At 37.8% G+C, this 57,671-nt stretch carries 56 protein-coding genes (2 of these 56 cut by a window edge); 21 read left to right on the plus strand and 35 right to left on the minus strand.

What is annotated here, in order from left to right:
- Positions 1–1,171 carry the 3' portion of a TonB-dependent receptor gene (locus RIC88_RS15230; protein WP_350218419.1) on the plus strand. Its footprint begins 1,052 nt before the window's first position, so only the last 1,171 of its 2,223 coding nucleotides appear in the window; its start codon lies beyond the left edge, outside the window; it ends in the stop codon at positions 1,169–1,171.
- A 71-nt stretch (positions 1,172–1,242) separates the two neighbouring features.
- On the opposite strand, the gene RIC88_RS15235 is transcribed toward RIC88_RS15230, so the two are convergent.
- Together RIC88_RS15235 and RIC88_RS15240 are read right to left on the minus strand one after the other, a co-directional pair.
- Positions 1,243–2,232, minus strand: a complete 990-nt coding sequence (locus RIC88_RS15235; RefSeq protein ID WP_350218420.1) for an aldo/keto reductase — start codon at positions 2,230–2,232, stop codon at positions 1,243–1,245.
- 194 nt (positions 2,233–2,426) lie between these two features.
- On the minus strand, positions 2,427–4,253 hold the full coding sequence (locus RIC88_RS15240; protein ID WP_350218421.1) for a vWA domain-containing protein: 1,827 nt from the start codon (positions 4,251–4,253) through the stop codon (positions 2,427–2,429).
- A 147-nt stretch (positions 4,254–4,400) separates the two neighbouring features.
- Here RIC88_RS15240 and RIC88_RS15245 point away from each other — a divergent pair, with 147 nt between their 5' ends.
- Genes RIC88_RS15245 through RIC88_RS15255 form a run of 3 tightly spaced genes read left to right on the plus strand, consistent with a single transcriptional unit; the run spans position 4,401 to position 6,959 of the window.
- Complete coding sequence (locus RIC88_RS15245) at positions 4,401–4,889, plus strand: RNA polymerase sigma factor (protein ID WP_350218422.1); 489 nt, start codon at positions 4,401–4,403, stop codon at positions 4,887–4,889.
- On the plus strand, positions 4,876–6,276 hold the full coding sequence (locus RIC88_RS15250; protein ID WP_350218423.1) for an energy transducer TonB: 1,401 nt from the start codon (positions 4,876–4,878) through the stop codon (positions 6,274–6,276). Before RIC88_RS15245 ends, RIC88_RS15250 begins: the two co-directional genes overlap by 14 nt.
- Before the next feature lie 2 nt (positions 6,277–6,278).
- Complete coding sequence (locus RIC88_RS15255) at positions 6,279–6,959, plus strand: carboxypeptidase-like regulatory domain-containing protein (protein WP_350218424.1); 681 nt, start codon at positions 6,279–6,281, stop codon at positions 6,957–6,959.
- Here RIC88_RS15255 and prmC read toward each other — a convergent pair.
- Complete coding sequence (prmC, locus tag RIC88_RS15260) at positions 6,956–7,792, minus strand: peptide chain release factor N(5)-glutamine methyltransferase (protein ID WP_350218425.1); 837 nt, start codon at positions 7,790–7,792, stop codon at positions 6,956–6,958. The genes RIC88_RS15255 and prmC overlap by 4 nt on opposite strands.
- Before the next feature lie 23 nt (positions 7,793–7,815).
- Here prmC and ribD point away from each other — a divergent pair, with 23 nt between their 5' ends.
- The 8 genes from ribD (at position 7,816) to RIC88_RS15300 (ending at position 15,343) form a co-directional block, all read left to right on the plus strand.
- On the plus strand, positions 7,816–8,841 hold the full coding sequence (gene ribD, locus RIC88_RS15265; protein WP_350218426.1) for a bifunctional diaminohydroxyphosphoribosylaminopyrimidine deaminase/5-amino-6-(5-phosphoribosylamino)uracil reductase RibD: 1,026 nt from the start codon (positions 7,816–7,818) through the stop codon (positions 8,839–8,841).
- Positions 8,834–9,310 carry a free L-methionine (R)-S-oxide reductase MsrC gene (msrC, locus tag RIC88_RS15270; RefSeq protein WP_350218427.1) on the plus strand — a complete coding sequence of 159 codons (477 nt, stop codon included), beginning with the start codon at positions 8,834–8,836 and terminating at the stop codon, positions 9,308–9,310. The genes ribD and msrC overlap by 8 nt, the downstream gene beginning before the upstream one ends.
- Before the next feature lie 66 nt (positions 9,311–9,376).
- Entirely contained in the window at positions 9,377–11,434 is a 2,058-nt protein-coding gene (locus RIC88_RS15275) for a GAF domain-containing SpoIIE family protein phosphatase (RefSeq protein WP_350218428.1), read from the plus strand.
- The gene (locus tag RIC88_RS15280) at positions 11,431–11,772 is read left to right on the plus strand and encodes an STAS domain-containing protein (protein ID WP_350218429.1); all 342 of its coding nucleotides are present in this window, start codon (positions 11,431–11,433) and stop codon (positions 11,770–11,772) included. Before RIC88_RS15275 ends, RIC88_RS15280 begins: the two co-directional genes overlap by 4 nt.
- Complete coding sequence (locus tag RIC88_RS15285; protein ID WP_350218430.1) at positions 11,765–12,175, plus strand: ATP-binding protein; 411 nt, start codon at positions 11,765–11,767, stop codon at positions 12,173–12,175. The genes RIC88_RS15280 and RIC88_RS15285 overlap by 8 nt, the downstream gene beginning before the upstream one ends.
- Positions 12,176–13,027: a peptidyl-prolyl cis-trans isomerase gene (locus RIC88_RS15290; RefSeq protein WP_350218431.1), complete on the plus strand. Its 852-nt coding sequence runs from the start codon at positions 12,176–12,178 to the stop codon at positions 13,025–13,027.
- Positions 12,981–14,330: a peptidylprolyl isomerase gene (locus RIC88_RS15295; protein ID WP_350218432.1), complete on the plus strand. Its 1,350-nt coding sequence runs from the start codon at positions 12,981–12,983 to the stop codon at positions 14,328–14,330. Before RIC88_RS15290 ends, RIC88_RS15295 begins: the two co-directional genes overlap by 47 nt.
- Before the next feature lie 50 nt (positions 14,331–14,380).
- Positions 14,381–15,343, plus strand: a complete 963-nt coding sequence (locus RIC88_RS15300) for an AAA family ATPase (protein WP_350218433.1) — start codon at positions 14,381–14,383, stop codon at positions 15,341–15,343.
- On the opposite strand, the gene RIC88_RS15305 is transcribed toward RIC88_RS15300, so the two are convergent.
- From RIC88_RS15305 to RIC88_RS15320, 4 genes are all read right to left on the minus strand, one after another.
- On the minus strand, positions 15,340–16,347 hold the full coding sequence (locus RIC88_RS15305; protein ID WP_350218434.1) for a phenylalanine--tRNA ligase subunit alpha: 1,008 nt from the start codon (positions 16,345–16,347) through the stop codon (positions 15,340–15,342). The two genes, RIC88_RS15300 and RIC88_RS15305, sit on opposite strands and share 4 nt — an antisense overlap.
- A 39-nt stretch (positions 16,348–16,386) precedes the next feature.
- A complete protein-coding gene (locus RIC88_RS15310) occupies positions 16,387–17,277 on the minus strand; it encodes an MraY family glycosyltransferase (RefSeq protein WP_350218435.1) in 891 nt (296 codons plus the stop codon).
- A 314-nt stretch (positions 17,278–17,591) separates the two neighbouring features.
- Entirely contained in the window at positions 17,592–18,605 is a 1,014-nt protein-coding gene (galE, locus tag RIC88_RS15315) for a UDP-glucose 4-epimerase GalE (protein WP_350218436.1), read from the minus strand.
- A 194-nt stretch (positions 18,606–18,799) separates the two neighbouring features.
- The gene (locus RIC88_RS15320; protein ID WP_350218437.1) at positions 18,800–20,170 is read right to left on the minus strand and encodes an undecaprenyl-phosphate glucose phosphotransferase; all 1,371 of its coding nucleotides are present in this window, start codon (positions 20,168–20,170) and stop codon (positions 18,800–18,802) included.
- Between the two features lie 133 nt (positions 20,171–20,303).
- Between RIC88_RS15320 and RIC88_RS15325 the strand changes: the two genes are divergently transcribed.
- On the plus strand, positions 20,304–21,608 hold the full coding sequence (locus RIC88_RS15325) for a sulfatase-like hydrolase/transferase (RefSeq protein WP_350218438.1): 1,305 nt from the start codon (positions 20,304–20,306) through the stop codon (positions 21,606–21,608).
- Between the two features lie 13 nt (positions 21,609–21,621).
- On the opposite strand, the gene RIC88_RS15330 is transcribed toward RIC88_RS15325, so the two are convergent.
- From RIC88_RS15330 to RIC88_RS15435, 22 genes are all read right to left on the minus strand, one after another.
- A complete protein-coding gene (locus RIC88_RS15330) occupies positions 21,622–22,725 on the minus strand; it encodes a glycosyltransferase (RefSeq protein ID WP_350218439.1) in 1,104 nt (367 codons plus the stop codon).
- Complete coding sequence (locus tag RIC88_RS15335) at positions 22,722–24,419, minus strand: sulfatase (protein WP_350218440.1); 1,698 nt, start codon at positions 24,417–24,419, stop codon at positions 22,722–22,724. The genes RIC88_RS15330 and RIC88_RS15335 overlap by 4 nt, the downstream gene beginning before the upstream one ends.
- 16 nt (positions 24,420–24,435) lie before the next feature.
- Complete coding sequence (locus RIC88_RS15340; protein WP_350218441.1) at positions 24,436–25,440, minus strand: sulfotransferase family protein; 1,005 nt, start codon at positions 25,438–25,440, stop codon at positions 24,436–24,438.
- A gap of 2 nt (positions 25,441–25,442) precedes the next feature.
- Complete coding sequence (locus RIC88_RS15345; protein WP_350218442.1) at positions 25,443–26,822, minus strand: hypothetical protein; 1,380 nt, start codon at positions 26,820–26,822, stop codon at positions 25,443–25,445.
- Positions 26,791–27,714, minus strand: coding sequence for an NAD-dependent epimerase/dehydratase family protein (locus RIC88_RS15350; RefSeq protein WP_350218443.1), 924 nt, complete (start codon positions 27,712–27,714; stop codon positions 26,791–26,793). Before RIC88_RS15350 ends, RIC88_RS15345 begins: the two co-directional genes overlap by 32 nt.
- The gene (locus RIC88_RS15355; RefSeq protein WP_350218444.1) at positions 27,711–28,934 is read right to left on the minus strand and encodes a glycosyltransferase; all 1,224 of its coding nucleotides are present in this window, start codon (positions 28,932–28,934) and stop codon (positions 27,711–27,713) included. The genes RIC88_RS15350 and RIC88_RS15355 overlap by 4 nt, the downstream gene beginning before the upstream one ends.
- 7 nt (positions 28,935–28,941) lie before the next feature.
- A complete protein-coding gene (locus RIC88_RS15360) occupies positions 28,942–29,958 on the minus strand; it encodes a sulfotransferase family protein (protein ID WP_350218445.1) in 1,017 nt (338 codons plus the stop codon).
- A gap of 3 nt (positions 29,959–29,961) precedes the next feature.
- Positions 29,962–31,026, minus strand: coding sequence for an O-antigen ligase family protein (locus RIC88_RS15365; protein ID WP_350218446.1), 1,065 nt, complete (start codon positions 31,024–31,026; stop codon positions 29,962–29,964).
- A 265-nt stretch (positions 31,027–31,291) separates the two neighbouring features.
- A complete protein-coding gene (locus RIC88_RS15370; protein ID WP_350218447.1) occupies positions 31,292–32,179 on the minus strand; it encodes a sulfotransferase family protein in 888 nt (295 codons plus the stop codon).
- Entirely contained in the window at positions 32,180–33,472 is a 1,293-nt protein-coding gene (locus RIC88_RS15375) for an oligosaccharide flippase family protein (protein WP_350218448.1), read from the minus strand. It abuts the gene before it with no gap.
- A gap of 1 nt (position 33,473) precedes the next feature.
- On the minus strand, positions 33,474–34,529 hold the full coding sequence (locus RIC88_RS15380) for a GumC domain-containing protein (protein WP_350218449.1): 1,056 nt from the start codon (positions 34,527–34,529) through the stop codon (positions 33,474–33,476).
- Positions 34,530–34,545: 16 nt separating this feature from the next.
- On the minus strand, positions 34,546–36,990 hold the full coding sequence (locus RIC88_RS15385; RefSeq protein WP_350218450.1) for an SLBB domain-containing protein: 2,445 nt from the start codon (positions 36,988–36,990) through the stop codon (positions 34,546–34,548).
- A gap of 9 nt (positions 36,991–36,999) precedes the next feature.
- Positions 37,000–37,761 (minus strand): 3'(2'),5'-bisphosphate nucleotidase CysQ, encoded by a 762-nt coding sequence (gene cysQ, locus RIC88_RS15390; protein WP_350218451.1) that lies wholly within the window; start codon positions 37,759–37,761, stop codon positions 37,000–37,002.
- Positions 37,762–37,769: 8 nt separating this feature from the next.
- A complete protein-coding gene (gene cysN / locus RIC88_RS15395) occupies positions 37,770–39,029 on the minus strand; it encodes a sulfate adenylyltransferase subunit CysN (RefSeq protein WP_350218452.1) in 1,260 nt (419 codons plus the stop codon).
- A gap of 19 nt (positions 39,030–39,048) precedes the next feature.
- The gene (gene cysD, locus RIC88_RS15400) at positions 39,049–39,954 is read right to left on the minus strand and encodes a sulfate adenylyltransferase subunit CysD (RefSeq protein WP_350218453.1); all 906 of its coding nucleotides are present in this window, start codon (positions 39,952–39,954) and stop codon (positions 39,049–39,051) included.
- Positions 39,951–40,553: an adenylyl-sulfate kinase gene (gene cysC / locus RIC88_RS15405; protein ID WP_350218454.1), complete on the minus strand. Its 603-nt coding sequence runs from the start codon at positions 40,551–40,553 to the stop codon at positions 39,951–39,953. Before cysC ends, cysD begins: the two co-directional genes overlap by 4 nt.
- Positions 40,540–41,793, minus strand: a complete 1,254-nt coding sequence (locus RIC88_RS15410) for a nucleotide sugar dehydrogenase (protein ID WP_350218455.1) — start codon at positions 41,791–41,793, stop codon at positions 40,540–40,542. The genes cysC and RIC88_RS15410 overlap by 14 nt, the downstream gene beginning before the upstream one ends.
- A 38-nt stretch (positions 41,794–41,831) precedes the next feature.
- Entirely contained in the window at positions 41,832–42,776 is a 945-nt protein-coding gene (locus tag RIC88_RS15415; RefSeq protein ID WP_350218456.1) for a UDP-glucuronic acid decarboxylase family protein, read from the minus strand.
- Positions 42,776–43,327 carry a dTDP-4-dehydrorhamnose 3,5-epimerase gene (rfbC, locus tag RIC88_RS15420; RefSeq protein WP_350218457.1) on the minus strand — a complete coding sequence of 184 codons (552 nt, stop codon included), beginning with the start codon at positions 43,325–43,327 and terminating at the stop codon, positions 42,776–42,778. The genes RIC88_RS15415 and rfbC overlap by 1 nt, the downstream gene beginning before the upstream one ends.
- The gene (rfbA, locus tag RIC88_RS15425) at positions 43,324–44,187 is read right to left on the minus strand and encodes a glucose-1-phosphate thymidylyltransferase RfbA (protein ID WP_350218458.1); all 864 of its coding nucleotides are present in this window, start codon (positions 44,185–44,187) and stop codon (positions 43,324–43,326) included. Before rfbA ends, rfbC begins: the two co-directional genes overlap by 4 nt.
- A gap of 3 nt (positions 44,188–44,190) precedes the next feature.
- A complete protein-coding gene (gene rfbB, locus RIC88_RS15430) occupies positions 44,191–45,249 on the minus strand; it encodes a dTDP-glucose 4,6-dehydratase (protein WP_350218459.1) in 1,059 nt (352 codons plus the stop codon).
- Positions 45,246–46,199: an SDR family oxidoreductase gene (locus RIC88_RS15435; protein ID WP_350218460.1), complete on the minus strand. Its 954-nt coding sequence runs from the start codon at positions 46,197–46,199 to the stop codon at positions 45,246–45,248. Before RIC88_RS15435 ends, rfbB begins: the two co-directional genes overlap by 4 nt.
- Before the next feature lie 138 nt (positions 46,200–46,337).
- Here RIC88_RS15435 and RIC88_RS15440 point away from each other — a divergent pair, with 138 nt between their 5' ends.
- Genes RIC88_RS15440 through RIC88_RS15475 form a run of 8 tightly spaced genes read left to right on the plus strand, consistent with a single transcriptional unit; the run spans position 46,338 to position 52,591 of the window.
- Positions 46,338–46,988 (plus strand): heme exporter protein CcmB, encoded by a 651-nt coding sequence (locus RIC88_RS15440; RefSeq protein ID WP_350218461.1) that lies wholly within the window; start codon positions 46,338–46,340, stop codon positions 46,986–46,988.
- Positions 46,988–47,662, plus strand: a complete 675-nt coding sequence (gene ccsA / locus RIC88_RS15445) for a cytochrome c biogenesis protein CcsA (RefSeq protein ID WP_350218462.1) — start codon at positions 46,988–46,990, stop codon at positions 47,660–47,662. The genes RIC88_RS15440 and ccsA overlap by 1 nt, the downstream gene beginning before the upstream one ends.
- On the plus strand, positions 47,655–47,861 hold the full coding sequence (locus RIC88_RS15450; protein WP_350218463.1) for a CcmD family protein: 207 nt from the start codon (positions 47,655–47,657) through the stop codon (positions 47,859–47,861). Before ccsA ends, RIC88_RS15450 begins: the two co-directional genes overlap by 8 nt.
- The gene (locus RIC88_RS15455; protein ID WP_350218464.1) at positions 47,858–48,265 is read left to right on the plus strand and encodes a cytochrome c maturation protein CcmE domain-containing protein; all 408 of its coding nucleotides are present in this window, start codon (positions 47,858–47,860) and stop codon (positions 48,263–48,265) included. The genes RIC88_RS15450 and RIC88_RS15455 overlap by 4 nt, the downstream gene beginning before the upstream one ends.
- Before the next feature lie 11 nt (positions 48,266–48,276).
- Positions 48,277–48,489, plus strand: coding sequence for a hypothetical protein (locus RIC88_RS15460; protein WP_350218465.1), 213 nt, complete (start codon positions 48,277–48,279; stop codon positions 48,487–48,489).
- A 4-nt stretch (positions 48,490–48,493) separates the two neighbouring features.
- Positions 48,494–50,980 (plus strand): heme lyase CcmF/NrfE family subunit, encoded by a 2,487-nt coding sequence (locus RIC88_RS15465; protein ID WP_350218466.1) that lies wholly within the window; start codon positions 48,494–48,496, stop codon positions 50,978–50,980.
- A 37-nt stretch (positions 50,981–51,017) separates the two neighbouring features.
- The gene (locus tag RIC88_RS15470; protein ID WP_350218467.1) at positions 51,018–51,743 is read left to right on the plus strand and encodes a Rossmann-like and DUF2520 domain-containing protein; all 726 of its coding nucleotides are present in this window, start codon (positions 51,018–51,020) and stop codon (positions 51,741–51,743) included.
- Positions 51,740–52,591, plus strand: coding sequence for a geranylgeranylglycerol-phosphate geranylgeranyltransferase (locus tag RIC88_RS15475; RefSeq protein WP_350218468.1), 852 nt, complete (start codon positions 51,740–51,742; stop codon positions 52,589–52,591). The genes RIC88_RS15470 and RIC88_RS15475 overlap by 4 nt, the downstream gene beginning before the upstream one ends.
- Here RIC88_RS15475 and RIC88_RS15480 read toward each other — a convergent pair.
- The 6 genes from RIC88_RS15480 to RIC88_RS15505 form a co-directional block, all read right to left on the minus strand.
- Complete coding sequence (locus RIC88_RS15480) at positions 52,588–53,100, minus strand: DUF456 domain-containing protein (protein WP_350218469.1); 513 nt, start codon at positions 53,098–53,100, stop codon at positions 52,588–52,590. The genes RIC88_RS15475 and RIC88_RS15480 overlap by 4 nt on opposite strands.
- Complete coding sequence (locus RIC88_RS15485; protein WP_350218470.1) at positions 53,101–53,679, minus strand: GNAT family N-acetyltransferase; 579 nt, start codon at positions 53,677–53,679, stop codon at positions 53,101–53,103.
- Between the two features lie 3 nt (positions 53,680–53,682).
- Positions 53,683–54,843, minus strand: coding sequence for an AIR synthase related protein (locus RIC88_RS15490; RefSeq protein WP_350218471.1), 1,161 nt, complete (start codon positions 54,841–54,843; stop codon positions 53,683–53,685).
- A 27-nt stretch (positions 54,844–54,870) separates the two neighbouring features.
- Positions 54,871–56,850, minus strand: coding sequence for a CHU_0125 family OmpA-like outer membrane integrity protein (locus tag RIC88_RS15495; protein WP_350218472.1), 1,980 nt, complete (start codon positions 56,848–56,850; stop codon positions 54,871–54,873).
- An 80-nt stretch (positions 56,851–56,930) separates the two neighbouring features.
- The gene (locus RIC88_RS15500; protein WP_350218473.1) at positions 56,931–57,416 is read right to left on the minus strand and encodes a hypothetical protein; all 486 of its coding nucleotides are present in this window, start codon (positions 57,414–57,416) and stop codon (positions 56,931–56,933) included.
- A 1-nt stretch (position 57,417) separates the two neighbouring features.
- A protein-coding gene (locus RIC88_RS15505; protein ID WP_350218474.1) for a (Fe-S)-binding protein crosses the window boundary here: on the minus strand, positions 57,418–57,671 show its final stretch. The gene runs 541 nt beyond the window's last position; 254 of the gene's 795 nt are visible here — the last part of the coding sequence; the start codon falls outside the window, past its right edge; the stop codon is at positions 57,418–57,420.

Here is a 57,671-nt window from a genome sequence, read left to right on the forward strand (position 1 = left end):
CACAGATTTGATCAGAAGAAGATGGCTGGATAACGATTTCTATGGAACTACTTTTTCATTAAACTATCTGAAGGATGATTTCGACATTACTTTAGGAGGAGCATGGAATAAATACGATGGGGATCACTTCGGTGAGATCATCTGGGCGCAGTATGCCAGCAACAGCGACATTCGCCAGCGATATTATGATAATGTTGGTCTGAAAACGGATTTCAACGCTTACTTAAAATTCAATTACCAGCTAAATGATCTCAACCTGTTTGCAGATATGCAAGTGAGAAAGATCGACTATGAAACGATTGGTATTGATAGTGATTTAAGAACAATTAGTGTTGGGAATGACTATACTTTTTTCAATCCTAAAGTGGGAGCCACATATACTTTGAATGAAACCTCGAATGTATATGCATCCTTTGCAGTTTCGAATCGTGAGCCGGTACGAAATGATTTTGTAGATGCTCCTAATGGTGTGACACCAAAGCATGAGACACTAAACAACCTTGAGGTTGGTTATCGCAAATTTGGTCAGGATTTTAGCTTCCAGGCCAACTACTATCTGATGGACTATGAAAACCAGCTGGTCCTTACCGGAGAGCTAAATGACGTTGGGTCAAGCGTTCGCCAGAATGTGCCGAATAGCTACCGTACAGGTGTTGAATTGGTAGGCTCATTCAAGCTTACTGATCAATTGCAGTGGGAAGCTAATGTGACTTTGAGCAAAAACAAGATCAAAAATTTCACAGAAATCCTTTACAATTACGGACCTGCCTGGGATGAATTCAACGTAGAAGAAACACAATTTAAGGATACTGATATTTCATTTTCTCCGAATGTAATTGGAGGCAGTCGATTAACCTTCTCCCCAATTGATGGGTTTGAGGCTTCACTCATGAGTAAATATGTGGGCAAGCAATACCTTGACAATACCAGCAATGACGCTCGAAGTATCGATGCTTATTTCGTAAACGATTTTCGCATGAGTTATAATTTTAGGGTGTCCTCTGTGAAAAATGTGAATATCAGCCTACTGGTGAATAACATTCTGAGCGAAGAATACTCATCAAACGGCTACACATTTGGATATGCTGCAGGGTCGTATGTAGTGAGAGAAAACTACTACTATCCTCAGGCAGGAAGGAATTTTCTACTCGCATTGAATTTGAGATTCTAGAATCGAATATTCCCATCTTACAAATGGGGTTTTCAGAGAAAGCATTTAACCACCTCTTTAAGGTGGTTTTTTTAAACCTCATGATCAATCACCACTTTCTCCATCTCCGTATTGATGGTTTTGATTTCTTCCCTTGTCAAGGTGAAACTTAGTGATTTTGCATTCTCATCCGCTTGCTTCGCATTTCTAGCGCCAACCAAAGCCGCTGTTATTCCTTCTCGTTGGACTGTCCAATTAATCACCAGTTGTGCTAGAGTAACCCTTCGCTCCATGGCTATCGGTTTGATCTGATCCAGAAAAGCATTGGTTCTGGATCGGTTTGGCTCTTTAAAAAATTTGTTGTTAGCCCGATGATCATCCCCCTTAAATTCATGATCCAAAGATATCTTCCCGGTAAGTAACCCACGTTGTAGAGGGCTATAAGCCAGTATACCGACATTCTCTTCTATGCAATAAGGAAGGATGTCTTTTTCAATCTTGCGATATACCATACTATAAGGGGATTGTGATGAAACAAGATTAATTACAGAATTGGCTCGTTTCATCAGCTCAACCGTGTGATTGGAAACACCAATCGCTCGGATTTTACCCTGTTGCTGAAGCTCTTTTAGTACTTCCATAGTTTCCTCAATTGGCGTTGTAGCATCCGGCCGATGAATTTGATAAAGGTCGATATAATCCGTTCCCAGTCTTTGCAAACTATCCTCAACTTCTTGAATTACTCCATCCCTTCCGGCATATGAGTATGTCTTACCTCCATTACTTGTTGGAAACTGGTACTCTCCTTTTTCTGTCTTCCAGTTAAAACCAAACTTTGTTAAAATCTCAAGATTATCTCTTCCAATTTCCTTGATCGCCTTTCCTACAAGCAACTCACTATGACCAAATCCATATACAGGTGCGGTATCTATGGAAGATATACCTAGATCATAGCTTTTCTTCATAGCTTCCAAGGCATCTTTATCTTCATTACCACCCCAGGCCTGGCCACCAATTGCCCAGGCTCCAAAAACGATGGGAGATATTTTTAAATCGGATTTTCCAAGTTGCACTTTATCCATAGGACAAAAAAACAAAAAAAGCAGAGAATGATTCCCTGCCTTCATGTCTTACTTAAGGAATGACAAAAGAAAAACTAAAGAAACGTCACCTCGACTTTATGGAGAGGTCTCCAACACTATTTAGATAAATAAATCAGGAGACTTCTCACTATGTTCGAAGTGACGTAACTTTTCTTTTGTCTCATATTGACAATTTACTGCCTTGCATTCATTCGACTGGCCAGATCAACCAACTCTATGAACTCCGCCCGATAACCAAAACCATCTTGGCCCTTAGACTTTTTAGCCATGCTCAACACATCCTCAAAGGCCAGGTCTCCTTTATATTCAGAATCTCTTAGCAACATCCCAAATCCTGCTACCGCCATTGACCAGTCGAGGTTATCACTTGACTTTCTGATTTCATTTTTTACCACTTGAGTGATCAATTTACTTTTACTTCCATCCGGTTCCTTGTATCGGAATTTCACAGTAAGCAGCTCATCCGTAGAACTGATCACTTTTTGATCATTGGATTGATATTTCAATGGATCAATGTCTTTCACAAATTCACTATCCACTCCCACCGGAATGATTTCATAAAGAGCCGTCACCGTATGACCACTCCCTAGTTCACCTGCATCTTTTTTATCGTCATTAAAATCTTCATCATTCAATAATCGGTTCTCGTAACCAATTAATCGATAGGCCTGAACAACGGCTGGATTAAATTCTACCTGGATTTTTACGTCTTTTGCAATCGTAAACATGGTGCCTCCAAATTCATTGACCAATACCTTCTTCGCTTCTTTCATGTTATCGATGTAGGCATAATTTCCATTTCCTTTGTCCGCCAGTATTTCCATCTTGGAATCCTTGTAATTGCCCATTCCAAAACCAAGGACAGTGAGGAAGACCCCTTCATCTCTTTTCTCTTCTATCAATCGTTCCATGGATGCATTGCTGCTTGCTCCCACATTAAAATCTCCATCAGTCGCCAACACCACCCGGTTGTTTCCGCCTTCTACGAATTGCTCTTTGGCTAGTTTATAGGCAAGATTGATTCCAGCACCTCCGGCAGTAGATCCTCCGGCCTGTAGACGATCCAATGCTTCCATGATCTTCTTTTTGTCATTTCCATCGGTTGGTTCCAAAACCACTCCGGCAGCTCCGGCATACACCACAATTGATACTTTGTCCTGAGGACGAAGTTCATTCACCAACAACTTGAAAGCTGACTTCAACAGTGGAAGTTTATTCGGCGCACTCATCGAACCGGACACATCCAGTAAAAACACAATGTTGGAAGCCGGCAGATTTTCCAGCTCTATCTTCTTCCCTTGCAATCCAATTTGAGCAATCAAATGTTTCTCGTTCCAAGGCGCACGTGCCACCTCCGTGTTGATTGAAAATGGGTCTTTTCCAGTCGGATTTTCGTACTCATAATTGAAATAGTTTATCATCTCTTCAATGCGTACCGCATCTTTAGGCGGAAGCTGACCATTGTTAATAAACCTCCTCATGTTACTATAAGAAGCCGCATCTACGTCAATGGAGAAGGTAGATAAGGCATTGTCCAGTACTTTTTTAAATCCATTTTCATGAATACTGGAATACTCTTCGGTGTTGTGATAATTATCCTGCTCATAAGCAATCATCACTCCGGCTGCTCTGCCTTGCATTTGATCAGCAACTGAATAATTAAGCGATCGCTTTTCTGCTTTTTTAGCATAACCGGAAACTACGACCTCCTCTAGTTCAGTAGCACCTTTCATGACTACATCAATTATCTTTCGATTACCTACTTTAATTTCCTGTGTTTCGTACCCTACATAGGAAAAAACTAAAATGATTTTTTCGCCCGTTACTTCAATTGAGTAGAATCCATTGATATCGGTTGTGGTACCGCTACTTGTTCCTTTGATGACCACATTTACTCCTGGAAGCCCTTGTCCACTATCATCATAGACAGTACCATTCACATACTTGGCATCAACATTGAGTGCCAATAAAGTTGTAAAAAGAATTATTAACTGTTTCATGTCATTTTTCATTTGATTTGACATTGAGATGCGTGGATGATTTAGATTCCATAAAAAACTTTTTATTTTTTTCTGAGCAAGGGAAAAAACATATCGCCCACAGACGAGCTTCAGCTTCAGCTTTATCGCAATACCGGTAATCAGGAGGTGATCGGAGAGCTATTCAATAAGTATATGCACCTGGTGTACGGACTTTGCCTGAAATATTTGAAAAACCGGGATGATGCGCAGGATGCAGTCATGTCCATATATGAGCAGCTAAGTGAGAAGCTTCTAAGTACCAAAGTTCAACATTTCAAAAGCTGGCTCTACATGGTCAGTAAAAATCATTGCCTCATGGAACTGCGTAAAAAGAATCCTGAGGTTCACACAGAAATTTTTATGGAATCCGCAGAGCCTGTGCATCTTAATGATGAGAAAATAGAACTGGAGAAAGATCTAAATGCTTTAGAGGCTTGCATTGAGGAGTTGAAAGCAGAACAAAAAGAATGTGTGAAGCTCTTTTTTCTGGATAGGAAAAGCTATCAGGAGGTCAATGAACAAACCGGTCTGGAAATAAAGAAGGTGAAGAGTTACATTCAAAATGGAAAACGTAATTTGAAAATGTGTTTGGAAAGCAAGAATGTCAATAGATAAGAACCATAGCGAACAATTTGAGCGATACCTGAAAGGACAGATGAGTCCGCAGGAAGCTCATGCATTCGAGCGTGAGGTTTTGGATGATCCTTTCTCACAAGAAGCACTTGAGGGTTTTGAAGAGCAGGGTCGCGGCACTTTGGACGATCTAGAGCGATTAAAAACTAAAGTTTCAACCAGTAGAAAGAAAGTTTTTCCATTCATGAAGATAGCTGCAGCTATTGCATTGTTGCTTGTTGCGACATTCACAGTTTACATCTTCACAAATCAGGTGAATGAAGACCTGCTTGCTATGGAAGAAGAACCAATGGAAGAAATTGGGCAATCAAGTTCTTCACCTGATACTGTATCCATACCAACAGTGGAGAAAACAGAAGATCCTACTTCTGCTAAACCAACTCAACCCGGAGTTTCCAAAAAAGATGAATTGAAAGAAAAAGAAGCGGATGACGCAGCAACTGGAAATCAACTTGCCGTAACTGATAAGGAAGAAGAAAGTGCTGATGAGATGATTAGCGAGATGACGCTCGCAGAGGTTTCAGACGTGGAATCAACTGAAAATGTTGTTGATAATGATGCGGCTGATTTATTGCAAGGACGTGCAGCCGGAGTGCAAATTGCTGAAATCAAATCAGTACCAAACCCTGTTTTGGTAGATACTGCAGTGCTAGATGAAGTAGTTATTACGGCTCAGCCTTTTGTTGCTAAAAAAGAGGCCATTAGCTATTCAATAACTGAAATTGAAGAATCCGAAAAGCAAAAAGCAAAAAGAGCTGCCGTTGCAAGAAGTAGATCAATTGCCGGTGATGTTGTTTCCGGCACTGTTTCCGATGATACAGGGGAGCCACTTCCCGGAGTAAATGTGGTCATCAAAGGAACAACTACTGGAGTGACCACTGACATTGATGGAACTTATCAACTCCCAAAGACAGATGAAATGACATTAGCCTACTCCTTTGTTGGTTTTGAATCACAAGAGATTGAGGTTGGTGATCGTTCTACAATAAATGTGACCATGGGTGGTGCTATGGAACTTCAAGAAGTTGTTGTTACGGGATATGATATAGAGGAACGTGGCTCACCTAAGTTGTTTATTCATGCTTCTCCGGAAGATGGTTTCAGGAACTATAAAAAATATCTGGAGGAAAATCTTCGATATCCAGAGGCTGCTGAACAGAATGAAATTGAAGGTACGGTAGTCTTGGAATTAACCATTAACGCCAGAGGAGAAATCGATCAGGTTGATATTAAAAAAAGCTTGGGGTATGGATGTGATGAAGAGGCGATTAGACTAACTAAAAATGGACCCAAATGGAGATCAGCTAAAGCCGATGGCAATAAAGTAGAAGATAAAGTGAGGGTACGTGTGAAGTTTAAATTGGATTGAAGATGAAAAAGTTAGAATTACTTATTGACAGTCCATGCTCAGAAAAGTGGGAGTCATTTGAAAAACGAGGTTTAAATAGTTTTTGTGCCTCTTGCGAAAAAGAGGTCATTGATTTCACCAAGATGAGCGATCGTCAAATCAAAGATTACTTTTTGAATTCAACCGGTGATGTCTGTGGACGAATGAGGCAAAATCAGCAGAAAGAATATATTCTTGAATATAATAATCCGCTATCAAAGCTCACTACAGGGTTGCTAACATTAGGATCACTCTTATTTTCTTCAGTTTCTATTCAAGCTCAAGATAAAGACAAGATTGAATTCTTAGAATCAAAAAAAGTAAGTCTCACAAACAATTATTCTGGAGTAGTTGGTGGAATTGTTGTTGATGAAACAGGTGAAGCTCTACCCGGTGTTAATGTGGTTATAAAAGGAACTACAAAAGGCACAACAACAAATCTGGATGGATATTATTCGATAGAGGTAAAACCCACTGACATTCTTTCCTTTTCATATGTTGGGTTTGAGACAATAGAGAAAAAAGTTGATTCAAAATCAAATATTGATGTAGCTCTAAACGGGGCAATGCTTGGTGGACTAATGGGTGAGGTTGTGATTGCTAACCCTTATGGCCCTCGTGGGTTATGGTGGAAAATAAAAGGACTATTTGGAAGGATTTTTTAGCCATTTAGTGCACTCACCATCCGATGCTTTCCTTGCATATCCTGATGAATATTCACCTCCGAATATCCAGCATTCTCAAGGAAGGTTTTAACCTCATTTCCAAAGTTCTCATGGATCTCAAAATAGAGTTTCCCGCCGCTTTTCAGTGCATTCAACCCTGCATCTGCAATTCGCTTATAAAACAGAATAGGATCACGATTTGGAACAAACAAGGCCATCTCAGGTTCAAACCAAGTCACATTTTGCGCAATCAGATCAAACTCCTTTTGTGGAATATAAGGTGGGTTACTCACTAGAATATCCAGATTACTCTCAGGTAAGTCTTCTTTTAGTATGTCTGAGTGATAAAGTTGAGTCTTAGCTCCCAATTGTTGAGCATTCTTCCTGGCGATGGCGATGGCCTCCTCGGAAACATCCGTTCCGTAGACCTGTGTGTCAAGTTCCAATGCCAACGTCAATGCTATACATCCTGAACCAACTCCCACATCCAAAATTCTCGGATTTTGAACCTGATTTTCTTTGAGAATCAACCCAACCAACTCTTCCGTTTCCGGCCTTGGAATCAAGGCACCTGGTTCAATATGAAATCTTCTCCCATAGAAATCTGCAATTCCTGTTACGTATTGAATTGGTTCATGCTGAAGTAGTTTTTGAATGTAAACGTTTAACTGATCTGATGCTATTTCAACGACTGCCTCAAAAAGTATGTCGGTTTTTGAGACCGAAAAAGCATCCTCCAGTAAAAGGTAGGTGATATTCTCAGCCTCTCGCCGATCATAAACTTTTTCAAGCTGTTTCACTGTTTCTTGCCAGATTTGCTTCACATTCTTCATTCGATAGCGAAATTACACACTCAGTGGATGATAGCCGATACATGAGAAGAGCACTGGACCTTGCCGAACTTGGCAGAGGGCGTGTTTCCCCAAACCCAATGGTAGGTTGTGTGATTGTCCATAAAGACAAAATCATTGGTGAAGGTTATCATCAGAAATACGGTGAGGCTCATGCTGAAGTTAATGCAATTGATTCCGTAAAAGGCCATTCATTGCTCCCCGAAAGTACTGCTTATGTAACGCTGGAACCATGCGCTCACCAAGGGAAAACTCCTCCCTGTGCTGATCTTTTGATTGAGAAGAAGCTCAAACGAGTGGTTGTAGCATGTCGGGATCCTTTTGATAAAGTAGATGGGAAAGGTATTGAGAAGCTAAAGCAAACAGGCATACAAGTAGAAGTAGGTGTTCTTGAAAAAGAAGCGAGAAAGTTAAATAAGCGATTCTTTACTTCGATTCAAAAAGAACGACCCTATGTGATTCTTAAATGGGCCCAAACGAAGGATGGGTTTATAGCGAGAGAAAACTATGACTCTAAATGGATCAGTAATCCATATTCACGACAGCTGGTACACAAATGGCGAACAGAGGAAGATGCCATCCTCGTAGGAAAAAACACAGCGATTTATGACGATCCACTGCTAACTGCACGAGAGTGGAATGGAAAAAATCCTATTCGGATCTTACTCGACCGAAATCTTGAAGTAAGCAAAGAATACAATCTTTTTAATTCAGATGCCCCCACCCTGGTTCTTAATACTATCAAAGAAGAAAAATCAGGGAACATCGAGTGGGTAAAAACTGATATGAACAACCCCTGGAGTGTGATTCGTCAGCTCCACGAACGAAATATTCGGTCTGTAATTATTGAGGGAGGTTCTCAAGTATTGAACTCTTTTATTAATGAGAACTGTTGGGATGAAGCAAGGGTGTTTACTTCTTCATCTATTTTTGAAAAAGGGATTGCAGCTCCAGAAATTGAAGGGAAGATCGAAAATGAAGAGGCTATTTTTGCAGATCAATTAACCACTTACAAAAACAACCATGGCTGAAGATTTAACACTGATTAAAGAGGGGACAAAAGAGGAAAAATACCAATCGTTAATCCCTCAAATAACAGGCCTACTTTATGGTGAGAAAAATCTCATTGCCAACCTGGCCAACATTTCAGCAGCATTAAAAGAAGGAATGGGATTTTTCTGGGTAGGTTTTTATTTGGTTGACTCTGAGGATGAATTGGTTTTGGGACCATTTCAGGGGCCGGTTGCTTGCACACGGATCAAAAAAGGAAGAGGAGTTTGTGGTTCGAGTTGGCAAAAGGAACAAACGCTCATCGTGCCTAATGTGGATGAGTTTCCCGGACATATCGCTTGTGCTTCTGCGTCCAAATCAGAGATAGTAATCCCAGTCAGGAAAGATGGAAAAACGATTGGTGTATTAGACGTTGACAGTGATCTATTGAACGATTTTGATGACATTGATCGAACCTATCTTCAACAAATTCTTGAGCTTCTTCCTTAACATACTTTAACTACTACCACACTTCCTGTAGCCACTATGTAGCCCAAGGTCTTTATTTTTGTCACCGTGTCAGACAAGGTGAAAATAAGGCTTAGTTTTCTGGGAGCAATCATCTGTTGGTTACTGTTCACCGGTTCCAGCATTTATCTGCTTTTCGTCCAGAGTTACGACATGAAGGTGGATTTTTCCAACTTCTTCCCACAACTCTGTTTTACAGGCTTTGTCCTTTCCACATTCGCTTACTATCGATATATCATTACCAAAGCTGATAGCCTCAACTTCACTGACCTGTTATGGAAGGTTTTCATAACTGGTTTAATAACTACTCTTATTTCATTGGCTATCCAGCTATTCTTCAATTTATTCGCAAGTACTACACTAGTAGAAAGTCCGCTTACTATCAATTTCTTTTATAACATCCTGGTTGGATTGGTAGTGATTTTTATGGTTTCAACGTTGGTGGTTTGGAAGCGATTGATATTATATCAAAAGTCTAAAAACCTGCTTCAACTTTGGGGATTTTTTGAGGTTGCTCTAGTAGCGTCACTGCTTTTTGATTTCCTTGGAACCGGCATAGAAGCTGCGAATTTTAGAGTTGCCCTGGTCATTCTTGGGTGTTTTTCGTTGATTCTTGTTTTCAACCTCAAATGGGTCGCTTACCTGAATTTCAAGCAAAAATGGAAAGGCATTCTTTTCATACTTTTATCCGGAATCTACCTCTATCACTTCTTGCTAAACCTACTGAAATTCTCCTATACAGAAGTATTGGTAATTGACTTACTGGATCGGACTTTCACTTACGGCATTTTCGGATTTTTATTTCTCTATGCAGTCATTTCTATTTTGGTGACGCTTTTCAATCTACCTACCTCTTCCGTTTTCGAACAAAAACTTAAGGAGGCGCTTGATTTTCAAAAACTGAGTCAGTCCATACCTAGAGGAGAAACAAAGGATCAAACCTATGAAATCTTACTGGAAAGCTCCATGAGTGCCGTATTTGCAGATGCTGCCTGGCTGGAAGTCAAAGATGATCATGGCACCACGCAAGTTATAAGGGGGTTAAAAGATGAGGGTGTAGACGGAATCAAGTCTGCGATAAAAAGCGATACTATAAATTCAATTTTAAAATTCGAGCTCAAAAATGAGGTGAGTTCAGGAAAGCTAACAGATGACTTAAAGCATGCACAGTTTAAGTCAATTATCGCTTTACCAATTATGGTGCAAAATAAGCAGGTGGGCTTTATTGTATTATTGAATGAGGTATCTGAAGCTTTTAACCGTGAGATGGTCAATATCATCACAACGTTCGTTAATCAGGCCAGTATTTCATTGGAAAACCTAACGTTAATAAAAGAATCCATTGAAAATGAGCGATACAAGGAGCAGCTTAAAATCGCAAAAAATGTTCAAAAGAGTTTATTGCCAACGGAACTAATCAATAACAACCATTTGACAATGGCAGCCTTTTCAATGGCAGCAGATGAAGTGGGGGGTGATTACTATGATATTCTGGAATACAAGGCTAATAGGTTCGGTCTGATTATTGGAGACGTCTCCGGTAAAGGAACAAGTGCTGCCTTCCAGATGGCACAGATGAAAGGTATATTTCACAGCCTTGCTAGTCAAGGTGTTACACCAGAAGAGTTTAACAAAAAAGCAAATATTGCGTTAAGCCATTGTCTTGAAAAGACTTCATTTATTACGGCTACTTATTTTGACATTGATACTGAAAATAACAGGCTACATTTTTCACGAGCAGGACATTGTCCGAGCTTATTTTATTGCAAAAACGAAAATACAATTGACTTTTTGAAGTGTGATGGAATGGGATTGGGGATGGTAAGAAACTCAAGTTATGAGGATTACGTTCATAGCAATACTGTAAACTATCATGCCGGAGACACCCTGCTCCTATATACTGATGGTATCACAGAAGCAAAGAACCCTGACGGAGAGCAGTTTGGAAGTGAACGTTTAAAAAAGTCATTCACCACCCATGCCTCTAAAGCACCCGACCAAGTAAAAGAAGGAATTAAAAATGATCTCTCTGAATTTATTGGAGGGATGATAATTGATGATGATTACACATTAGTGGTGATCCAATTTAAAGACAAGAAAAAATGACAGATATAACCACAGATAGTAAAGAAGGTGTTCACTTCATAGCAGTGAATGGAGAAATAGATGCAGGATCCAGTATTTACCTTGATGATGCATTGAAGGCTGCAATGGACAATGGAGAGAAAAAAATTGTGGTGGATTTGTCAGGGCTTGACTATATCTCTTCAGCGGGGTTAGGCGTATTTATTTCTCATATTGATGAATTCAAATTGAAGAATATTGAGCTCGCACTATTTGGTATAAATGAAACGGTAAAACAAGTATTTGATATACTTGGATTAGAAAAATTATTAACAATTGTTGATAACAAAGAAGCAGCGATAAACTCCTTTAATGAATAAAAAACTCATCATAGGGTGTAATAAGGAAGAGCTGGTTAAAATACGCCAGTTTACTTCAGATATTTTGGAGGATCATCATGTTCCGGATCTACAAGCACACAAACTTGTCTTAGCAGTAGATGAGGTTTGCGCCAATTTAATTATTCACGCGAATGATTGTAATCCGAATAGTCAGATAGAATTTAACATTGATTTTAAGCCTAAACAAATTGTATTCACTTTTAGAGATAAAGGAATTGGTTTTGATATTAATGAATACCAATCTCCTCCCATGGAAGAATTAGTTTCTTCACGGAGGCAAGGAGGTTTAGGTCTCATGCTTGTCAAAAGAATAATGGACAAAATTGAGTTCTCTACTGAAAAGAATAACAATATTTGCAGGCTCATAAAAATGTATCCATAAGTGAGAAATATCCTCATTTTCAACATATTGCTTTTAACAGGCTGCCAGTACTTTCAACCTAAAGAAGTGACTGAAGAAAAGGTCATTGCCAAGGTTGGAGAAAAGCAATTGGTACAGTCGAATCTTGCCGAACTTATTCCTGCGAATCTATCTCCTGCAGATAGTGCTGTATTTGTTGAGAAGTTCGTTTTAGATTGGGTGAAAAAACAGCTGATGATCAGCCGGGCTGAGGAAGCGATTGATTTCAATGAAGCTCGAATTCAAAATAAGGTGCTGGACTATCAGTATGCGCTGATGGTCCATGAGCTTGAAAAAAAATATATTGATGCAAATATCAATGAAGAAGTGAGTACCAGCGAGTTACAAGCCTACTACGATGAAAAGGCTGAGAATTTTGTATTAAGGCAAAACCTTGCGAAATGCATTTATTTCAAGTTTCCTTCAAAAGCACCAAATATCTGGCGTTTCAGAAGAAGCCTAAGAAACTATCCACAGGATACTACGCAAATTTGGGAATACGCCAATGAGCATGCCGTGAAAGCGTTTGTTGAGGACTCGGTTTGGATAAAATTTGATGAGGTACTAATTGAAACCCCCTTGAAGAATGTTAATGATAAAGCAGCTTTTCTGAAGACGAATAGCTCAGTTGAGGTGTCTGATGAAGATTACATCTATTTCATAAGAATCTTTGAGCACAAAGTGATAGGTGAAATTGCGCCTTTAGAATTCATCAGGGAAAGCATTGAGGATATCATCATAAACAAGCGGAAAATTGCTCTGAAGAAGGAGCTGGAAAAGAAAATCTATGAAGAAGCAGAACAGTCAAATGCGTTTGAAATTTATACTAATTAGTGCGGCTTTTTTAACCGTGCTTTCATCGTTTGCTCAGGACAAAGAAGTAGTCATTGATAAGATTATAGCCAAAGTAGACGATTACATCATTTTAAAATCTGAGCTTGAACGGTCCTACCTTGATTTTCTCTCTCGTGGTGAAATGCGAGGCAGCAATGCTAAGTGCCAAATACTTCAGCAATTGGTTGTGAATAAAATGCTGATGGCCCAATCAGAAATTGACTCCATTTTTGTCAATGATTCCGAAGTAAATAACAATCTTGACCGAAGGATGTCAGTAATGGCTCAACAGTTTGGAGGTGAAGAAGCCATTGAAAAAGCATACAATAAGAGCATTGATCAAATACGCTCAGAGATTTTTGATAACATCAAAGAGCAATTGACCATTCAACGAATGCAATCCGAATTGACGTCAGAGTTAAAAGTGACTCCTTCCGAAGTGAGGAAGTTTTTCAAAAATATACCGCAGGATTCTTTACCATACTTTTCCACTGAGGTTTCAATTGCTCAAATTGTGAAAGAACCACAACCAGGAAAAAGTCAAAAAGAAAAAGTCAGGAACCTGATGCTTGATATCAGAAGCAGGATTGAATCAGGTGAATCTTTTGCTGCGCTTGCCAAACAGTACTCTCAAGATCCGGGATCTGCAGCAAATGGAGGTCAATTAGGATTTTATAGCAGAGGAGAGTTGGCACCTGAATACGAAGCAGCGGCCCTTTCCATGAAACCGGGTGAAACCTCTATGCCTGTAGAGTCACAATTTGGTTTCCACTTGATCCAGCTTCAGGAAAAAAGAGGGAATACATTTAAAACACGGCACATTCTAATCACTCCACAGCCGAATCAGGCAGACTACAATAAAGCTGAGAACTATCTTGATAGCCTTAGAAACTTGATTCAATTGGATAGTATGACTTTTCAGGCAGCTGCTAAGGAGTATTCAGATGATCAGCTTACATCCTCTGCCGGAGGTTTTTTTCAGGATGAGACAGGTGCATTGAGGGTCCCGGCTGAGACATTAGATCCTAATATTTTCTTCACGATAGATACCATGAAAATAGGCAACATTACAAAGCCCATCAGATTTCAAAAAGAAGACGGAAGTTATGCTTTTAGGATCATCTACTACAAGGGCAAAGTGGCTCCTCATCAGGCAAACCTGGATATCGACTATCAAAAAATAGCTGCAGCAGCTCTTGCTAATAAGAAGAATGCTAGAATATCACAATGGTTTGACAAGGCCAGAGGCAATGTTTTCATAGAAATAGACCCGGAGTATAATTATTGTAACCTCACGAACTAGATTACGATTAAGAGGGGGCATTCAACTTAAGACAAAAAAATCAAATCGGAATGGCAGAAACGAAAGATGTAAAACTTGCAGACGAGTTAGCTGAAGATTTTCAAAAGCTAGAGAAAGAAATATCTAAAAAAGTCATTGGCCAATCCGATGTTGTTCGACTACTCATTACGTCTCTATTCTGCAACGGTCATTCCTTGCTAGTCGGAGTTCCGGGTCTAGCTAAAACACTTTTGGTTCAAACCGTTTCAAAATGCCTGGGTCTCGACTTCAATAGAATTCAGTTTACCCCTGACCTCATGCCTTCCGATATTCTGGGGGCAGAAACCCTGGATAAAGAACGAAATCTCCGTTTTATTAAAGGTCCTGTTTTTTCAAATGTTATTCTGGCAGACGAGATCAACCGGACACCTCCGAAGACCCAGTCTGCATTGCTTGAAGCCATGGCAGAAGGAGCTGTGACCATCGCTGGACAAAATTACCAGCTGGATAAGCCTTTCTTCGTATTAGCTACACAAAACCCGATAGAGCAGGAAGGCACATACCCGCTACCCGAGGCACAACTTGATAGGTTTATGTTCATGATTAAGCTCGACTATCCGAAATATCATGATGAGGTCGAGGTGATTAAAACTACTACTTCGCATCAGACAGGTGAGGTGAATGAAGTTATCTCAAAAGAAAAAATTCTTAATTTTCAAGAGCTTGTTAGAAAAGTTCCGGTTGCTGACAATGTATATGAATATGCTGTTAATCTTGTTTCCAAAACGCGACCAGGTGGTGAGAAGGTAGACAAAATAGCTCAGGAGTATCTTGAATGGGGAGCAGGCCCTCGAGCTGGTCAGTTTCTTATCTTGGCTGCAAAATGTAACGCCTTGATTAATGGTAAATACTCGCCGGACATTGAAGATGTAAGGCTGGAGGCCGCTCCGGTTCTTAGACATAGAATAGTACGAAACTTTAAGGCAGAGGCTGAAGGAATTACGGAAGAGAAAATTATTTCGGACCTTCTCTAAAACTGCTTTAAAAAGCGGATATCGTTCTCTGAAAACAACCTTAAATCATCCAGCTGATACTTCAGCATAGTCACTCGTTCTATACCCATCCCAAAGGCAAATCCGCTGTATTTGGTTGAGTCAATACCGCAATTTTCAAGCACATTAGGGTCAACCATCCCCGATCCTGCTATTTCTACCCATCCGGTTTGCTTACAAATCTTACAGCCACTTCCACCACAAATAAAACAGCTTATATCAATTTCTGCACTCGGCTCTGTGAAAGGAAAATAAGACGGTCTTAACCTAATTTTCGTTTTCTTACCGAACATCTCTTTTGAAAAATGATATAGCGTATTCTTCAGATCCTTGAAGCTAATATTTTCTCCAACAACCAATCCCTCTACTTGATGGAAAAAACAATGAGCTCTCGCAGATATCGCCTCATTTCTGTAAACCCTACCTGGCATAATCGACCGGATGGGGGGCTTTTTATTATTCATTAGTCTAATCTGAACATTAGATGTATGCGTCCGTAGCAAAATATCCGGGTTCTTCTCCACAAAATAGGTGTCCTGCATCTCTCGTGCTGGATGGTTTTCCGGAAAATTCAAAGCCGTAAAATTGTTCCAGTCGTTATCAATTTCAGGTCCATCTTCAACATTGAAACCTTGCCTTTCAAAGATTTCAATAATCCTATTTTTAGTTTGAGAGATGGGGTGGATAGATCCCTCAATTCCATATATTCCAGGAAGTGTAACATCAATGTCTACAGAAGATGTGTTGCTTGAACTTAGTGATGAGGAAAGTTCTTTAAGCTTAGTTTGAGCCAAACTTTTAAGCTCATTAAGTGCTGGCCCTAACTCACGTTTTTGTTCAGAAGGAACACCTTTGAATTCCTCAAATAAATCATTGATGACATTATTTCGTCCAATAAATTTTAAACGAAATTCTTCAATTTCCTCCTCAGACTTTGCTGTGGTATTTTCAACTTCTGAAATAAATGATTTTACCTTCTCGAGCATTGTTTCTGCAGTTTCTACAATTAACCGCAAAAATAGCAATTATACTGAGGTATGCGTTTTACTTAACTTGATTTCCGGAGGAATGATTTTGGCAAGTCGCGAAGCTTCCCTTCTAATGAGTTTTCTGTCTAAAACTGCACCAATAGTGACAGTAGCAACAGTCATTGTCAACATGATCCAAAGCTCTCCGATGCTTTGAAATACTACTGCGAACAAAATCATCACAACATTATAGCTTACCAGTATGATGGTTGATTGAGCATGATTCAAGCCTAACTTTAAAAGCACATGATGTATGTGGTTTCTATCTGGGGCCAAGGGTGGTTTACCTGTAAAAACACGGATAAAAATCACCCGGAGTGTATCATAAACGGGCAAAGCAAAAAGTGCTAAGCTGGTCGCAACTGGAGAAAGAATAACTGAAGGAGGAATAGGAGTTGCTAAAAATTTGACCATTAAGGTCGTTAGCATAAAGCCAAAAACCATAGATCCAGTATCGCCCATAAATACTTTTGATGGATACCAATTATACAATAGGAAACCCAAAGTAGCACCTGAAATAGCTAGCGCAAAGGCTGAATCTATATAATAACCACTTTGGAAAGCTGTCCAACCTAGGAAGGTTGAAATTACTAGAGCAATTGAGCCAGCAAGACCATCAATTCCATCAATCAGATTAAAGGCATTGGTCATTACAACAATCACGAAAACTGTAAATACTTCGTCAAATACCCATGGAAAGGTTTGAATACCAAACAAACCATTGAAACCTTCGATTTTTATTCCACCTAGAAATACAACTAAAAATGCGGAAAATACCTGTACAATAAGTTTATGCTGTGCTAGTAAACTTGATAGATCATCTCTAACTCCAAGTAAAAAAATAAGGATCGTGCCCCCAATGAAATACTTCTGGGTTGCTAAATCCACAAACGAAACCGAAATTAATAGTGCGAATAGGATTCCAGCGAATATCCCAATTCCCCCCAGACTGGGTGTGCTAATACTATGAATCTTTCTTTTGTCAGGTCTATCCAGCAAATCGATAGATCTAAAAATCCTGATGATCACTGGCATCAGGGTAAGCGTTACTAAAAACGCAGTTGCTATGGCGAGCGGCAGACTCATTTTTTTAGTTTATGAACTTTAGGCTAAAACCTAAGTCAACATCAAAAATGTCAATTTTTTAAGGGATTTTTTAACTATTTCGGTAAATAGAGCGATTTTTTAGTTGAAATGCATGATTAGTACCTTATTAATGATTTTTGCCATTTCCAGGCGGAGGACATCATGTCATCTAAATCAAGTTCAGCTTTCCAGCCTAATATGTTATTTACTTTTTTAGTATCAGCATATATCTTTTCAATATCTCCAGGCCTTCGATCAACTATTTCATAATTGAGTTTCATTCCTGAGACTTTTTCAAAGGAGTGAATAACCTCTAGAACAGAGAATCCTATACCGGTCCCAACATTGAAAAAATCATAATTAGATTTCATCTTTTCTGAATATTCGAGTGCCACAATATGGGCTTTTGCTAAATCTACCACATGAATATAGTCCCGAATACACGTGCCATCAGTTGTATTGTAATCGCCACCAAAGACACTTAATTTATCTCTAATTCCGGCTGCAGTCTGAGTGATGAAAGGCACCAGATTGTTTGGGACACCAATCGGAAGTTCTCCGATAAGCGCAGAATCATGTGCGCCAATTGGATTAAAATATCGCAACGAAACGGCTTTAAAAGCCGGCTTAGAGGTACAGAAGTCCTCAATAATCTCCTCCCCAATCTGTTTCGTATTACCATACGGAGATTCAGCAGGTAGCTTTGGGAATGACTCATCTACCGGAAGTTTATCCGGTTGTCCATAAACAGTACATGAGGATGAGAATATGAAATTGTGAACATTAAATTCGGCTGACAGCTTCAAGAGGTTGATAAGTGAAACCAGGTTGTTTTCATAATATGCTATCGGCTTTTCTACTGACTCTCCTACAGCCTTGAAAGCTGCAAAATGGATAACCCCATCGAAATTATATTTCTGAAATACAGCTTTCGCAGAAGGATAATCCACAAGATCCACTTGCTCAAATGGAATTGAAGAGCCTATAATCTTTTCTATTCCATCAACTACTCCTTTTTGAGAATTAGAGAGATTATCTATAACAATTGGCTTATATCCCTTATTATAAAGCTCTACTACAGTATGTGAACCAATAAATCCAACTCCTCCTGTTACTAGAATGTTTTTCATTAAGCAAAAGTACAAATTGGATATGTCTAGAACTTTAAGGTTTGGGGGTTTGATCTAAATAAAATGATTTCAATTTGATTTACCCCAGCCCTAAAGGGTGTTCAAATTGAATTTGTTCATTCGCATTGAACAAATGAGATTCAATACAACTTATAGGTAATTAAGTAGCCAATAGCTAACTGCCAAAGTAACGGCTAATATGCGTTTTGATCTCCCTTAATAATTGACATGGCGGTCAAGAGAATGATTTTAAAGTCAAGAATTAGGGACCAGTTTTTCACATAAAACCGGTCTAGCTTTACCCTTCCACTCATATCACTCAGTTCGGCTGTTTCACCTCTAAACCCTTTCGCTTGAGCCAAGCCAGTAATGCCTGGCTTAACAGCGTGCCTTTGCCAGAAACGATCAATTTTTGGCTGAAATTCTTCATTGAGTTTAATAGGGTGTGGCCTTGGACCAACCACTGACATATCTCCTAGAAAAACATTGATAAATTGTGGCAACTCATCAATAGAAGTCTTCCTCAGGATTGCCCCGATCTTGGTGATCCGGTTGTCATCTTTAGTAGCCTGTTTAAATTCAGCATTTTTCTGATATGTCATCGTTCTAAATTTCCAGCATAGAAAAAAGTTGTTGTCTTTCCCGTGCCTTTTTTGCTTAAAAAAAACAGGGCCTCTTGATTCCATCTTTATTAAGAATCCAATAATTGGGACAAGCCAAGAAAAAATCAGTAGAATAAAAATTGAAGAAAATACAATATCAAAAGTTCTTTTAATAAATCGATTAACGATGCTGTCTAGTGGAATCGCATTTACATTTATAATTGGAATGCTGCCAAATTGCTCAATCGATAAATTGTAGTTAGAAAGTCGACTGAATTGAGAAATCAGATTAACTTTTATCAGGTTATTCTCAGCAAAATCTATTACATCTTTCACCTGTTCATCATTCAAATTTGGTAAACAGCAGAATACAATATCGGCTTCTTGAGATAAGGTGAAGTCTTCAAAATTATCGAGTCGTTCATCAGCTTGCTCATGATTGTCAACTATTCCCACCAAATGATATCCAAGTTCTGGAGCCTCTTTAAAATATTGAGCAAGAGAATCAGACAAATCTCCTTTCCCTATAATAATTACACGGCGAATGTTAAATCCTTTAACTCTATAATATCTAATTAAATAGTGCCAAATACTCCTCCATACCAGAATTAAAATGGTAAAAACCAAATAAGTCACAAATAGATGTTTTCGTGAATAGTCTACCGGTTCCAGAGCAAACCAAAGAGCAAAAACGATTGAGAGGTTGATAACCAACCCTGTTAAGACTTTATTTAGATGATCCAGTAATCGAGAATTTCGATTGATCTCCTGAAGTCTTGAGCTAAAGAAAACACCAATCCAAACTACATTGAGTATCAACTGGAGAAGTTGATACTCTTTAGAGGGTATTAGATATCCAAAACGATACTCGTTCGCAAAAAAAACACCAATGTTCAGACATACTAAATCTACAAGGAGAAATAGGATGGGGAAATAAGGGGAGTATCGATGATGTGATGGCATAAAAGTATCTTAGTAACCCACTAAAAAAGATCTAAATATTAATATCTAAATGAAACACCTATGTCTTATTTGTTATTTCAAAAATGTATCTTCCTTAAAGAAAAATTAGCGAGCCGAAATGAAATCCCTGAAAATGAAAACTTTTGCTGAGCAAAAATATCCAGCCTGTCGCAGAAAAAAACAAGCTATCTCTTTTTTTATTGCTTTATTCCTTTATAGTTGCTCAGATAAAGACTCAACTATCTCAAAAAACCCTTACAACAATGTTATATTGATAGTAGCTGATGATTTAGGTAAAGAAATACTCTCTATTTATAACAGCAATTCTTACAATACGGCCAATCTAAATTTTTTAGCAAAATCATGCACCATTTTTGATAATTGTTATGCTAACCCAATATGCGCCCCTTCAAGAGCTGAATTAATGACAGGTCTTTATCCTACAAACAATGGTGTCATCTTCAATATAAAACCCGGTGAACAATTAAACCTACACCCTAATTTAGGAAGTCTTTTTAAAAACAGTGGATATTCAACATGTGTAGTTGGTAAATGGCACTTAGCTGATTTAAATGTGCATCCTGAGCACATAAATAAGTTTAGTTTTGATTCCTATTTTGTACATAAAATGCTTGATGGTAATCATAGTGAAGTTACCAGTAGGTATTTCAATCCAACATATTTTTCAAATTCTGGTACAAAAAAATTTGATAACAATTTATACGGGCCAGATCTTGAACTTGCTTTCGCAAAAGATTTCTTACTTAATAATAGAGAAAATCCTTACTTTCTATATTACGCTTTAAACTTACCCCATGGCCCATATACTAGTCCTCCAGGATATCCAATAAATGCTAATATTAACGACTATGATAATATTCACAACTACAAATTCTTGGTGGAATACATGGACAAAATAGTTGGCAACCTAATCACCTTCCTGAAAGAAATAGGTGATTACGATAACTCTTTAATTGTATTCACATCTGACAATGGATCTCCCTCAGAACATTCTATTTACCACAGTGGAGATTTTATTAGAGGAGGGAAAGGGACTTTGAAAGAGACTGGTATTAATGTCCCATTGTTGATTAAATATCCTTACCAAACTAACTCTTATCGTGCTGACCGTCTTGTTGATTTCACTGATTTTATACCTACGCTTAAAAATTACCTTCAAAATGAACAATTTCCTATTACCGATGGCAAATCATTTATTGATATAATAGACAATGCCTCTAGGACAGCAAATGAGCGAAGCTGGATATTTTCTATGGTCTTAAACCAATGGGCAATTAGAAATAAGGAATCGAAAGTTTATTGGGATGGTAGGGTTTTTAGGTTAGAGAATTATCCAAATGAAACGAAAATTTTAAATCCTTCTGAAATTGAAAGAAAACTTTTAATGATTGGGGATTCTATCGCAAACGGCTTGTAATTTTAACAGCTTATCACTTAATTAAATCTTTGAAGAAGTTGTAATATTCTTGCGTAATCTTTTCCCATGTATAATTTTCTTCTATTCTATTCCTTGATATATTTCTCAATTTTTCAAGCTTTTCATTTTTAGAATCCACATTGTTGATTAATTCAGCGAAATTATCAGGTTGCTTTGTGAAAAATAGACCATGTTTTCCATCTAAAAGCATTTCCCTTGTGAACGGTGTGTCTAATGCTAAAATGGAACATCCATAAGCTAAAGCTTTTAACATTGTTGGATTAGTACCTCCAAACTCATGCCCATGTAAATAGGCATAGCAGTTGTGATATAACTCAGCCAGCTCATCTTGATCAGTTATATATCCCGTAAAAACTACCCTGGGGTCATCTGTCTTCTTAATATTTTCAGCATATGAATCCTTATATGGTACATCTCCAACGATTACAAGTTTTTTGGTTGATTTTGATTTGATGAATTCCCTAACAAGGAGATCGGCATTGTTGTCAGGAATAAGCCTACCCACAATGAGATAGTAACCTGTTGGCTCCAAATCCCATTTCTTAATTAACTTTATATTTTTAGAAAATCTGATATTAGCACCATACGCAATTACTGTTGACTCAGCTTTGAATTCCTTTAAATAGAAATCACGCATAGCATCTGAATCATTGATAATCTTATTAAAGGTCTTTGTGCAGAGCTTAGATGACCAATAAAAATACTTAGCTCCAAGCCCTTTCCATTTCGGTCTCATCCATTCTAACCCATCCACGTTTACAGAAGTTTTCTTACCAAAGACCCGAGGTATCCAACCGAATGGTCCATTAGCAGAATTAACAGCAAAAACAACATCATAACTTGAAAAGCAAGCGTGAATGAATGACTGAAATGAGTGAATCAATTGGCTAAGAGATTTCGACTTAACCGTTGAAATATAAATCAACTTTATACCATTTAATTCTTGGGGTCTTTCTTTGAATAAATGCTTATGGCAATAAACTGTCAACTCAACCCCTTCGTATTTAATGAGTCTTTCGCACAATTCCTTAACAAAGGTTTCATACCCACTATAAACATAGGGATACCCTCTTGATCCTAAGATTGCAATCTTCATAAATTAGTAATAAAATATTTTGAACTTGACCTATGGCCACCACCGATAGCTTTCACAAAAAATACCGATCCTTTTATTTCCTTGAGATTAATGTTATAACCTGTTTGGCCTCCTCCGGAAAAAATCACTCGACCCATTATATCATGAACCAAAACATTAAAGCTACGATCACACTCACCAATAACAGGTAAAGAAATCTTCAAAACATCATTGAAAATCTCTATTTGCAGGTCACTTGAATTGCTTCCAAACCCAGTTATTTTCTTTGGAAACCTAATCTCGACACAAGTGCCGTTTATGAGTTTTTTAACCAAACTTACATTGGTAGTATCAGATGGATTATATATGTTTTTAGTTTCGGCTTTGTCAGTTCTATGATCATAAAGCTCTATACTAGAGGGCGTTTCGGCATTGGTAAAATCGTTCCACACAATTAACCTGTAATCATTTCGAAACAGGCTGTAACCCATATATTTACTTTTAGGAAATTGACTAATCGCATAATCTTTGGATAGGCCTTTGTCTTCGAAGGCGGGTACTAAAGATTGGCCTTCAAAATTTGAATCTTGAAAATCATCAAAATATAAATCAACAAGAGTTGGAAATATATCAATCCCTTCAACTACATCGGGAACTTTCATAGCAGGTATTGAGGGGCCTGTAAACATTAATGGAATTCTAGTATCAATTCCATAATTGGTGTGTTTCGCCCAAGAACCGTACTCTCCCAGTTTATAACCATGATCTCCAACCAGCACTATTGTTACATCATTTGCTAAACCCAGATTTCTCAATTCATTAAATAACCTTCTTAATTGGTCATCCACAAATGATATGCAGGCATAGTATCCCTGCCTAAGGTTAAGAATAGTTTTCTCATCAGTTATCCTTCCAGTAGCAGGAATTCCAAAGTAGTTTCTTAGCTCCTCAAATTCTGAGGTTACAAAATCGAAGGAATTTTCAGGCCAATTATTAGGTACATCAAACGAAAAATTTATGGAGTCATATATATCCCAATATTTGGATGGGCACGAAAATGGAAGGTGAGGTTTATAATATCCCAATGCTAAAAAAAAGGAGTCAGACTGATGGTTTCTGATATAATCAATCACTTTTGAGGTGATTAATCCATCTCGGTAATCATCATTATCTTCAGACTCTCCTCTTTCATAAGGATATGAATAAGGCAATTTTGAACCTAAGGCTATTAAGCTATCTCGAATTTTCAAGTTCGACTCATTCACCCATAACAATCTAGGTGGATAATACGACTCATTACTCCAAGATAATGAATCGTCAAGACTCTTACCATGAAAAATTTTGCCAAAACCGGCAGAGAGGTAGCCTTTATCCTTAAAAAATTGAGGTATAGTCTTTATTTCAGGGACTGAACTCCTAAAATGAGTTGACAAATCATTTACTTTTATAGAATCAGGACGTACTCCAGTTAAAATAGAAGACCTTGAAGGCGAGCATAGAGCCTGCTGACAATATGCGTTTTCGAAAACTGTTCCTGCCTTTCCAAGAGAATCAAGAGTTGGGGTGTAAATTTTGTCATTCCCATAGATTCCTATATCTGGCCTTAAATCATCAATGAAAATAAATATTATTTTCTTTGGATCTCCTGCTAGTACAGAATATGCCTTGAATAGTAATAAAATAGTAAATATTGATATTTTGCTAAATACTTGCATAACCTATCTAAAATTTCTAATTCAATTTTGCTTCAATCTCTACTGAGATTCTATCGATAATTTTTCGCAATAATGGAGACAGTGTGGTTAATTCATATTTTTTCTCATTAGAATTTATTTGAAGTTTCGCGTATTCAACAGATTTTAAATCATCATTTAATTCGCAAAAAGAATAAATATTTTTCATCACATATTCAGGAGTCTTGATGAGGCTTTCATAGGTGACAAGTAGAATTTCTTTGTTCTTCTCCAACAATTGAAGTGCCTCATTCATGGTTACTATCCATTCAACTGCCCCTCTATTTACATCATCCTTCATATTTGATATTTCATTATGGATAGGTTTGAGATCACGATCATGCTTGACGATCTGATCAACTAGATACTCCCATTTTCGATGATTCTTCCCCCACCAGTTTTCGGTTAAATTCACTTTTGAAATTTGATTCCGTTTAGACCATGAGGCAATTGATCCTGCTGTATCAATTCCATTTCGAGAAATAACTACAAACTTTGCATTTGGAAATATTTTCTTGACAAAATCGTATCTGAAGATTAGTTCAGGATATTTATCAACTACCCTGCTATTTCTTGTCACTGCTAAAATAGCTGAATAAATACCATTTAATCTTCGTCGTTGAATAGGTGTAATGCTATTTGGGTCTAGTCTATATTTGCCTGCCTTTGATGTGAAATTTCCAATTAAATCCTCGTTCTTAAACACTTCGTGCCAAATCGCCTTTGGTTCATTGAGATAAGCCACATCTTTATGAATACTCAGAATCTTTCCCAATAATGTTGTCCCACTTCTACCGGTTCCCAAAATAAAAATTGGGCTCAACTCCTTTTTTCTAATACCAAAAGCTGTTGCATATACTTTTAAAAAAAGAAATGTTATTGGGTTTATGAATCTACCAGGTGCAGTTACTGGTCTTCCTTCCACAAGGAAATAGCTAAAGAGCCTGGTGAAAATCTTTGTTGGTCTAGTTTTGAAATAATTGGAATCAAGTTGTGCTATCATATCTATTCTATCAGGTGTTCTGACACGCAAATTTCACCTTTGTTAAGCTCAAATACCGCTTCTTTATCAAGAATTTGATAAAGGGATTTTGTAGAATCATCGTATCTAAAAAGACTTAATTTCTCATTCGCGACCACTTCAAAGTTCGATTCAGAGTGATTGAAATAGTAAGAATAAACTTTCAATTCGGAAAAAAAATCAACTTTCCCAGCATTCTTAGCTACATCAAAGTAGGTGACTCTTGTAGAATCAATACTTTCAATTTTTTCCAAGTTTACAAAAAAATCGAACGGAGCATTTTTGTGAATTTCCCCACTGAAGTTTGAGATAAGATCACCTGTTCCTTTAACTGATAAACTATGATAAAAAGAATTAGTAATTCTGTTCGACACTTGCTTATTAATATCAAATAGCTTAGCAAGATATAGGTGAATGTAAGTTAGATGTCTTGATTCTGTTAAAAAATTCTTATGAAAGCCCATCAAATTCCATTCGGTTATCCAAATATCTTTTTTATAAAAAATCTCCCCGTACTTTCTAAATGTCTGTTCCATATATACGTCTATGTAATCAGTCAGATTATTCCATCTACAATCAACTTTATTTGGTGCCCAACAATTTGAATTTACATGGGCATAGTCATGCAAAATGATTGCATCATAAAAACTCTCCCTGGAAATAGCTTCAATCCATGCATCAAAATTGTCATTAACATCTCCTAAAAATTTGAAATCACCATCAATAAACTGGGCATGTGGCAAAACAATTCCAATATCTATAGTATCAAATTCTAGTTTCAATCTTTTAGCATATACTTTTCCTTTTTCCAAATATTCTTCAAGTGATATAATTTTATCATAAAAATGAAAATACAGCTCATTTCCAAGCTCAATTCCAACTAGTTTAATCTCATTTGCAAGCAGAGTTTCAATTTCTTTTACAATGTCATCTAAAGAGCCCGTTGTAATGTTGGCTACATAAATAACCTCAAAATCAATCTGTGATTTTAAATTAATTAATTCTTCAAGGGCGTTCCTACCAGAATAGGAAATAGAATCCTTAATCAAATATTCGCCAAATCGATTTTTCAAGTTCGAATCGCGCAGCATATCTATTTCGGCTTTCAAAAAACCATATTTACTTGTTTTGGAAAACGGATGATAAAAATTTGCAATTGCTCCCCCAGGAAATCTTAAATAGGTCGGACTAAGCTTCTTTAATTCGAAAAGATATTGCTTGTCTCTTAAATCATTGAAAATGAATATGTTAGGTGCGTTATATCCCAGTTTTATAGACTTCTGAGATATCCCAAAAAAATTGCTAAATAATAAGGCCCATACTAAAAATGCTTTAATCATCAAGTCTGGAGTGTATCCATTCATTAGTTTTTCTAATTCCCTCTTCTAATGAAACCTTAGGTGACCAATTAAATGTTTTGGCTACTTTATCAATATCAAGCACTATCTTCCTTACGTCATATCCTCTGGGTGATAGATATTTTCTATTCAGCATATGGGGCAATGTCAAATCCACAATATCTAAAACTTCATTGATAGTATTTCCGATCCCAGAGCCAACGTTGTAAGTGCCTGGGATAAATCGGTCAATTATTTTATCCACCAAGGCTACCAGGTCATCAATATAAATAAAATCACGAATAGTGGTACCGTCTCCCCAAATTTCTACAGGCCTTTCCATCAATGCTAAAAAAATAGAATGAGGGATTATCCCAAGGGGTCTCTCAAAATTTTGATAGCGACCATAAGGATTTGACGGCCTCAGGATAACGGCTTCCAAATGATCCTGTATGCCATACATTCGAAGATAACTTTCTATTGAAACCTTTACTATTCCATATGATGATATTGGATTTAATTCAGATTCCTCTTTTGCAGGAAGTTGTGAGGGGTTTCCGTAAACCGTTCCGCCAGATGAAAAGTAGATGATCTTGCGTACATTTTCATACTTCATTGCCTCAATGAGGTTTATGGTTCCAATTAGATTATTCTCAATATCCTTAGCAGGACTTACATTGGAAGAGGCAGGAATGCTGCTGGATACAAGGTGAATTACAAGGTCAACGCCATTTAATGCTTCCGTGAGTTTTGCTATATCACAGAAGTCACCATAATAATATTCAACCCTCTTGAGTGGCTCACAATATCTCGGCTTATATTTATCATAAACTTTTACATTCACTCCTTTTTCAACCAATGAATTAACCAGATTGGCACCAATAAACCCATTTCCACCCAAAACCAGCGCTTTTATCATCGCAATACTTTCTCGTAAATCTTTATTAAATTGTCATAAAAGGTGATAAAATTAAAGTTTTTGTCAGACCATTGCTTTGCCCTTCTACCAAATCCAATGTATTTAGATTCGTCTGAATAAAGTTCATTGATGACATTTGAAAGATTCTCGATACTTTCCGCAGGATATATATACCCAAATTCCCCGTCCCGGATCATCTCTGGGATACCTCCCTTATCTGATCCAATAACAGCTTTTCCATATGCAAAACTTTGATTGATCACATACGGATAGTTTTCATGCCAAAGAGATGGTACTACCACAAACCTGCATGCTTTGAGTATTGGTTCAAGTTCCTCGTTGTATTTTGGTCCCAGAAATTCTACATTCTCTAGGTTCAAATTTTGCTTTATCTCGAGAAGCTTTTCTTCATCGGGACCATTTCCGACCACTTTAAGCTTTATTTGTGGAAGATGGCTCATGGCTTTCAATAAAACATCAACACCTTTTTCCTCAACCAAGCGGCCGAAATATAAGATATAATCCTCATGGATAGTTGAATACTCATACTTTGGACTCTCAAATGGATTTCGGAGAATTGAGTATTTAAACTGATTATCACCTAAAAATTCTGCAGTAATTGAGGCCATGAATTCACTTGAAAACATGAACCTATCTACATTTCCAAACACAACATTCTTATACATATGCGCATAAGATTCTAAAGAACTAACCAAGCTAAAGGATACAGAGTCCTTGCAACACTTATTCTTTATGGCATTGTAAAATTTTCCTCCCTTACATTCTAAGCAAATTCGACCATGATGATAAAGTTTGTAATTGGGGCAGATATGCTTATAGTCATTGCATGACATAACCACCTTGACCCCCATCTCAGAACAAGCATCAAGAATTGATGGAGTTACGGTGGTGAATATGGAAAAAACATGAACGATATCAGGTTGAAAGTCAGAAATCATCCGTTTGAATCTCTCCTTGTTGGTCTTTGAGTAAATGATAGAAGGAACTCTTAATCCCTTTTCCAGGATTGACCCATTTTTATAGTCCACGAAGTGAGCTTCTCTATCTAATTCAGACCAATCAACTTCAACTCCTTCATTATTAGATGCAAACTTTGCAACAACGTGACCATTTTCTGTAAGAGCATCACCTACCTTATGAAAAAAGACTTCAGCTCCTCCGGTTATATTGAAGAATTTATGCGCAAGCAATACTCTCATTATAATTTTACTTATTTAGCTTTCGCTTTATCGTATCGAGGATGTTCTTATTCTTTGTCAAATTCAATACTAGAGAAAATCCTATTTGAAAGGGTAACAAGATCATATAAACAAATAGCGCTATTGGATTTGGTCTTACATCCGATTTTCTATAATCGAACTTGCCAAGTTGGTATTTACAAATCAATTCGCAAAGGTATATTTCAGTGTTACTTAAACCACCTTTCTTCCATTTATTTAAATTATCTTTCCTTAGCCCCTTAGCAAGATTCAAGTCTCTTTGAGCGGAGCTTCCAACAACTGGAACCTCCTTCATTTTTGGCTCATACTTTATCTTTAAATAATCACAGACCTCTTGCAACACCAAATCAGGCTTTTCAATCAACGATTCATACTTTACATGCAAAACCTTAATATCATTGGGCTTCAGTGAAGTTTCAATACTAGCTTTCCATATCTTACTAATGGTGATTGGGTGATAGTTGGCCCAAGATCGAATGCTTTCTGATAATGGGATCGAATCCTTCCCGCCAAGAAATCTCCTTTTCCACTTGTACTTTTGTGAGAGTAGAACATCTCTTGGATCTCGAACCATATTAATAAACTTTGCATCTGGATAGTAAGATTGTAATTCATCTAGATAAAACAAATTACGAGGTGTCTGATCACAATATTTATCTTTTCCATTTGCTTTAGCTTCAACTCTCAAAAATTCATAATACAACAGAGCTGGATCAGAAATGTCGAGCGGAGAACTAGCTATCAACTCTTTAGCCCGCTTTTCATAGGATGATAATGTTTTTTTTGAGAAATATCCATCTCTCTGAGTTCTTAACAATTTTTGAATGTAGCTTAATTGTTGATCTTCTGTAAGCCTTTGTTCCTTTGGGCTATGAATCTGTCCCCAAAAATGAATTTCATGCTTGCAAGTCCAAACTCTTGGAGATTGATTGAGTATTCTGCCCATCATGGTTGTTCCTGAGCGGCTGTTTCCAAAGACGAATATCAAATCTGAAAATGGCATAAATTATAGTTTTTCTGATTTAGAAATGTACGAACCAGGTGATGTGTACGAGAAAACTATAGCTACTAAAAACCAATAGTAAAACGATATTTGTCTAATTTCCAAGGCTTGATTAAAAAGATTTAGTGGTATCATAATTAGTCCTAAGTAAATAGCTACAAGGGCTGTGCCATTCAAAATACTTTTTGACACTTTATATCTTTTCAGTAATCCAACTAGTATTTCAAAATAGAATGCAATGAAAAACAAAAATCCAATTACCCCATAGAATATGATCAAAGAAAACCAATAGACATCTTTTATTGAATACAAGTAAAAGTCTGGAAAGAAAAAAGGAATATCGAAATTAGAATTTGCATACCCAACCAAATAATCCTTATCAGGGCCAAGGCCAAATAATAGATGCCTATCTGATAAGAACGGGACAAAAACAAATAGCAGTAACCCCAACCTTTGTAACTCTAGCTTTCCAACGAATCCCTCAGAAAAAATAAACCAAAAACTAACATTTGAGCTCCCTGGATCTGCTACATAAAAACCATATAGCAATGTGAAGATTGATCCAAATCCAATTAAAAAAATTGATTTCTTCTTATCCCATTTATATAGCTGATGAAAAATTGGGATAATGGCTCCTAACAAGGCTACCCTGCTTCCACAGTAGTAAATACAAATAAGAAAGCTCGTATATATTAAATAACGAATACTTCTTGATTTGATAAGCTTCTCTTTCAAAACCAATAAGAGCGATAGACCTACAATCAGAAAAAAGCCGTACCCGATGGTAGTAGATATAGTCCCGAAAATATCTACTTCAAGTTTGTCAAGTGTTGAAAACCCTGTGATTAAATCTGTATCTGTCTTTTCCAATTCCTTTGGTGCAAAGAATTTTTTTACAGGAGTGCCCCCCAATATTTGTAAGAATCCAATAAAGACTTGAAACAGGGAGGAATAAAAGATGCATTTTATCGCCAGAATTGGAAATTTTGAATAATTAATTGTTGCAACAATGAGGTATATCAATAAAATATATCTCACCATGGCTTTTAGATTTTTTATCCCAGCCATGAAAGATGATTCACTAAAGAACGCAATAAGTATTGCATAAACACAAAATACCAATAGAAATAAATTGTGGCGACCTTTAATGAAGGTAATCTTCTCCTTGAATAATAGAGAATAATATATCACTAAGGCCGTAAGAAAATATATAATGACTTCAGAGCCTTGCCTTAGGATAATATAGACAGCACCAGGTACAGGAAGAATTTTTAGTAAGAAATCTTCAAGTGGGATATAAACTATCAAAAACAAGAGAGCCCATATAATGAATCTATTTCCCATGCTCTCTCCAAATATCAAAATTTATCCCAGTCAAATCTTCAAGTTTTGAGATATCAGCTTTATAGGTATTGTAAAGCTCTTTCCTAAGTGTAGCATCAAGAGGAGGATAAGCTGTTTTTGAAACGTTTCGATCTTTGATAAATCGAATGGCTTGTAATCTGAATTTGACTGGGATAAATTTTTTTGCCCACCTAGGCAGAGAAAAGCGAACTACCAATCTTTGAAGAGATTTAATCTTTGGAATCCCACTATCATTGACTCGATTAAAATTCACTGATCGCCTTTCTAATTCAAGAAAATCCAGAATTGTATTAAAGAACACTTCTTGATCTATCTTTAAATCTTCAAACCTGAGAACAAGTAAATTTTCCTTTTTAAATGTTTTATAGTACTGTTTTAGCTGACTATAATAGAAACCATGGTCTATATAGGTATTCTCTGAAAGAAATTTATAGTGACCTTCATCAACTAAATCAGTTTTTAGTTTCTTTTTTTCTAACGTAATAGCTTCTTCAAATCTATCAAGCGTTTCATAACCCATTTTCACTGCTTGCCAATATGCCGAATAAGCTCGAGTGACCGGATCCCGAAGTATACAGATAATTTTTACATTGGGTAGATGCAACTTAATTCTTTCCGCAGAAGCTTTGCTGAAGTACAAATAGTTAACATGACCGTGTAAAACAATTTTCTTATTTTCCTCAAAGAATTTTGAGAACCAATTAGTTCCATTGATATATTTCGAGTCCTCACAAAAGAAAGGGAAGTCCTTCATATGTTCAGGCCCACATACATCAGGATGCTGACTTAGCCAATTAAACACTGCAGAAGTTCCAGCCTTCTGAGCACCAATGATTAATGTATTTGGTAAAGTCAACTAGCGAGGAATTAAAAATGTGGGATAAAAGTTAAACTCCTTTTTAACGTAAAATGAAGAAGTAACATTTAAAAATATCATTCCAATAGCGTTTGAAATACACGCACCCATCACATTGTAAATTGGTATCAAAATTATTGAGCTCATGATTATAATAATGACTGTGGCTAGAATGATGTTTCTATATAAGATATGCTTATCACACAATTGAAGAACATAGCCAACAGAACCAGCGGAAACATTTATTAGCTGACCTATGGAGATTACAATTAATGCAAGACCAAGTTCTGAATATTCTTGTCCAAAAAATGTAAGAGGGATTTTAGGAAATGTAAACACTAGCAAGAAAAAAGGTAAAGTTGAAACCAGTGCGAACAAAGACATTCTTTTTACACTTCTTTTCAACTTATTAAATTCACCGTTTTTAAAATGTCTTGAAATAAGCGGCGTTATGACCGCATTAATTGCAAAAAGGGGAAGTGTCATAACCATACTAATCCTTTGAATTACAGAAAAATATCCTACCTGAAGTTCATCTGACATTGCACCTAAAATAATGATATTAATCTGTTGCGCAGAAACTTGGATTAAAGATACCAAAAGCAGCGGGACGGCAAATTTTTTAACAATCTTACCTTGGTCTAGGGTGGGAAACTTAACAATCGGCCAATTACTCTGAAAATGGCGGAATGTCATTATAAAAGTAAATACAATCGCAATTGAATAGACAATGACGACATTAACTCCTTTAAAAAACCATGAGTAGAAAAAAATTATAATTATCGCTATTAGATATCTGCTTACGCTGTTGAAGAATATTGATGCCGAAATTTTGCGCTTAGATTTTAGAGACTCACCAACCAGATATGTTAGAGCAAGAGGTGGGATTGACAATGATATATAGATAGCCAGCGACTTTAATTCAGTATTATTAAAAAATGAAGCAAAAAAATCCTTAAGAAGATAGAAAGAAAAGGCCACTATAATTGATCCAATCGCTACATTCTTAGAACAGTACCAATAAAATCTACGAGCAAGAACTTTATCGCCAACCGCATAGGATTCGCTTTGGAATTTCATTACAGCGTTATCCATTCCCATCTTACCTAAAATGACGCCAAACTGAATTAACGTACTCACTAATGCGAATAAACCAACTTCATAAACTCCATAATAATTAGAGATCAGGTAGATTAAAATAAAATGACTCAAAACACCTCCAACTTTCATGAAAAGTGCTCCAGCACTTTGCTTAATTTCGGAAATATTAAGAGATGAGAAAGTACCAACCATATTACTTGTTTCTTTTTCTCTCCTTAACCAATATCAAGATCAACCAAATGGAAACAGAAAGGAAAATATACACGAACATTATTGTCAGGAGTTGCGGGCTCGCTTTCTTGATTGGAATGTTTGCTGGTTGTATTGTGTGATAAATTGGTGTCTCACTATTCAATTGAAGTTCAATTTCTTCTTTTTTTTCATATAACGAATTAAGAATCGAAAATGAAAGATTATAATCCGTCTGCATGCTTTGAAGTCTGAACTTAACATCTTCAGATATAACATTTTTATTACTCTCCAAAAAAGTGATTAGACTGGATTTCTTATTATTTATTATCCTTTCTGATTTATCTATTTTCTCTTGAACCTTTTCTAATTCAATGGCTAATTTTTCAATCTTATAATCAGTCAGTTGTGATTGTAATAACTTTGAAATACGAGTTGCCAACAAGCCTGATAATTTAGGGTTTTGAGTGATAACGGATATTTCAATTACCGAAGTTTCTTCATTAAAACTAACAGCAATCATTTCGTCTAATTTTTTGACTAGTTTTAGAAACGACCGATTGTAATAAATTACATCATCAACTTGATTGTAAGTCTCTACCGTATCCTCTGGGATCAGACCAATTGCATCCAGTGCTGTTTCTAATATATTGACGATATGACCTTGTGGAGGTAACTTGGACTGTTCTATGTGTTTATATAGCTCTTGATTTTGATTGTCTACATTGAATTCACTTAATAATAATAACAATTGAAATGGTCTTGATCTAGCAATGATTGGAGCAAAACTAGGACTTAAATATGATTGCTGATTTGACCCGCCTAGAAAATCTAGAGATCCTAAACCACCGATATTTCCTAACAAATCAGAAGAAATGTCATCCGATGGACCAGAGTCTTGAATTATTTCTATTGAAGAATGGAATTGTTTTGGAAGTATCCAATAAGTTAAAATACCCAATGTAATAAATACTGGAAACATTCTTAAGTAAAGTGGCTTATACTTCCAAAGCACACTAAAAACCTTGCCAAGATCAATTTCTAGAAATTCTTCTTTCATAGTTGCATTGCTAAGCTTAATTTGTCAATCTGTCTATGATAAGTGCAATTGTTGCTAATGAAGATGTAATTCCAAGAACTTCCTGAACTGACATGCTTTGTTTCGCTTCCTGCTGTGGAACAAAAATATCAGAGCCTGGCTCAATGGGCGGGTATAATTTAAGCCAAAGAAAAGTTCTAGTCTTCTTTGCTCTCCCATTTGGATAAACTACATACGACTTTACTTTTTTTGCCTGATCACTGAATCCGCCGGATAATGAAATATACTCCTTAAATGTCGAATTTTTATCGTATTTAACACTCGTTGGGTAAAGGACTTCCCCACGCACTCTTACAGTCTGCAATTGCTTTGGGATACTTATTACATCTCCATCCTGTAGAATAATGTTATGTTTCGAACTTGGATCAGTAATAGCTTTTTCCAATTCAATTCCAATTCCCTCTTTGTCGACAAAAGTTGAACTTATTTCATCAAGGGAATCTCTTTTTATTAAACCCGCTAGCTGCTGCCTTCTATAGATGCTACCTTCACTGGTTTCTGTTGTAACATCTTTATCTACTGACAAATCCCGAATTAAAGAAGCTCCTTTCGGATAAGCATAAGATGTCATGCCTCCTGCCCTTTTAATCAAATCCGTAATCTTATCTTCTTCAGTCTCAAGTGAATAAATTCCTGGTCTCATTACTTCACCCTCAATTTTGATTGTCTTCTGGGTACGAAATAAAGCTGTTGCTTTAATGGTAACTACGTCAAATGGTTGTAGTTCAAATGTTGAAGCAGAAGTATCGGTTTTCAGATTCTCTGAGATTGAAAAATCAAAGAGAAAAGCTGTTCGAAACTTTTTTGAATCTTTAGAAACCCTCCTCGCTACCTCAACTGAGGTGGTATTTGCTGAAGATCTGAGACCACCAGATATAGTAATCAAATCCTCAACTGTCATCCCTTTTATAAAAGGATAGCTCCCTGTACTTTTAACTTCTCCAAGAATGGTGACCTTTTTTTGCTCTTCAATGTCAAAAATTGATGCGATTCTGACAACATCTTCCTCCTGAAGCTCATAGTCAACTTTTCCATTCAATACTTCATTAAGATTAAACGTAATATTTGAAAATGTTAAGTCATCGTTAATCCGTATAATGTTTCCTCGCTCCCTGAAGGCATCCCGACCAACAACTGCATTCATTAATATCTTCTTAAGAGTCAACCTATCGGTCAATTCATAATACCCAGGATAATGCACAGCTCCCTCTACTTTCACCCTATCAGAATAGCTGGAAGGAATAGTCGAAACATAAATTGAATCTCCTGCATTCAATGATGCGGTCTCGAAGTTCTCATAGTTTATGGTCTTAACCCACTTTCTACCATCTTCAAGTCTAAATATATTAATACGATCCTTCTGACCTTCGGGTCTAAACCCTCCTGATACATTTAGTAGCTCAGCAATGGATTCACTATCAAGGAATTCATAGATGGCTGGTTGTTTTACACTTCCTGCAAATTTTACCCTATTCTGGTATGATCTCACCACCACTATGTCTTCATCCCTTAGCTGAGGGTTTCCATCCGACTCACCAAAATAAAAATATTTATAAATATCCAGCGTGGCGATTTTTTCATTATCCCTGATAATATCAATCAAACGCATAGAACCATTCTCATTTGGACCACCGGCAGCATAAAGGGCATTGAAGGCTGATGAAAAAGATGAAAGAGCATAGGTTCCCGGCCTTTTCACATTTCCAACTACATTGACTTTGATGGTACGGATATTTCCAACAGAAAATTGTAAGTATGTGTTTGGGTTGCTTCCTTTGAGACCTGAATAAATAGTGGAAAGCCTATTAAAAATTCTGGTTTTCGCCTCTTCTACAGATAATCCAGATAAACTGATAGGTCCTACGCCACTTATAAGAATAGTTCCATCCGGTGAAATGATTTGCTGATAGGTAATTTCTGAAGCCCCGTATACATCAATAATAATTTCGTCACCTGCACCTAAAACATAATTTTTTGGAGTAGCTACATTTGGTGAAGGTTCGAATGTAAAAGCAGATTCAAAAATTTCTGAACCAAAAATTGGTAAGACGTTATTTTGAAGCGAATCAGGAACAATTAAGTCTTCAAAAAATGTAAGTGGCTCCTGATTGGAATAATCTTCTCTTAATCTCGAATCACTTCCGATTACGCCACTTTCACTTGACAAACCAGATTGTATTTTAGCTATGCGACTCCTTAGTTTTGAAATCTCAAGTGATGACATCCCTCTTTGCTTTGCCAGGAGTTCCAGCTGTTCCATTGTCAGCCCTGAGCTTTCGGCCCTATTAACAAATGCTTGCACCTGCTTGTCAGAAAGTGCATCAACATCCACAGATCTCAAGTCATTGATATTTTGTGAATTAGCTACAAAAGCAGTTATCAATGCAGACGTGTAGATTACCCTTTTTATAAAGATATTCATAGTAAATGACTATTGAGTTGGCAAAACTATAAAGTATGGGTTTAACAAATTCTCTTTGTTGTAGGAGAGTTTTGTAGTTCCGTCTTCTAAAGTGACTATTCCACCGGCTTCTGACACAACAACATGAGCAGCGGCAGTATCCCATTCCATGGTTGGACCAAAGCGAGGATAAACATCGGCCTGACCCGCTGCAACTAAAAGAAACTTTAGCGAACTCCCTTTGGAAACAATCTCAGGCTTCTGAAGCTGAGAAACAAAAGTCTCTGTTTCAGGACTCATGTGTGATCGCGATGCAACCACTTTCAAGCCTGATTCTGTCATTTTCTTTTTAGAGGTACTTAGACTTTCTACTACACCATTAACTTCTTTAAAAGCGCCCTGACCTTTGAGGGCCCAATACAATTCGCCAAGCACTGGCGGAAATACAACTCCAAGTATCGATTCCCCTTTATGGATCAATGCAATGTTGACAGTAAATTCTCCATTCTTTTTGATGAATTCTTTGGTTCCATCCAATGGATCAACCATCCAAAAATATTCCCATTTGGATCTTTCCTCATACGGAATATCTCTGCCTTCCTCACTTAGGATTGGGATACCGGTACCCTCTAAAAAAGAAACTATTTTATGGTGAGCGGCTTTATCTGCAATAGTCAGAGGTGACTCATCTGATTTTGCCTCAACTGAAAAATCGCCCGTTTCGTAAATTTTTAAAATTTCACTCCCTGCCGCTAAGCTTGCCTTCTTGGCTACTTCTAAAAGTTCAATCAAATTAATCCTCATATAATCATCCCCGCAGCTACAGTCTCATTTGTCCCTTCGTCAATTAGTATAATACTCCCAGTGTTCCTATTTCTTCTATATGAATCTACCAACAAGGGTCTTGTGGTGCGAATTTCCGCCCTGCAAATATCATTGGCAGTAATGCTTTTATCTTCTTCATTCCGGTGAAGCGTATTAATGTCTAGTTTGTATCTGATATCTTTAATCATAGCTTTCGCGTCTGCTGAGGTATGTCTTATCCCATACTTCGTTCGAGGCTGTGGCCCTTTATTATTAAGCCAGCAAAGCATCACTTCTATATCTTGCTTTGGTTCCGGTTGATTATTTGTTCTTACGATCATGTCTCCTCGACTGATATCGATATCGTCTTCCAAAGTAATTGTTACTGACATTGGAGCAAAGGCCTCAGCAACTGAACCCTCAAATGTGTCAATAGATTTTATCTTTGATGTGAATCCTGATGGTAATACCGTAATCTCATCACCCGGCTTAAATACTCCTCCGGCAATTCTACCTGCATAACCTCTATAATCATGGAATTCATCTGTCTGAGGTCGAATTACTGTTTGAACTGGGAACCTACAATCTATGTGGTTATGATCACTTCCAATATGAAGATTCTCAAGTGTATATAAAAGCGTTGACCCTTCATACCAACTCATCTTTTCACTCCTGTTTACAACATTGTCACCTTTGAGAGCGCTTATAGGAATGAACCTTACGTCTTTTACATCCAGCTTTGATGCAAAATCTTCAAATTCCTCTTTGATTTCAATATATCTTTTTTCACTATAATCTACCAGATCCATTTTATTGACACATACAATTACATGCGGGATCTGTAGTAATGATGCTATAATTGAATGCCGGCAAGTTTGCTCTATCACACCATTTCTAGCATCTATTAAAATTAGTGCTGCATTTGCAGTTGATGCTCCTGTAACCATGTTACGGGTATACTGAATATGACCCGGTGTGTCCGCAATGATGAACTTTCTTTTTGGTGTTGCGAAATACCGATATGCCACATCAATTGTGATACCTTGTTCGCGCTCATCTTTTAAACCATCTGTTAATAAAGCTAAATCTACCTCTGTAGCTCCTCGCCGCTCACTTGTTTGCCTAACCTGGTCAAGCTGATCTTCAAAAATTGACTTTGAGTCAAATAACAATCGACCAATCAGTGTACTTTTTCCATCATCAACGCTTCCAGCAGTAGTGAAGCGTAACAATTCCATATCTAAATATCCTTCCATTTCAATTAATGATCTATTGTTAAAAATACCCTTCTTTCTTCCTGTCTTCCATGGCAGTCTCTGACCGCTTATCGTCCGCTCTATTTCCGCGTTCTGTATGTCTGGCGGCTGCTACTTCTTCAATGATTTTCTCATAAGTATCTGCATCAGATTCAACTCCCCCAGTTATCGTAATATCGCCAAGTGTTCTAAACCTAAGTCTCTTTGTTACTACTTTTTCTGAATCCTCAATTTCAAGAAAATCAGAGATTGGCAACCATGTATTATTTCTCCAAATCACCTCCCTATCATGAGAGAAATATAGCGATGGTATTGCTATGTCCTCCGCCATTATATACTGCCAGACATCCATTTCTGTCCAATTACTTAATGGGAAAACCCTAAAGTGCTCTCCGAAATTTTGTTTGCCATTGAATATGTTCCACAGTTCGGGCCGTTGGTTTTTGGGATCCCACTGACCGAACTCATCTCGGTGAGAGAAAAAACGCTCTTTGGCTCGTGCTTTTTCCTCATCACGACGAGCACCACCAATGCATGCATCAAACTTGTACTCTTCAATTGTATCTAATAAGGTAACTGTCTGAATTGCATTTCTGGTTGCATTCTTCCCTTTTTCTTCTGCAGCTCTTCCGTCATCTATGGATTTCTGAACAGAGCCCACTATGAGCTTTGCTCCAAGTTTTTTTACCAGGTTATCCCTAAATTCCATCGTTTCTGGGAAGTTGTGTCCAGTATCAATATGAACTAAAGGGAACGGAATTTTTGCCGGATGAAATGCCTTCCTTGCCAAATGTGTAACACAAATAGAATCCTTCCCTCCAGAAAACAAGATGGAAGGATTTTGAAACTGAGCAGCTACTTCTCTTAAAATATAGATAGCTTCAGCTTCCAACTCTTTCAAATGAGTTAGATTATAATTCTTCATAATCTTATTATAGGTTCTGTTATTTCAATTAATTTTTTTAAACAATCATCCAATGACTCGTTTGCACTGTCAACTTTAATGTCTGGATTTTCAGGTTCTTCAAAAGGAGAATCGATTCCGGTAAAATGTTTGATTTCACCTGCTCGGGCTTTTTTGTAAAGGCCTTTTACATCTCGTTGCTCACAAACTTCTAATGGGCAATCTACATGAACCTCTATAAAGTTTTCGTCACCAATCAAATCGCGTGCTGTTTTCCGATCACTTTTAAACGGCGATATGAATGCGGTTAGAACAATAACTCCTGCGTCCACAAAAAGCTTAGCTACTTCCGAAATCCGTCTTATATTCTCTGTTCTACTCTCATCTGAAAAATCTAAATCGCTATTAAGCCCACTTCTAATGTTATCACCATCCAAAATGTAGGTGTTAAATCCTAAATTATGAAAATGAGTTTCTAAAGCACTTGCCAATGTTGATTTTCCCGATCCAGAGAGGCCAGTAAACCAAAGCACTTTTGGCAAGTGACCGTTTTTAGAAATCCTATCCTTTCTGGTTATCTCGTGTGAATGAGGAATGATATTTTCTTTATAGTCTCCCATCAACTAGTTCTTTTGGTAAAATGCTTTTGACATCATATATAATTGAAGTGGTCTTTCTTAAATCTTTCCAATTCAGATTTAAGAACTCCCGATGCGCCACGCAAAGTATAATTGAATCATAATTTGTTATGATTGAGTCAATTAATGTTAAATTATATTCTTCTCTTACCTGAGAAATGTCCGCATTTGGATCGTACACATCTACTTGTATTCCAAAGGAAATGAGCTCATTGTAGATATCAATAACCCGAGTATTTCGCGTATCCGGACAGTTTTCTTTGAACGTGAAGCCTAGAATTAGAGCTTTTGTTGAGGCTTCAAGCTTTTTCTTTTGTCCGAGCATTTTAATGACTCTCTGTGCTATGTACTGTCCCATTTGGTCATTGATTTTCCTTCCAGATAATATCACCTGTGGATGGTAGCCTACTGATTCTGCTTTTTGAGTCAAGTAAAATGGATCAACGCCAATACAATGTCCACCTACAAGACCTGGTCTGAAAGGCAGAAAATTCCACTTTGTTCCTGCTGCTTCTAAAACTTCGGTAGTATCAATTTGAAGCTTATCAAAGATTAATGCTAACTCGTTAACAAAAGCAATATTAATATCACGTTGTGAGTTCTCGATCACTTTGGCTGCCTCTGCAACTTTTATCGATGACGTTAAATAGGTTCCCGCAGTTATAAATGACCTATAAAAACTGTTTACTTTTTCAGCCGTTTCAGGAGTGCTTCCACTTGTTACTTTAAGGATATTAGTAATTCTGTGTTCCATATCTCCGGGATTTATCCTCTCTGGGGAATATCCGCAATAAAAATCTGAGTTGAATTTAAGTCCGCTTGTTTCCTCCAATATTGGAACGCAGACTTCTTCCGTACATCCGGGGAATACTGTTGACTCATAAACAACAATATCTCCCCTTTTTAACTTTGAAGCAACTGTCTTGGTAGCACTAACTATTGGCTTTAAATCAGGATTGTTATTTGCATCGATGGGTGTTGGGACAGTAACAATATAAAAATTACAATGCTCTAAATCGTTTCTATCACTTGAGTAAGTAAGCAATTCAGCTTTTTTAAGCTCCTCCCTGGAAACCTCAAGGGTTCTATCATATCCTGCCTTTAGCTCCTTTATTCTGATTTCATCAATATCAAAGCCTACTGTTCGATATAGCGTACCACTCTCCACAGCAAGGGGGAGTCCGACATAACCTAAACCTATAATACCAACTTTGTAATCCACTCAGAATCAGATTCAGGGCGCAAAAATAGAACAAAAATTTAGCCCAAGACCTTTTTTTGGAAATATTCAAGTGTTGGCTGTAATCCTTCAGCTCTAGTAAACCTTGGTTCCCAACCGAGTACCTTTTTTGCAAGGGTGATATCCGGCTTGCGTTGCTTAGGATCATCCTTAGGTAAATCTTTATAAATAATCCTCGACTTGCTGTTTGTTAAGCGAATGATCTCTTCCCCGAATTCCTTTACGGTAATCTCCTCGGTGTTTCCAATATTAACCGGTTGCGCATAATCGCTTTTTAACAATCGATATATACCTTCAACAAGATCATCTACGTATGTGAAGGATCGGGTTTGAGAGCCATCTCCGAAAGCAGTTAAATCTTTACCTTGTAATGCTTGAGATATAAATGTTGGTAAAACCCGACCGTCATCCAGCCTCATTCTCGGACCAAAAGTGTTAAATATCCGAACGATTCGAGTTTCAAGGCCATGAAAAGTGTGATAAGCCATGGTCAATGCTTCTTGAAACCGCTTAGCTTCATCGTAAACACCTCTTGGTCCTACTGGATTTACATTCCCCCAGTATTCTTCCTTTTGTGGATGAACTAAAGGGTCACCATAAACTTCTGAGGTAGAAGCAATTAACATTCTAGCTCCTTTATCTTTCGCTAAACCAAGGCAATTCAGCGTTCCAAGTGAGCCCACTTTCATAGTCTGGATCGGCATTTTTAGGTAATCAATCGGGCTTGCTGGTGATGCAAAGTGAAGGATGTATTCCAAGCCTCCGGATACATGGACATATTTTGATACATCGTGGTGCTGAAATTCAAAATCAGGATGGCCCATTAGATGGGTAATATTTTCAATGTCACCTGTTAAAAGGTTGTCCATAGCTATTACATAATAACCTTCTTTGATAAACCTATCACACAAGTGGGATCCTAAAAATCCTGCTCCGCCTGTAATTAATACTTTTTTCTTTGACATTAAAAATTGAGTTTAGCTTCTTTAAGTGCAGGAAGGTTTTGATCTTTCTTCGAGAGTATAATTTCATTTTCGGAAACTCCCCAACTAATATTTAAGTCGGGATCATTAAAAATGATCCCTGAATCATGTTCTTTTGAATACAGTTCATCAACTTGATACATCAGTTTAGCATGATCAGTTAGAACCAAAAACCCATGGGCCATTCCTTTAGGAACATAAAAGTGTCTTTTGTTGTGTGCTGATAATCTTACCAATGCATATTGACCGTACGTTTGTGAGGTCTTCCTTAAATCCACTGCTACATCTAAAACTTCACCCTCAATGCATGAAACCAATTTTGCCTGTGCTTTTCCACCAGTTTGAAAATGGAGTCCTCTTAAAACACCCTTTGAAGATCTTGATTGATTGATTTGCTTAACATCAAAATCATGACCAGTTGCATTTTTGAATTTTCTAGCATTAAACCCTTCGTAAAAATACCCTCGTTCATCCTCAAATACATCAGGCTCTAGAATCCAACAATCTTTTAAATTAGTTTCCTCTGCTTTCATTTATTTAAAACATTTAATAGGTAAGTTCCATAGCCACTTTTTTCTAAAGGTCTAGCTAGTTTTTCTAATTGATCCGATGAAATGAACTTCATTTTATATGCAACTTCCTCAATGCATCCAACCTTCAAACCTTGTCTTTCTTCAATAACATGAACAAAATTCCCTGCTTGCATTAGTGACGGAAATGTACCAGTATCAAGCCAGGCTGTTCCTCTATCAAAAACCTGAACATTCAATTTGCCTGCTTTTAAATAGTGGTTATTTATGTCTGTGATTTCTAGCTCACCTCTTGGACTTGGCTTTACATTCTTCGCAATTTCAACAACATTATTATCGTAATAGTAAAGCCCCGGAACAGCATAACTAGATTTAGGGTTTTCTGGTTTTTCTTCAATCGAAATTGCTTTCTGTGAACGGTCAAACTCAACCACGCCATATCGTTCTGGGTCATGAACATGATACGCAAAAACAACACCACCATCAGGGTCAACACATGCTTGGAGTTTCTTTGAAAGGCCTGATGCATAAAAAATATTATCTCCCAGAATCAAAGCAGCGCTATCTCGACCAATAAACTCGGCACCAATGATAAATGCTTCGGCTAAGCCACGAGGTTCATCTTGTATGGCATAAGAAAAAGAACATCCTAAAGATGAACCATCTCCCAGCAAGTCTTTAAAAACCGGCAAATCACGTGGAGTGCTTATAATCAAGATTTCGTTTATCCCTGACAACATTAAGGTTGATAAAGGATAGTAGATCATTGGTTTATCATACACAGGCAAAATCTGCTTGCTTACCGAATAGGTAAGTGGATGTAATCTTGTCCCCGATCCTCCGGCTAATACTATTCCCTTCATAAACTATCTATTTGAATAATTTTCGTCATAATACTTTAAATAATCCCCTGATGTCACATCATCAAGCCATTGCTCATTCTCAAAATACCAATCCACTGTTTTCTCCAGTCCTTCTTCAAACTGTAAGGACGGTTTCCATCCTAATTCCTTATTGAGTTTTGAGGCATCTATTGCATATCGCAGGTCATGCCCTGCTCTATCTTTCACATAAGTGATCAGCTCTCGCGAAGTTCCTTTGGCATTCCCCAGTTTGCTATCCATAATATCGCATAACAAATTCACCAAATCAATATTCTTCCACTCGTTAAAACCTCCAATATTATAAGTTTCACCATCATTGCCTTTTTCAAAAATAAGCTCAATTGCGCGAGCATGATCTTCAACGTATAGCCAATCACGCACATTCTCTCCTTTACCATAAACCGGAAGTGGTTTCCTGTTCTTGATGTTATGGATCATTAAGGGAATCAGCTTTTCAGGGAAGTGATTTGGTCCATAATTGTTTGAGCAATTGGAAATAACAAATGGAAAACCGTAAGTATTTCCGTAGGCACGTACAAAGTGGTCTGAAGATGCCTTTGAAGCCGAGTATGGTGATTTAGGATCATAAGGTGTTGTTTCTGTAAATAATCCATCATCACCTAATGACCCATATACCTCGTCCGTTGAAACGTGATAGAACCTCCTATTCTTTTTATCCTGCCAGGCTTCCTTGGCAGCATTAAGTAAACTAACTGTGCCAACTACATTGGTTTGAATAAACTCCATTGGATTAGTAATTGATCGATCAACATGAGATTCTGCTGCGAGATGAACGACACCATGGAAATCATATTTTTTAAAAAGGCTCTTTATGAATTCAAAATCACAAATATCTCCCTTTACAAACTCATAGTTAGGGTTTTTCTCAATATCCCTTAAGTTTTCAAGATTTCCTGCATAGGTAAGCTTATCAAGGTTTATAACTTGGTACTTTCCTGTTTTGATAAATCTACGAACCACATGCGATCCTATAAATCCGGCACCTCCGGTTATCAATATCTTCGAATCTGTAATACTCATATAATTTTACTATTATTTTTATACCAATCAATTGTCAACTTTAATCCTTCTTCTATTGAATAGAGCGGATTGTAATTTAGATTTTTAATTGCCTTTGAAATATCCGCTAAACTATGTTTTATGTCTCCTTCTCGTTCATCAACAAGCAAAGGTTCAATCTTTGTCCCTTCAATGGTATTGATGTAAGAAACCAAATCGTTTAATGTTGTTTTTTGTCCAAAAGCAATGTTGTAAACAGTATTATAGTTTACCATCGATGCTTCTAGTGACTTAATGTTAGCCTGAACCGCATTTTCCACAAAGGTAAAGTCTCTACTGTGACTTCCATCACCGTTGATAACCGGACTCTTTTTTGATAGAATGGCATTAATAAATAGAGGAATAACTGCAGCATACGGCCCATCAGGATTTTGTTTTGGTCCGAAAACATTGAAATACCTTAAACCAATTGTATTGAGTCCATAAACTCTATGAAAAACATCTGCATATAACTCATTGACAAATTTGGTCACTGCATAAGGAGATAGCGGCTTGCCTATTCTTTCTTCTTTTTTCGGCAATCCTTCTAAGTCTCCGTATGTAGAAGAAGATGCAGCATAAACCACTCGCTTCACTTGATTGTCAACACAAGCTTTAAAAACATTTAATGTCCCTTCAATATTGACACGATTTGAAGTGATGGGGTCTTGAATAGATCTGGGAACAGATCCAAGAGCAGCTTGATGGGAAACTGCGAATGCATCTTTAGAAAGTTTCAGTAAAAGTTGATAATCGAGAATGTCTCCTTCTACAAACTCAAAATTTTTATCTCCAATAAATTCCTCGATATTCTTTTTTGATCCAGTAGATAAATTATCCAGACAAACCACCTGATAGTTTCTATCTAGAAGGGATGCTATCAAGTTAGAACCAATAAACCCTGCTCCTCCGGTTACAAGAACTTTTTTCATTGGTTAAACAATTCAATGTGAGAATGAATCTTTTTCACGGTCGGTCGGAGAATATCCTAAGGCTGAAATTTTATGCAATGCTAAGGGGAATAGAAAGTATTTGCAAGGTATCACGTTGTTTGAATTTACCTTTGGCCTGTGCAGCGAATAGCCCAACTGATAAAAAAGGACTTGATTGTAGATTGGAGACAGCAAAATCCGATCTCTGGCATTCTTTTGTATTTAGCGTCTACAATTTTCGCTACTTACATGGCTTTTAAGGGATTTGTATCAATTGAAGTCTGGAATGCACTTTTTTGGATCATTTTGCTTTTCACTTCAATCAATGCAATTTCCAAAAGCTTTATTCAGGAAGAACGAAGGTCACATTATTACTTTTTTCTATGCAAGCCAGGTGAGATAATTCTTGCTAAGCTCATTTACTCGTTTCTATACTTGTTGGCAATTGCTGCAATCTCCTTATTTGTATATGCAGTACTACTAGGCAACCCGATTAACAATTATTCGCTTTTCACCCTAAACTTATTTCTTGGCTGTCTTGGCTTAAGCTCAGCATTCACTATGGTTTCTTCTATTGCTTTCAGGGCTAGCAATCGCTCCATCATGATGGCAGTACTCGGGTTTCCTGTTATTATTCCCGTCTTGATATTATCCATCAGCAACAGCTACAAAATACTTGATAGCTACGTATTTTCACAGATTCAAGGCAACCTCACGGCTCTATTTTCAGTTGATGTGATTATCATTGCGCTCACGTTCGTATTGTTCCCTTTTACCTGGAAATCGTGATGGGTTATTTACTAAAAACAGATTGGTGGAAATGGTTGTGTGTGGCGCTTTTAGTCTATACCGTAATTGCAGGATTGCTTCTCCCTGTACCTGAGCTACCCATCTTAAATGAAACTATTCGTGCGCTTCACTTTCATGTGCCTATGTGGTTTGGGATGATCCTTCTTTTCTTGGGGTCAGTTATTCACGCCATAAAACATCTTCGTACGGGAGATAACAAATTTGATACTTACAGCTATCAACTCGCTAATATGGGAATCGTGTTTGGTGCTTTGGGGATAATTACTGGAATGATCTGGGCAAACTTTACCTGGGGAGAGCCCTGGAGCAACGATCCTAAGCAAAATGCTTCGGCCATTTCATTACTGATTTATCTGGCATATTTTGTGCTTCGAGGATCTATTCAGGATGAACAACAGCGAAATAGAATTTCTGCAGTGTTCAACATATTCGCATTTTTTATGATGATTCCACTTTTGTTCATTCTTCCAAGAATGTCCGACAGCCTACATCCTGGAAATGGCGGTAACCCCGGATTCAATGCCTATGATCTGGATAGAAACCTGAGGAAGGTGTTTTATCTGGCTGTAATCGGATGGACATTATTAGGGTATTGGGTAGCGACAATCGCAATTCGACTTTCTATTACGAAACAAAAACTGGAAGATGCTTAAATATATTTTTGGAATATTAATGTTCCTGGGAACTCAATTTGCCAATGCGCAGGTTGAGATGGCAGATGACTTTAGAGGAGAAGGAAAAATCTATGTGGTGATCGCCATAATCCTGGTAATCCTAGCGGGATTTTTCTTCTTGTTATTCAAACTGGACAAAAAATCTAAGGGTTTGGAAAAAGAAATAGGGGAAAAATGAAAAAAAAATACATAGCAGCAATAGTCATTATTGCCATAGCAATCACCATGATCATTTCGATGACTGGAGATGCAAGCACGTACGTTTCATTTGATGAAGCTAAAGAGCTTTCTGAAAAAGGCTTCAAAAAGAGTATTCATGTAGTAGGAGAGTTACCTAAAACCGCCGCTGGTGAGGTGACCGGAATTGAAGAAAGTCCAGACAAACTTTCCTTTAAGTTTGAAATGATTGACGAAAAGGGGTTGAGACAACAAGTCCTTTTTGCAGAACCAATTCCTACAGATTTCACCAGATCGGAACAGGTTGTGATTGTTGGAGCCTATCAGGGAGAAAAGTTTGTTGCTGAAAAAATATTACTCAAGTGCCCTTCTAAATATCAGGAGGATCCGGAATTTACTAGTTGAATTTATAACTAATGGACAAGAAGTTTAAAGAATTTAAAACACGGATAGATCGAAAAATCAATGTAATGGAGGCCAAAATCTCCTACATGCATGACGGACTTAAGGGACTCCATGAAGCTCTTGGAGACTTTAAAGAAGAATTTGATCTCTTTATTGATTTTGCGTCAGACAATTATTCTGATCACGAAAAAAGAATCAAGGCTCTCGAGAAAAAAATATCGTAGCTGAATGATACATTACTTCGAGGGACAATTAGGTCACGTATTCGTAATCATTGCTTTTGTCACCAGCATTCTTTCTGCTTATGCTTTTTTTAAGGGTCGCAATCAGGATACCCAGTGGACATCCTTTGGATCAAAGGTTTTTTATGTTCATTCGTTTGCTATTTTAGGGATTGTAGGAACACTCTTCTACCTAATTACGAATCACTATTTCGAGTATCATTACGTTTACAGCCACAGCTCTAAGATACTTCCGGTCTATTATCAAATCTCATGCTTCTGGGAAGGGCAAGAAGGTTCCTTTTTACTATGGATGTTTTGGAATGCCGTTTTGGGTATTATTCTGATGAATACCAACAAGTTTTGGAAAGCTCCTGTGATGCTAATTATGTCGCTGACTCAGGTATTTCTTGCATCCATGATTTTGGGAGTTGTCATTTTCGAGGTAAAACTTGGGAGCTCACCATTCATGTTACTGCGAGACGTCATAGACGCACCAATTTTTAAAACTAATCCAAACTTTATCCCTGAAGACGGGAATGGATTAAATCCACTTCTTCAGAACTATTGGATGGTGATTCATCCTCCAACTTTGTTTCTGGGTTTTGCAACAACAGTGATCCCATTTGCTTACTGTATTGGTGGATTGATTATTGGAAAAAACAAAGAATGGATAAGGCCTGCACTTCCATGGGCTCAATTTTCAGCTATGATTTTGGGAGTTGGAATTTTGATGGGGGCTTACTGGGCTTATGAAACACTAAACTTCGGCGGATATTGGAACTGGGATCCCGTGGAAAATGCAATCTATGTGCCTTGGCTTGTTCTTATTGGAGCTATTCATGTAATGATCGCTTATAAAAAAAGCGGATCAGCTTTGAAATTATCTATGATATTGGTTGTCGCTAGCTTCTTACTTGTACTATACGCCACCTTCCTTACTCGTAGTGGAATTCTCGGTAATTCATCTGTCCACTCTTTTACTGATTTAGGGCTATCCGGTCAGTTGCTTATATATTTATTGGCATTCGTGACTTTGTCTGTCTTTTTCATTGTGAAGAGATGGAAAGAGGTTCCGTCATCAAAAGAAGAAACCTCCACTTACTCCAGAGAATTCTGGATCTTCATGGGAGCTGCCGTGCTTTGCTTAATGGCTTTTCAGGTATTGATTTACACGTCCATGCCGGTGTATAATCAGATTGCGGCTTTTCTGGGATTTGATTTGAATCTTGCTCCACCAACAGACATCTATGATGCCTATTCCTTACCTCAAATGATTCTGGCCATTTTCCTTGCCATTCTTTCAGGAACAGGGCAATTTTTCTGGTGGAAAAAAATGGATGGTAAAAAGCTAAAAGCTGAATTGACTACTCCTTTTATAATTTCTTTAGTCATATCAGGATTGGTCATCGCGATAGCAAAAATTACCAATCCATACTACCTCATTCTGCTGATTGCAAGTGTATATTCAATTGTGGCCAACACGAAGGTTTTTCTTGGTGTAGCCAAATCAAATATCAAATTATCTGGTGGGTCAATCGCCCATATTGGAATTGCGCTGATGCTTGTTGGGATTCTATTCTCAAGTGGATACTCTACAATCCTTTCCACCAATTATACTTCAATGGTTTGGAGTACGGAATTTCCCGAAGAAGTAAATAGAGATAACCTGCTCCTGTTTATCAACGAACCTCGTCAAATGAAAGAGTATTCGATGATTTATCGAGGTATAAGAAAGGAAACACGTGAAGAAGGATATGTAGACCAGAACGAATTATCATTGACATCCAACCCATTAAAGGTGGTTAAAAATGGAGAAGATACACTTACATTAATAAGCCCTGAGAACAGCTTCTTTGAAGTAGAATACCATACTGAAGAAGGTAAGCAATTCACGCTTTTTCCAAGGGTTCAGATAAATGAGTCTATGGATATGATTGTGTATTCTCCTGACATCAAGCGAAAATTAAATGCTGATATGTACACCCATGTCAGAACTTTTCCTGATCCGGATCAGGAACCGGATTGGAGTGAACCGCAAGAAATCAAAGTGAAGATTGGAGATCAGTTTTTTATTAACGACTATGTAGCTACCCTTCAGCGAATGGAGCCCATTTCTGAGATTGACGGTACTCCTTTATCAAGTGGGGATGTGGCAGTAAAGGCAGTAATAGAAGTTCAGGGAGAATTTGAAAACTATGCTGCTGAGCCAATTTTTGTAATCCGTGAGAGGGAATATGTAGGGAGGATTGATGATCAGGTGCATGACCTTGCTTTTCGAATTTCTGTTCAAAACATCCTGCCACAGGAAAATGCCGTTGTTCTGGCTTACCAAACCACACAAAAGGACTGGATAATCATGGAGGCAGTTAAAAAACCGTGGATTAACCTGTTGTGGATTGGTACTTTTATGCTCGTTATTGGGTTTGTTGTTGCGATTAGAAGAAGGTATGTGGAGTTCGTAAAAATGCGAAATAAGGGAGTAGAAGTATAGCTTCCTTTTTTGACAAGGAATCGGCTAATTTTACTCCATGAGCAAGGTAGCAATCATCGGTTACGGAAATGTTGGCTATCATCTGGCCAGTCGGATTTCATCTAAAAGACATGAAGTCACCATTTTTTCCAGAAGTCAATCAGAAGATTACATATTATCATTAGATCAATTGAATCCAGATTCGTTTGATTTTATAATTCTAACGGTTCCTGACGACAAGGTGAAGCTTGTTTCTGACTCACTCGAAACCTCCGATGCGGTCGTACTTCACACTTCGGGCGCGAATCCAATTTCGGATTTATCTAAGCACGAGAAGCACGGGGTAATGTATCCCCTGCAAACTTTTAGTCGAACCAAACAAATAGACTTCACTTCATTTCCAATTTTTGTTGAAGGCTCAGATGAAGGAGAAAAAGACATTTTTACATTCGTCAGAAGCTTCAGCAACGATGTACGACTGCTGACCTCTACCAGTAGGTCCAAGCTTCATTTAGCAGCAGTTTTTGCCTGCAACTTTAGTAATCATATGTTTCATCTATCTGAAAATCTGCTGGCTGATTTGGACATGAAATTTCAGGATATACAACCATTGGTTGAGGAGACCTTCCGAAAAGCCATTGAGCTTAGTCCATCTAAATCGCAGACAGGGCCTGCTGTGCGAGAAGATGATGACACGATAAATGTGCATCTGAATATGCTCAAAGACGAACAATTAAGAAATATGTATCGTATCATCACGGAAAGTATTCAGAATATCAAGTGAGAATCACCACAAATGATGCCATCGGTTTCCTTTTCGCTAGTCGAATTCCAAATTTGGTGGTCATCGGGCTCACCCAGTTTATAACCGCCTACTTTCTTCTCGATACGCCAATGTGGATGTTGCTTAAAGCAAGATTCCTTCTTTTCATTTTAAGTACAAGTTTTATTGGCGCAGCTGGATACATTATCAACGACTATTTCGATCAGAAAATCGATATGGTCAATCGACCCGGCAAAGTAATTATTGGAACTACTTTCCGTAGAAGACTGGCTTTAATTGCACACTTTGTATTAACGGTTAGTGGAATCGCTATTGGTTTCTTGATCGACCCTTTTGTTGGTGTTGTTCATGTTTTTTCTGCCGGGGCTCTTTGGACATATAGTGCCGTTTTAAAGCGATGGATACTTTTAGGTACACTCACAATTTCATTTCTTACAATCCTAACGCTCCTTCTTGTACTAATTTATTTTCGTGAATTTAGACTTCTGGTTGTGGCTTATGCAATGTTTGGTTGTGTTACTATTTTTATCAGGGAAAGCATTAAGGACATTATTAGTGCCAAAGGTGAAATTCAATTTGGCATACAATCCATTCCAATTGTTTGGGGAATAAGGGGTGCTAAAGTAATGATCTACCTGGCTGGTGTTGTCGGGGTAGGAATGCTGACATTCTACCTTTGGTCAATCCCGAATTGGAATGTGAGGTACTTCTTTTTTGCTGTTCTAGGTTTTGTTTTCTGGATCGCCTACAAACTTGCAAAAGCAGACAAAATCAAGGATTTCAAATCAATAAAAATCGATATTGACATCATTATTGTTGCTGGCCTGGTGAGTATGTTGTTGATTTAAAACATTCCAGCTATGGCATTCCAGGTGAAACCACCAACCTTCCAGGCGATAACACCACCCAATATGATTGAATAGGTTAGTTTCAATCCGGTAGCCAATAAGAAACCGATAAAAGATCCAAATCCTGATTTAAAAGCTGATCTAATTCGATTTCCTCCATACAAATCTCCAATGATTGCTCCAAGCAATGGCCCCAGAATAATACCGAAAGGAATCGGTAAAAGAACACCTGCAATCATTCCTATCATTCCGCCTATTACTCCTGCCTTGGTTCCTCCAAATCGTTTGGTGGCAGCAACCGGTAGAGCATAATCAGCGACAATAATTATAGTCCCTATTATACCCCATATTACAAATGAAGTAGTACTAAACTCTGTGTCGTTTGATACTGCATGGATACAGAACATCCCAGCATAGGATAACAACGGTCCGGGTAATGGAGGAAGGATTGAGAAGATAATCCCACCTGCAATAAGTAAGATCGTCAAGATGATAAGAAGCACTTCCATTTAGAATTCTTTGAAAATAGAAGATTTTATTCCTTCCCATTCTGATTTTATAATGCTGTAGACCACCGTATTTCTCCTTTTGCCACCTTGCGTGAATCGATGGTTTCTTAGTGTCCCATCGTACTTTGCTCCGATCTTTTCCATCGCCTTTCTGGATCTTACATTCACCTCGTCTGTGCGTAGTTCCAATCGTTCTATGCCCATGGTTTCAAACGCATGGTTTAACATCAAAAACTTCATGTGTTTATTGATTCCGGACCCGATATACTTTTTACCTAACCATGTCCATCCTATCTCAATACCTCCTTCCGTCCAATCAATGTGGCCATAGCTAGAAGATCCAATGATTTCACCCGTCTCATTTAATTGGACTGTGTAGGTCATTTTCTCTCCTTTTTCTGTCTCTTCCAACCTTTTGGTCATCCATGCTTCCAAAGCATCCGGAAGTGTTAAGTCTTCAGTGTACCACGTCCACACATCGGAATCCGAACTGAGCTTTCTCATTTCCTGAATATGCTCTTTTGTTATAGGGAGCAAAGTGATCGTCCGATCAGCTAGGGGAACGTAAAAATTTTTCATCAATTAATATTCAAAAACACCATGTTCTGATTGAATAATCAACTCCTTTTTATCCGACGCTTCTACACGCCCAATGACCTGCGCATCGACATTGAATGACCGAGCAATCTCCACAATCTCATCAGCAGACTCTTCCGCGACATAGACCTCCATTCGGTGACCCATATTGAAAACCTTATACATTTCCCTCCAGTCAGTACCACTCTCTTGCTGAATCATTTGAAACAGTGGTGGAGTAGGCAGCAAATTGTCTTTGATCACTCTCACATTATCCACAAAATGCAAAATCTTTGTTTGTGCTCCTCCGCTGCAATGCACCATCCCGTGTATCTCTGACCGCAATTCTCTTAAGATCGATTTAATAATTGGGCCATAAGTTCTAGTAGGAGACAAGACCAGCTTACCGGCATCTAATGAAGCTCCTTCAACCGGGTCAGTTAACTTCTTTGTGCCGCTATAAACTAAGTCTCTCGGGACTCCCTGATCAAAAGACTCGGGATACTTTTCAGCATATATCTTATCAAAGACATCATGTCGAGCAGAAGTAAGTCCATTGCTTCCCATTCCTCCATTATAAGCCTTTTCGTAACTAGACTGACCGTAAGATGCCATTCCAACAATCAAATCTCCCGGCCGAATGTTTTCATTATTGATAACATCGGCTCTTTTCATTCGGGCTGTAACCGTGCTATCCACGATAATCGTTTTCACCAAATCCCCAACATCAGCTGTCTCTCCACCCGTTGATTTAATATTGATGTCATTGTCCCGCAACATCTGCAACACCTCCTCAGTACCGTTAATTATCTCAGAAATGACTTCTCCGGGAATCAGGTTTTTATTTCTACCTATCGTAGAGGAAAGTAAGATGTTATCCGTGCTACCAACACATAACAGATCATCCACATTCATAATGATGGCATCCTGCGCAATCCCCTTCCATACACTGATATCACCTGTTTCTTTCCAGTATAAATATGCGAGGGAAGATTTTGTGCCAGCACCATCAGCATGCATAATCGTGCAGTACTCCGGATCCCCTGAAATGTCTTCTACTATTTTACAAAAAGCTTTGGGATAAAGTCCTTTATCGATGTTTTTGATGGCTGAATGTACATCTTCCTTATCTGCAGAAACCCCGCGCTGTGCATACCGATCCGTCATTTTGTTTTTGTTTGCAAAGAAAAGATTTTATCGGTTTCCATTGCCAGAATCCTGGAAGAATCGGTCATATTCATCCACAGATTCATCAGGAGGCAAGTCATCATTACGATCTCGTGGGTTATACCGAAGCACCTTGAACTCGGTTCTCCTGTTTCGCTGATGCTCTTCTTCTGTTTGCGCATTCTTCACAATCAGCTGTGATTCACCATACCCTTTCGCTACAATCCTCTCAGCAGACACACCCTCATTGATAATGTATCGAACTGCAGATTGTGCTCTTCTTCGTGAAAGATTTAGGTTGTAGTCATCAGTCTGCCTGGCATCAGTATGTGATCCTAATTCAATGTAGATGTCTGGATTGTCATTCATGATTTGCACCAGACTATCCAAAACTAAAGCAGCATCAGGACGAATATCCGCTTTGTCTAAGTCATAATAAATATTTTCAAGGACGATCGCTCGCTCTAATACAATAGGATCCATCATGATCTTAGTTTCAAAGTTTACATTCGTAATAAACTCTGTTAAAGTGGTCTTATCTATCGTTTTCCCTATAGTGGTAAAATCTTTTCTCACTGTGAAGTAGTCCGTTTTCTCGGAAATGAGATCATAGTGTTCTTCAGGATAAACCCGGAAGTTAAACTTTCCATCAGCCGTTGTAAATGCCTCATCAAGCACCTCTCCATTATCTGTTGTTAAGGAAACTTTGGTATTAGGTAAGATAATTTCCTGACCGGCATCATCTTTTGTGACTGTTGTTCCCGTAAGGAAGTAATTCACGATTTTGAGGTCTGGGTCGTCATTGACGTATGTATAAATATCATCGTCACCTTTTCCTCCTCGGCGATTGGAGGTGAAGAAACCTTTTTGCAAATCGAACTGGTAGAATCCGAAATCATCCGCTGAGGAGTTCATTGGCTTACCTAAATTTTCAATTTGTACATGACCACCTTCACGAACAGCTCTAAACATGTCCAACTTTCCAAATCCGGGATGACCATCAGAAGCAAAGTACAAACTTCCATCCTCACTCACATATGGGAATACATCATCTCCTGTCGTATTTATCTCAGGACCTAAATTGCGTACATCTACCCATCTTCCCCTTCTGTTTACTTTAGCCTGATAGAGGTCTGCTCCTCCATATCCGCCCGGGCGAGTAGACGAGAAGTAAAGGGTGGTACCGTCCGGGCTAAATGCTGGAGTGCTGTCCCAGGCATCTGCGACATTAATGGAAAGCGGTACAGGCTCTGACCATTTGCCGTTTCTATATCGGGTGAAAAAGAGATTTACTTCGCTATAGCCTTTTGCTTTGCCGTCATTTCCTTTTGCAAAAATCATGGACGTGCCATCCGGTGAAATTGCCACAGACCCTTCATTCGTATCTACATGGTTAATAATCGGATCTAATGCAGTCAACGAATTAAGATTAACATTCGCCCCTCTGGATATAACCCGATAAATATCTGTAAATGGGGTACCAGTAGCTCTGTAAATTTTTGATACGCCTCTGTTGGAAGTGAAATACAGATAATTATTATTGAAGACCGGGGAATATTCTGCTCTTTCCGTGTTTATTTCTTCCAGATTTTTTACGCGATAATAACTTTCATTTTCCTTCAGCTCGTCGATCTTTCTTAGATTCTGAAGTTCTTTCTCTGCTAGCTTTTTCGTTTTTTCATCCCTTGCTCGTGGTAGGTAATTATCAAGCACTTTTTCTGCCTCATCATATCTTTGCTCTACTTTCAAACCCTGGGCCAGATGTAAATTGGCTGCCTCCTCGGTCGTTCCAACTTTGATTGCTGCTTCATAATATGGAATAGACTCAATAAGTCTATTGGATTTGCGAAAGGCATCTGCCACCATTATGTTTTCCTCAGGAGTGTTTTTTTCAGGAGAGCCTCCAAGTTTAGATATTACAGCATCAAACTCAGCATTGTTCATGCTCTTTTCCAATGAGCAACTGCCTATAAAAACAACTATTATTAGATATTGAAGGATTCGCATATAAGGAATAACGAAAATCTTGTCCAGATGATTTTACTGAAATTTAGCTAAACATGAAACAAGAAGTGAACCAAAAAGCCCTATTGAAAATATCTATTTACCCAGGTATGCTTGCTTTCTTTCAACCACCGTGACTTAAACTCTGCTACATTTTGTACAGTATTATCAAAAACCAGCGTTTCAGGACTTATTACAGACTCCTTAGCCTGAACTTTAAGCTGATTGAAAGGATAAAGATTTATTTCATCTTCCTGCATAAAAGCGACCTGGCTGGTTGTCATAAATGACACCCCCAATGCTGACTCCAATCCTTTGATTAAATGAACTGAGGCATCAATGCTGCAGCCACTCGCCTGGCTAAAAGATTCATCCACTGAAATGATCAGAAACTGATCATACTCAACTCTGTAAGAAGCTTTCAAATCCTGACCATGCGCTTGCCATTGATTGAGAAACGCATTAGCATTTTCATCAACAAGTTTTACTTCAGTTGGGGCTAGTTTTCTTTCTGCCTGATAAATCCACAATCGGGCATTATCCGGCATTTCTTCAAATGGAATTAACATATCAATTCAAACCTTCTGATTCTGCAATGAGTTCCGCCAAATCTTTCACTTTCACGGAATCCTCCTTCTCTTTATTTTTCACCCCATCTGACATCATGGTCATACAGAATGGGCATGCCACAGCGATCGTATCTGCTTTTGTCTCGAGGGCTTCTTCTGTTCGCTCAATATTAATTTCCTTTTTGCCGGGTTCAGCATCTTTAAACATTTGTGCACCTCCAGCTCCACAGCACAACCCTTTAGTTTTACATCGCT

Source organism: Ekhidna sp., assembly GCF_040220215.1.
GTDB lineage: Bacteria > Bacteroidota > Bacteroidia > Cytophagales > Cyclobacteriaceae > Ekhidna.

Bases quoted from the DNA above. Each gene is read 5' to 3' on its own strand.
- RIC88_RS15235 (WP_350218420.1), bottom strand. From the start codon at position 2,232: ATGGATAAAGTGCAACTTGGAAAATCCGATTTAAAAATATCTCCCATC.
- RIC88_RS15240 (WP_350218421.1), bottom strand. From the start codon at position 4,253: ATGAAACAGTTAATAATTCTTTTTACAACTTTATTGGCACTCAATGTT.
- RIC88_RS15250 (WP_350218423.1), top strand. From the start codon at position 4,876: ATGTCAATAGATAAGAACCATAGCGAACAATTTGAGCGATACCTGAAA.
- RIC88_RS15255 (WP_350218424.1), top strand. From the start codon at position 6,279: ATGAAAAAGTTAGAATTACTTATTGACAGTCCATGCTCAGAAAAGTGG.
- prmC (WP_350218425.1), bottom strand. From the start codon at position 7,792: ATGAAGAATGTGAAGCAAATCTGGCAAGAAACAGTGAAACAGCTTGAA.
- msrC (WP_350218427.1), top strand. From the start codon at position 8,834: ATGGCTGAAGATTTAACACTGATTAAAGAGGGGACAAAAGAGGAAAAA.
- RIC88_RS15280 (WP_350218429.1), top strand. From the start codon at position 11,431: ATGACAGATATAACCACAGATAGTAAAGAAGGTGTTCACTTCATAGCA.
- RIC88_RS15285 (WP_350218430.1), top strand. From the start codon at position 11,765: ATGAATAAAAAACTCATCATAGGGTGTAATAAGGAAGAGCTGGTTAAA.
- RIC88_RS15295 (WP_350218432.1), top strand. From the start codon at position 12,981: ATGAAGAAGCAGAACAGTCAAATGCGTTTGAAATTTATACTAATTAGT.
- RIC88_RS15300 (WP_350218433.1), top strand. From the start codon at position 14,381: ATGGCAGAAACGAAAGATGTAAAACTTGCAGACGAGTTAGCTGAAGAT.
- RIC88_RS15305 (WP_350218434.1), bottom strand. From the start codon at position 16,347: ATGCTCGAGAAGGTAAAATCATTTATTTCAGAAGTTGAAAATACCACA.
- galE (WP_350218436.1), bottom strand. From the start codon at position 18,605: ATGAAAAACATTCTAGTAACAGGAGGAGTTGGATTTATTGGTTCACAT.
- RIC88_RS15320 (WP_350218437.1), bottom strand. From the start codon at position 20,170: ATGCCATCACATCATCGATACTCCCCTTATTTCCCCATCCTATTTCTC.
- RIC88_RS15325 (WP_350218438.1), top strand. From the start codon at position 20,304: ATGAAAACTTTTGCTGAGCAAAAATATCCAGCCTGTCGCAGAAAAAAA.
- RIC88_RS15330 (WP_350218439.1), bottom strand. From the start codon at position 22,725: ATGAAGATTGCAATCTTAGGATCAAGAGGGTATCCCTATGTTTATAGT.
- RIC88_RS15335 (WP_350218440.1), bottom strand. From the start codon at position 24,419: ATGCAAGTATTTAGCAAAATATCAATATTTACTATTTTATTACTATTC.
- RIC88_RS15340 (WP_350218441.1), bottom strand. From the start codon at position 25,440: ATGATAGCACAACTTGATTCCAATTATTTCAAAACTAGACCAACAAAG.
- RIC88_RS15345 (WP_350218442.1), bottom strand. From the start codon at position 26,822: ATGAATGGATACACTCCAGACTTGATGATTAAAGCATTTTTAGTATGG.
- RIC88_RS15350 (WP_350218443.1), bottom strand. From the start codon at position 27,714: ATGATAAAAGCGCTGGTTTTGGGTGGAAATGGGTTTATTGGTGCCAAT.
- RIC88_RS15355 (WP_350218444.1), bottom strand. From the start codon at position 28,934: ATGAGAGTATTGCTTGCGCATAAATTCTTCAATATAACCGGAGGAGCT.
- RIC88_RS15360 (WP_350218445.1), bottom strand. From the start codon at position 29,958: ATGCCATTTTCAGATTTGATATTCGTCTTTGGAAACAGCCGCTCAGGA.
- RIC88_RS15365 (WP_350218446.1), bottom strand. From the start codon at position 31,026: ATGGCTGGGATAAAAAATCTAAAAGCCATGGTGAGATATATTTTATTG.
- RIC88_RS15375 (WP_350218448.1), bottom strand. From the start codon at position 33,472: ATGGTTGGTACTTTCTCATCTCTTAATATTTCCGAAATTAAGCAAAGT.
- RIC88_RS15380 (WP_350218449.1), bottom strand. From the start codon at position 34,529: ATGAAAGAAGAATTTCTAGAAATTGATCTTGGCAAGGTTTTTAGTGTG.
- RIC88_RS15385 (WP_350218450.1), bottom strand. From the start codon at position 36,990: ATGAATATCTTTATAAAAAGGGTAATCTACACGTCTGCATTGATAACT.
- cysN (WP_350218452.1), bottom strand. From the start codon at position 39,029: ATGGAAGGATATTTAGATATGGAATTGTTACGCTTCACTACTGCTGGA.
- cysD (WP_350218453.1), bottom strand. From the start codon at position 39,954: ATGAAGAATTATAATCTAACTCATTTGAAAGAGTTGGAAGCTGAAGCT.
- cysC (WP_350218454.1), bottom strand. From the start codon at position 40,553: ATGGGAGACTATAAAGAAAATATCATTCCTCATTCACACGAGATAACC.
- RIC88_RS15415 (WP_350218456.1), bottom strand. From the start codon at position 42,776: ATGTCAAAGAAAAAAGTATTAATTACAGGCGGAGCAGGATTTTTAGGA.
- rfbC (WP_350218457.1), bottom strand. From the start codon at position 43,327: ATGAAAGCAGAGGAAACTAATTTAAAAGATTGTTGGATTCTAGAGCCT.
- rfbA (WP_350218458.1), bottom strand. From the start codon at position 44,187: ATGAAGGGAATAGTATTAGCCGGAGGATCGGGGACAAGATTACATCCA.
- rfbB (WP_350218459.1), bottom strand. From the start codon at position 45,249: ATGAGTATTACAGATTCGAAGATATTGATAACCGGAGGTGCCGGATTT.
- RIC88_RS15435 (WP_350218460.1), bottom strand. From the start codon at position 46,199: ATGAAAAAAGTTCTTGTAACCGGAGGAGCAGGGTTTATTGGTTCTAAC.
- ccsA (WP_350218462.1), top strand. From the start codon at position 46,988: ATGGGTTATTTACTAAAAACAGATTGGTGGAAATGGTTGTGTGTGGCG.
- RIC88_RS15450 (WP_350218463.1), top strand. From the start codon at position 47,655: ATGCTTAAATATATTTTTGGAATATTAATGTTCCTGGGAACTCAATTT.
- RIC88_RS15455 (WP_350218464.1), top strand. From the start codon at position 47,858: ATGAAAAAAAAATACATAGCAGCAATAGTCATTATTGCCATAGCAATC.
- RIC88_RS15460 (WP_350218465.1), top strand. From the start codon at position 48,277: ATGGACAAGAAGTTTAAAGAATTTAAAACACGGATAGATCGAAAAATC.
- RIC88_RS15465 (WP_350218466.1), top strand. From the start codon at position 48,494: ATGATACATTACTTCGAGGGACAATTAGGTCACGTATTCGTAATCATT.
- RIC88_RS15470 (WP_350218467.1), top strand. From the start codon at position 51,018: ATGAGCAAGGTAGCAATCATCGGTTACGGAAATGTTGGCTATCATCTG.
- RIC88_RS15480 (WP_350218469.1), bottom strand. From the start codon at position 53,100: ATGGAAGTGCTTCTTATCATCTTGACGATCTTACTTATTGCAGGTGGG.
- RIC88_RS15485 (WP_350218470.1), bottom strand. From the start codon at position 53,679: ATGAAAAATTTTTACGTTCCCCTAGCTGATCGGACGATCACTTTGCTC.
- RIC88_RS15490 (WP_350218471.1), bottom strand. From the start codon at position 54,843: ATGACGGATCGGTATGCACAGCGCGGGGTTTCTGCAGATAAGGAAGAT.
- RIC88_RS15495 (WP_350218472.1), bottom strand. From the start codon at position 56,850: ATGCGAATCCTTCAATATCTAATAATAGTTGTTTTTATAGGCAGTTGC.
- RIC88_RS15500 (WP_350218473.1), bottom strand. From the start codon at position 57,416: ATGTTAATTCCATTTGAAGAAATGCCGGATAATGCCCGATTGTGGATT.